We start from the raw sequence: 40,406 nt of genomic DNA, 5'->3' as shown, positions 1-40,406 counted from the left end.
ATGATTGCAATTCTTGCTTATTTTTGATTTGCTTGTTTTTGATTTCTTGCGTGTTAAGTTTTATTTTTTGTGAAATGCATATAAGGGAGTGGTTATTTTAATTTTTTAACGCCCTGTATTTCTAGAGTTTTAAACGCTCAAGGATTTGGGTTTTAATTTCTTTCGGATCTAATTGAACAAGTTGTTGGTATTCAAAATTGCGTGCTTGAAAATCAATGCAATGCAATAATTCAAAAATAATAGAATCGTTTTCATAGGGGGCAACTAGGTGCATGCCTGAATAATGGAATTGAGTGCAAGAAAGCGCAATAAATACGCTGTAGGGTTTTAATAGGGGATTTTCATTATGTGGATTGAGTTTGATAATACTTCCAAAAGCAATTGGTTTTATACTTTTGTTTTCATCAGATTGGCTTTGTAAAATAACTTGTTCTAACTTGTTCTAAAAAATAATTGATGAGTAAAGCTCTATGCGCCGATGTGGGTCTAGGGATAGATACCTTTTGTAATGCTAATGCAAGACTTCTTCCCATCGTATTGTTCTTTAAAACTTGCGCTTTTGGGCTAGAGTGAAAGAGTTTGAAGAAGAAAAAAAAGATCTAACAATGAGTAATATTTATTCTGTATTAAAATGGGTCAATGTAGTTTTTATGCGAAGGGCATTTTTTACCTTGTTTATTTTTTGTTGTTTGCGGGAACGCTAAGAAAAAGTCCTTGCTTTCATATTAAAGCCCTATTTTACTGAACTTATTGGATAAAACCTGCTTAAGTTAAATTGATCCCATTCTGTTATAAAATATAAAAAATCAAATCTTAAAGGAAAATCATGCAAGAAAATCAAACCATTCCTTTTAAATGCCCCAAGTGTCAAGCACCAATTAATGTGAGTGAAGTGCTATACAAACAGATTGAGCGAGAAAATCAAAATAAGTTTTTAGCCCAGCAAAAAGAATTTGAAAAAGAGATGAATGAAAAAAGAGTGCAGTATCACACTCATCTTAAAATGTTAGAGCAAAAAGAAGAGGCTCTAAAAGAGCGAGAGAAAGAGCAACAGGCTCAATTTGATGAGGCGGTCAAACAAGCGAGCGCACTAGCCTTGCAAGATGAAAGGGCTAAGATCATTGAAGAAGCCAGAAAAAACGCTTTTTTAGAGCAGCAAAAGGGCTTGGAATTGTTGCAAAAAGAATTAGACGAGAAGTCCAAACAAGTTCAGGAATTGCACCAGAAAGAAGCGGAAATTGAAAGGCTCAAAAGAGAAAATAACGAAGCAGAGAGCCGATTGAAAGCGGAGAATGAAAAAAAATTGAATGAGAAATTGGATCTGGAAAGGGAAAAAATAGAAAAAGCCTTGCATGAAAAAAACGAATTGAAATTCAAGCAGCAAGAAGAGCAATTAGAAATGTTAAGAAACGAGTTGAAAAACGCTCAAAGAAAGGCGGAGTTAAGCTCGCAGCAATTCCAAGGCGAGGTGCAGGAATTGGCGATTGAAGAGTTTTTGAAGCAAAAATTCCCCTTAGATAGTGTTGAAGAGATTAAAAAAGGGCAAAGAGGGGGCGATTGCATTCAAGTGGTGCATACTAGGGAATTTCAAAATTGCGGGAAAATTTATTATGAGAGCAAACGCACTAAAGAATTTCAAAAAGCTTGGGTGGAAAAGCTTAAAAGCGACATGCGAGAGATTGGGGCTGATGTGGGGGTCATTGTGAGTGAAGTGCTGCCTAAAGAGATGGAGAGAATGGGGTTATTTGAAGGGGTGTGGGTGTGTTCGTTTGAAGAGTTTAAGGGGTTGAGTGCAGTGCTAAGAGAGGGGGTTATTCAAGTGAGTTTGGCTAAAAAGAGTCAGGAAAATAAGGGCGATAAAGTGGATTTGCTCTATCGTTATTTGACAAGCTCTGAATTTTCTATGCAAGTGAATGCGATTATAGAGGGGTTTGAACAATTGAGAGCGGATTTAGAAAGCGAAAAACGCGCGATGGCTAGGATTTGGAAAAGCAGGGAAAAACAAATTGACAAAGTGTTTGAGGGCACGATTAACATGTATGGCTCTATCAAGGGCATTGCGGGTAATGCGATAGGGCAAGTGAAAGCGTTAGAGCTTGGGTATGATGGGGAAGATTTAGAAGATTAGTTTTTATGGTGCGCTTTTGAGATAATATTATATTAGGAGAAAATATGGGCAATAAAGATCATAGTAAAGGTTCAAGTTGGCATAAATGGGATTTGCATGTGCATACGCCATATACATATTCAAATAAGGAGTATCAATGTTGTGAAGAGGAGTTTATACAAAAACTATGCGATAGCCAAATTGATTGTATTGGATTAACGAACTATTTTAAGTTTAATGAGAAAGAATTTGATTTAAAAGAAAAAATAGAAAAGAAAGACATCAAGGTTTTTATAATTTAGAAGTTAGGTTGGATTATAAGAACAATAGAAATGAGTTTTTAGATTTTCACATTATTTTTTCAGATAAGGTTACACAACAAGAAATAGACAATTTTTTAAGGAATGCAGATGCCAATGTTGGTGGAACTGAGAAAAAACTTGCAGATTTAGAAAAAGATGATTTTGATAAAGCGGTAGTTAATTTTGATCAATTGTTGGAATGTTTAGAAAAAGAGTCTTTAAAATTGAGAGGAAAGTATTTATTAGGGTTTTTATCAAGGGGGCATGGCAATTCTCGCAGTAGCAGTATTTATGAAAAAATAGCTAAAAAAGCGCATTTTTTAATCCACTCATCAAATAAGCAAGAAAACCTTAAAGAGGATAGAGAATATTGGCTTAAATATAACAAACCTCTCATACAGAGCAGCGATGCCCATAAAGAGGAGCAAATAGGGAACAAATACACTTAGATAAAGGCTGAAAAAACCTTTGAGGGGTTAAAACAAATTATTTATGAGCCAGAAACAAGAGTGAGTATTAACGAAAATAAACCTCAAGATCCTTTGTATAAGATAAATAGTGTAGGAGCACTTTATTGCAATTGATAGCTTCAGCAATTAAAGAGGAAAGTTTTGTGAAAGGCTTAAAGCATGAAACTATTCAAGAATGTATAAAGATACAGTCAGACATAGACATAGTGGATAGCGTAGAGTATTTAGCTCAAAATGAGGTAGAAGAATTTGCAACTAATGTTTCAAAATTCACAGAGGCTATTTTTAACAGAATAGATAGCAAGTTAAGTGGAAAACTTAAGGAGTTAGAAAAGCAAATTACAAAAGGCATTGAAAAGTTTGATGATCAAATCGCACATTGGCAAGAAAAGACCAAACTAGAAGAACAACTAAAAGAGAGCGAAAAAATAAGAAAGAAATACCAAAGTATTGTAGATGCTTATACCGATAAAGACTATTTGGATAAAAGAGATAAATTGCAAGCAAAACGCAAAGTGCTCATTGATTTAAAACAATCCAAAGAGGGGTTTTTGACTTTTATTAAAGAATTAAAACGAGTTGTGAATTTTGAATCAAAAGAAAACATGGAAGAAAAGAATAGCTATGATAAGGTCTATAACCAGCTCAAACAAGATATTTGCAAGAAACTTGAAGAGATAGATGCAGATATAAAAAACGGGCGTTTCAAAAGCGATGAAGAGAATATAGAAAAGCTAGAATCAGAACATCAGACATTACTCCAAGAGATTGGGGAATTTCTTAAAGAAAAAGGCGTGAGCGATGAAGATATAGGAGATGTTAGAAACGCTAATTACCATTTGGCAAACATAAAAATGAATATTAATGATTTAAAGCATAAAATAGAAGAGACTGCTAACAAAATAGAGGGTTTTTCTTATGGAGATATTGATAAAAATATTGAAGAATTTAAAGATCAAATCAATGAGGAATTAAGCAAAATCAATTCGGCTTTTGAAGAAATTTCAAAAAATCACAAAGAAGTGAAACCAATTACCATAAAATATCGTTTGAATGAAGATATTTTTGAAGAGGTTTTTGAGGATTTTGATAAGTTGGTGGATAAGGGTTTTAATACCCAAAGACACCAATCAAAAATCAAGGAATATTTAAAAGAAATTGAATTAAAAAATGTTACAGGTATGCAACACGCAGAATTTATAGAAGAGCTTTATAGCTCAATTGACAATAAAAAAGCGGCATTTTATGAGATCTTGAAGGATATATTGGATAGAGAAATTCATTTTCAAATCTATCGGCTTCTCATTCTCAAACATTTAAGGAATGTTGAAAAATATAAAATTTTTGAAGTCCGTTATGACAAAAGAGCTTTAAATGAAACTTCCTTTGGGCAAAGATGCACTGCTGTATTGGTTGTCCTTTTATCTTTAGGGAATAACCCTATCATCATTGATGAGCCAGAAGCGCACTTGGATAGCGCTTTAATCGCTAAATACTTGGTTACTCTAATCAAAGAGCGGAAACAAGAAAGACAAATTATTTTTGCCACCCATAACGCTAATTTTGTTTTGAACGCTGATGCAGAGCTAATTATTCAGTTAAAAAATGAGCATAATAAGATAGTCGCGCGGTCTTTTATGATTGAGAGTGATGAATATAAAGATGATTTATTGAAGTTAGAGGGAGGCGAAAAAGCTTTTAAGGATCGTGAAAGAAAGTATGGTATTACAAAAGATAAAAATTAAGGGTTGGTAACATGCACATCGTATTTATGGGAACACCGGGGTTTGCTGAAGTGATCTTAAGGGCGTTGGTTGAAAATAAAGATAAAAAGATAGAAGTGGTGGGGCTATTCACTCAAAGGGACAAACCTTTTGGGCGCAAAAAAGAATTGAAAGCCCCAGAGACTAAAACATACATTTTAGAAAATCATTTAAATATCCCCATTTTCCAGCCGCAAAGTTTGAAAGAGCCTGAAGTTCAAATTTTAAAAGATTTAAAGCCTGATTTTATCGTGGTGGTGGCTTATGGTAAGATTTTGCCTAAAGAGGTTTTAGCCATCGCTCCTTGCATCAATGCGCATGCCTCGTTATTACCCAAATACAGGGGGGCTTCGCCCATTCATGAGATGATACTCAATGACGATAAGATTTATGGCATAAGTACCATGCTTATGGATTTGGAATTGGATAGCGGGGATGTTTTAGAAAGCGCTTCTTTTTTGAGAGAAGGTTATTTGGATTTAGACGCTTTAAGTTTAAAATTAGCGCATATGGGAGCGGATTTACTTCTTTCAACGCTCAAAAATTTTCATTCCATCACAAGAAAGCCTCAAGATCATATGCAAGCTACTTTTTGTAAAAAAATCACCAAAGCCGATGGTTTAGTGGGTTTTAAAGACGCTAAAAGCTTGTTTTTAAAATCACTTGCGTTTAAATCTTGGCCAGAAATCTTTTTGGAAAATAACCTCAAACTTTTAGAAGTGGAGTTGGTGGAGAATGAAAAGAGCCACAAGGAAGGCGAGATTTTAGAAATTGATGAAAGAGGCGTTCTTGTAGGTTGTTTGAAAGGCAGCGTGCGTATAGCACAGTTGCAAGCGGTGGGTAAAAAGCCTTTGAAAGCGAAGGATTATTTGAATGGCAAGCGTTTGAAAGTAGGCGGTATTTTGGCATGAGAAAATGTGAAAAAAGGGTTTTTGATAGTTTGCCTTCCACGCAAACCTATCTTTTAGAAAAACTTAAAAGCAATGAACTCAAAGCCCCTGTTTTAGTCTTGGCTAAAAACCAAAGCGCTGGGATAGGCAGTAGGGGGAATGTTTGGGAGAGCGCAAAAAGTGCTTTGACTTTTTCGCTCGCTTTAAACGCAAGCGATTTGCCTAAAGATTTGCCCATGCAAGCGAGCGCTTTGTATTTGGGGTTTTTATTCAAAGAGGTTTTAAAAGAATTAGGCTCTCAAACCTGGCTTAAATGGCCTAACGACTTGTATTTAGGGGGTCAAAAAATAGGGGGCGTGCTGGTTAATATTTATAAGGGCATGCGGGTGTGTGGGATTGGCGTGAATAGGGTTTCAACAAAATGGGCATGTTTAGATATTGGCACGAGCGATGATTGGATTATAGAGAGCTTTTTAAAAAAAATAGAAGAAAATCTGTTTTGGGGGGAAGTTTTAAGTAAGTATGCGTTAGAATTCCATAAAAACAACTCTTTTAGCTTCCATAATGATTGCGGCGAAGCGGTGAGTTTGAAAGATGCGGAATTGTTAGAAGACGGCCGCATTTTGATTAAAGATAAGATATATAGTAGGATATGAGTATGATGAATGAAATCATTGCAGTGGCCAATCAAAAAGGAGGTGTGGGCAAAACGACAACGGCGGTCAATTTGGCGGCTTCTTTAGCGGCGCATGAAAAAAAAATCTTGTTGATTGATTTTGACCCCCAGGCTAACGCCACTTCAAGCTTGGGTTTTAGGCGCGATAAAATTGATTATGATATTTATCATGTGTTGATTGGCCGTAAGCAAATTTCTCAAGTGATCTTAAAAACCCAAATGCCTTTTTTGGATTTAGTGCCTTCTAATTTGGGTTTAGCCGGGTTTGAAAAAACCTTTTATGATAGCCAAGATGAGAATAAACGAGGCGAGCTCATGCTCAAAAACGCTTTAGGGAGCGTGGTAAAGCTTTATGATTATATTATTATTGATTCCCCACCGGCTCTAGGGCCTCTCACGATCAATTCGCTTTCAGCCGCCCATTCGGTGATCATTCCTATCCAATGCGAATTTTTCGCCCTTGAAGGCACTAAATTGTTGCTTAACACCATTAGAATGTTGCAAAAAAGCACGAACCCTAAGCTCAAAATCAGAGGTTTTTTACCCACTATGCATGTCCCTCAACTCAATTTGACAAAAGGGGTTTTAGCGGAATTGTTCAAGTATTTTGACTCAGAGTTTTTTAGAGATTCAGCTACAGGAGAGTATATTATGATCCCTAAAAGCGTGAAACTAGCGGAATCGCCTAGTTTTGGTAAGCCCATCTTGCTCTATGATATTAAATCTAATGGCAGTATCGCTTATCAAAAATTAGCTCAAAGCATTCTTCAAGGGTAGCATATGGCAAAAAATAAAGTGTTGGGTAGGGGTTTAGCGGATATTTTCCCTGAAATCAATGAAGTGTATGAGCAGGGGCTGTATGAAAGAGCGAATCGGGTTGTGGAGCTTGGTATTGATGAGGTGATGCCTAATCCTTACCAGCCCAGAAAGGTCTTTAGCGAAGATTCTTTAGAAGAATTAGCACAATCCATTAAAGAACATGGTTTGTTGCAGCCGGTTTTAGTGGTGAGTGAGAACGGGCGTTACCATTTGATCGCTGGTGAAAGGCGCTTAAGAGCGAGCAAATTGGCTAAAATGCCCACGATTAAAGCGATTGTTGTGGATATTGAGCAAGAAAAAATGCGTGAAGTGGCGTTGATTGAAAATATCCAACGAGAAGATTTAAACCCTTTGGAATTAGCTAGATCGTATAAAGAGTTGCTTGAAAGCTATCAAATGACTCAAGAAGAGCTGTCTAAAATCGTTAAAAAATCCAGAGCTCATGTGGCCAATATCATGCGTTTATTGACGCTCTCTTCTAAGGTTCAAAACGCTCTTTTAGAAGAAAAAATCACTTCAGGGCATGCGAAAGTCTTGGTGGGCTTGGAGGAAGAAAAACAAGAATTGATTTTAAATTCCATTATAGGGCAGAAACTCAGCGTGCGTCAGACAGAAGATTTAGCGCGTGATTTTAAAACAAACGCAAATTTTGAAAATAAAAAACATGGTTTCAAGCAAACCCAAACGCTCATCGCTGAAGATGAATTAGAGCGCTTTAATCAAAATTTGTGGGATCATTACAAGCTTAAAGCCACTTTGAAAGGGAATAAAATCGTTTTACGATGTTATGAAAATTCTCTTTTAGAGGCTTTTATGAAAAAAATGATGTCTTAACGCTTAGATATTCTCAAATTTTAAGCGATTTTTTGTTAAGATAGAGTTAATGTTTTTATAACAAAGTTTCAAATATTTTATAGGATTTTAGGAAAGAAATAGGTTATGAATATATCGGTTAACCCCTATTTGATGGCGGTCATTTTTGTGGTGTTTATGTTATTGTTGTGGGCGATGAATGTTTGGGTGTATAGGCCTTTGTTGGCTTTTATGGATAACAGACAGGCAGAGATAAAGGACAGCTTGGCTAAAATCAAAACGGATAACACCCAAAGCGTGGAGATTGGCCATCAAATTGAGACTCTTCTTAAGGAAGCCGCTGAAAAACGCAGAGAAATAATAGCAGAAGCGATTCAAAAAGCTACAGAGTCCTATGACGCTGTGATCAAGCAAAAAGAGAACGAACTCAATCAAGAGTTTGAAGCGTTTGCAAAGCAATTACAAAATGAAAAGCAAGCGCTAAAAGAGCAGTTGCAAGCGCAAATGCCGGTATTTGAAGACGAGTTAAACAAGCGTGTGGCTATGGGTTTAGGGAGTTGATAGATGGTGTTAGTTAAAATGGTGTTAGGGTTTTTGATCCTTTTAAGCCCTTTGTGTGCTACTGGATTGGATATTTCACAAACAGATATTATAGAGCGTTCTTTAAATTTCCTTTTATTTGCGGGGATTTTGTGGTATTTTCTGGCTAAAAAACTGCGTTCATTTTTACGCTCCAAAAGCCTTGAAATCTCCAAACGCTTAGAAGAAATTCAAGCCCAACTTAAAGTGAGTAAAGAAAATAAGAAGAAACTCCTTAAAGAATTAGAGCAAGCCAAAGAAAAAGCTGAATTGATTATTTCTGATGCGAATAAAGAAGCTTACACGATCACGCAAAAATACGAATTGCAAACCAAAATGGATGTGGAAAATTTGATCAAAAATTCTAAGGCGTTGATGGATTTAGAAGTTAAAAAGATCAAAAGAGAGCTGGTTGAAAGCGTTTTTAAAGATCTAAGAGAGAGCAAAAAAGTCTCTTTCAACGCGCAAGATTGCGTGAATATTTTGAAACAAAGGCTTTAAATGCAAGATTTAAAAGTGATCTCTAAGCATTATGCTAAGGCGTTGAAAAACCACACTAAAGGCGATTTAGCGTTATTGGAAGAAATTGTTGTGGGGCTTAAAAATGTAGCAGAAGCCATAAAATTACACAAACTCAACCAGGTGTTAGCTCATGTTTCTTTAAAAGTTAAAAAAGAGGTTGTGTTTGAAATCTTAGAAAAAATAACTTCCACAAAAGCATGTTCAGTTTTAAAGCCTGTAATGGAAGTGGTGTTAAAAAATAACCGGCTTGATATGTTGGAATTGATCGCTGAAGAGCTGTCCTTTGATTCTAAAAAGACTTTAGAAGCCACACTTTTAGTCCCAGAAAAGCTTGAAAATAGTGAACTAGAAGCCGTGCAACAAAAATTGCAAGCGCGTTTTAACGCCTCTGTAGAAATCGCTCAAGACACTTGGTCTAAAAAAGGGGTTTCTTTGAGCGTTTCAAGCCTGGATTTAGAAATAGGCTTTTCTAAAGAAGATATTTTAAAGAAAATAGAAAAACAGGTTATTCAATCTATTTAATCAATCTAAGGAGATAAAGATAATGTCCCAACTAAAATTGGAAGAAATCAGCTCGGTTATTGAAGAAAAAATCAAGAATTTTGAACTTGATTGCGATATGGCTGAAGTAGGAAAAGTCGTTTCATACGCGGATGGTGTGGCTAAGGTTTATGGCTTAAATGGTGTGATGTCGTATGAAGTGCTGGAGTTTGAAACAGGGGATAAAGGCGTTGCGGCTAACTTAGAAGAAGATAGCGTTGGCGTGATTGTGTTTGGTTTTGGCAACAATATTAAAGAGGGGACTAGCGTTAAACGCACGAAGAGTTTGATGAAAGTTCCTGTTGGCGATGCGGTTGTAGGGCGCGTGTTGAACGCTTTGGGTGAGCCTATTGATGGCAAGGGTGAGATAGAAACGAATGAGTTCAGTCTCATCGAGCAAAAAGCCCCGGGCATTATGGACAGAAAATCTGTGCATGAACCTTTGCAAACAGGCATTAAGGCCATTGATGCGTTGGTGCCTATTGGGCGTGGGCAAAGGGAATTGATCATTGGGGATAAACAAACCGGTAAAACCACTGTAGCGATCGATGCGATCATCAACCAAAAAGGGCAAAATGTGATCTGTATCTATGTGGCTATTGGCCAAAAAGAATCCACCGTTGCGCAAGTGGTCCGCAAATTAGAAGAATACGGAGCGATGGAATACAGCGTCGTGATCAACGCTTCGGCTTCAGATTCAGCTGCGATGCAATATTTAGCCCCTTATTCAGGTGTGGCTATGGGGGAATACTTTAGAGATCATGCCCGCCATGCCCTAATCATTTATGATGATTTGAGTAAGCATGCTGTCGCTTACAGAGAAATTTCTTTGATTTTGAGAAGACCCCCAGGTAGGGAGGCTTTTCCTGGAGATGTGTTTTATATCCACTCACGGCTTTTAGAAAGAGCGGCTAAACTTTGCGATGAAAAAGGTGCAGGCTCTTTGACCGCACTCCCTATTGTGGAAACTCAAGCGGGCGATGTTTCAGCCTATATCCCTACGAATATCATTTCTATTACAGACGGGCAAATTTTCTTAGAAACGGATTTGTTTTATTCAGGGATTCGCCCGGCTATCAATGTGGGCTTATCGGTTTCAAGGGTTGGAGGGGCCGCTCAAATCAAAGCGACCAAGCAGGTTTCAGGGACTTTGCGCCTGGATTTAGCGCAATACAGAGAATTGCAAGCCTTCACGCAGTTCGCTTCTGATTTAGATGAAGCGAGTAAAAAGCAATTAGAAAGGGGGCAACGCATGGTGGAAGTGCTGAAACAAGCCCCTTATTCGCCCTTACCGATTGAAAAGCAAGTGGTCATTATTTACGCTGGGGCTAAGGGCTTTTTAGACAGCGTGAGCGTGAAAAAAGTCGTGGATTTTGAAGAACAACTGCACCCTTTCTTGGAAGCAAAATACCCCCAAGTTTTAGAAGAAGTCCACACTAAAAAAGTGCTAGATAAGGATTTAGAAGCCATGCTAAAAAAAGTTTTAGAGGAATTTAAGCTCACTTATAGCGAGTAGGAGACGGCTAGAATATGGCGAATTTAAGAGACATTAGAAAGAAAATTGGAAGCGTTAAAAACACGCAAAAAATCACGCATGCGATGAAACTCGTTTCCACTTCCAAGCTAAGAAAAGCCGAAGAAGTTGCAAGAAATTCCAGAGCGTATGCGCTGAAGCTAGACGCCGTGTTTGATGATGTGCTATCCAAAATGAAAAATCAAGGGATTGAAGACATTCAAAGCAAGTATTTTAGGGAACTAGAAAGACTTGAAATCAAAAAAGTGGATATTATTTTCATCACAGCCGATAAGGGGCTTTGTGGGGGCTTTAACACCAATACCATTAAAAAAGTTTTAGCATGCACGAATGAATACAAAGAAAAAGACATTAAAGTGCGTTTGCGCGGTATTGGTAAAAAGGGTAATGAGTATTTTAGCTTTAACGGGATAGAGGTTTTAGACAAGATCAATAATTTGAGTTCTATGCCTAATTATGAACGCGCGCAGGAATTCATGAAAAAAGTGGTAGAGGATTATTTGAGTGGGAAAACCGATAAGGTGATCATCATTCATAATGGCTTTAAAAACATGATCACTCAAGAAATAAGAGTCAAAACAATTTTGCCTATTGGGTATAAAATCATCCACCAAAACCCCCAGCCTAGTGAGACGCAAGAGACTATTACTAGTGAGCCAAGCGGGAGTGAAGATGAAATTTTAGACTCTTTAGCAGAAAAATATGTGGAGTATAGTTTATACTACGCTTTGATTGATTCTTTAGCTGCAGAGCATAGCGCTAGAATGCAGGCTATGGATACAGCGACGAATAACGCTAAAGACTTGGTTAAGACTTTAACCATTTCTTATAATAAAGCCAGACAAGAGGCGATTACGACCGAGCTAGTAGAAATCAATGCAGGCGTAGAAGCCCTAAAATAAAAATTATATTAAAATAAGGAGCGATGAAAGCGATGGAAGGTAAAATCATTCAGGTTTTAGGCCCTGTGGTAGATGTGGAATTTGAATCCTATCTGCCGGCGATTTTTGAAGCGTTAGACATTAATTTTGAAGTCAATGGCACTCAAAAATCTTTAGTTTTAGAGGTGGCAGCCCATTTGGGCGGTAATCGGGTGCGAGCGATTGCTATGGATATGACAGAAGGCTTAGTGCGTAACCAAGTGATCAAAGCTCGCGGCAAAATGATTGAAGTGCCTGTGGGTGAAGAAGTGTTAGGGCGTATTTTTAATGTTGTGGGCGAGAGCATTGACAATTTAGAACCTCTTAAGCCGTCCTTAACTTGGCCCATTCACAGAAAAGCCCCTAGTTTTGAGCAGCAAAGCACTAAAACAGAAATGTTTGAAACCGGTATTAAAGTCATTGACTTGCTCGCACCTTATTCTAAGGGCGGTAAAGTAGGCTTGTTTGGCGGGGCTGGCGTGGGGAAAACGGTGATCATTATGGAGCTTATCCACAATGTGGCTTATAAGCATAACGGGTATTCGGTGTTTGCAGGTGTGGGGGAGCGCACCAGAGAAGGGAACGATCTGTATTTTGAGATGAAAGAAGGGGGCGTTTTAGACAAAGTCGCACTGTGCTATGGGCAAATGAATGAGCCACCAGGCGCAAGGAACCGCATCGCATTCACCGGCTTGACGATGGCGGAGTATTTTCGTGATGAAAAGGGATTAGACGTGTTGATGTTCATTGATAACATCTTTAGATACGCTCAAAGCGGTGCGGAAATGAGCGCGCTATTAGGCCGTATCCCTTCAGCGGTGGGGTATCAGCCCACGCTAGCTGGGGAAATGGGGAAACTTCAAGAGCGTATCGCTTCCACTAAAAATGGCTCTATCACTTCCGTTCAAGCGGTGTATGTGCCGGCCGATGACTTGACTGACCCAGCCCCTGCTTCGGTGTTTGCACATTTGGATGCGACTACGGTATTGAACAGAAAGATCGCTGAAAAAGGGATTTATCCTGCAGTTGATCCTTTGGATTCCACTTCAAGGATTTTAAGCCCTCAAATGATTGGCGAGAAACACTATGAAATCGCTACCGGTATCCAGCAAGTTTTGCAAAAATACAAGGATTTGCAAGACATTATTGCGATTTTGGGCTTAGACGAATTGAGCGAAGAAGATAAAAAGATCGTTGAGAGGGCCAGAAAAATTGAGAAGTTTTTATCCCAGCCGTTTTTTGTGGCTGAAGTGTTTACGGGAAGTCCCGGTAAATATGTGACTCTCCAAGAGACTTTAGAGGGCTTTGGAGGGATTTTAGAGGGCAAATACGACCATATCCCTGAAAACGCATTTTACATGGTGGGCAGCATTCAAGAGGTCTTAGAAAAAGCTAAAAACATGAAAAATTCCTAAGGGTTTTGTGATGGCTTTGTTGAAAATTAGTGTGGTGGTTCCTGAGGGGGAAGTTTATACAGGAGAGGTTAAAAGCGTTGTGTTGCCAGGAGTTGAAGGGGAATTTGGGGTGCTTTATGGGCATAGCAACTTGATCACCTTGCTTCAAGCGGGAGTGGTTGAGATTGAAACTGAAAACCAAAAAGAACACATTGCTATCAATTGGGGCTATGCGGAAGTTACTAATGAACGGGTGGATATTTTAGCCGATGGAGCGGTCTTTATTAAAAAAGGATCGGATGACAGAGACGATGCTATCTCTAGGGCTAAAAAGCTTTTAGAAGACGCGAGCTCTGACAGGTTAGCGGTTTCTAGCGTGCTCGCTAAGATTGAGTCTCTTTAAGGGGATAATCATGTTGGATTCAATCGTTTATTTTTTCAATAAGAGCGGGTTTGTTACCACGCTCGTTTTAGTTTGGATTTCACTCTATTTGGTGATGACTTTATGGGTGTTTTTGTATAAAAGCATTGTGTTAAAGATTGAACTCAGGCGCGAGATGCAGTCTTTGTCTAACATTCTTAATGGGGCGCAAGACGCTCCAGAGCATTTTATGTTTAATAAAAAAAGAAATGATGAAACCAAAAGGTATTCTAATGAATTGCTGCAGGCTTGGAAACATCAAGTTCTTAAGCAAAGCACGACGGGTTTAGTGGTATTGAGCATCATCTCTTCTACAGCCCCCTTTATTGGTTTGTTTGGGACGGTGGTTGAAATTTTAGAAGCGTTTAACAATTTGGGCGCGTTAGGTCAGGCTTCTTTTGGGGTGATCGCGCCCATTATTTCTAAGGCTCTTATCGCCACCGCTGCAGGTATTTTAGCAGCCATTCCAGCCTATTCTTTTTACTTGATTTTAAAACGCAAGGTGTATGATTTATCGGTTTATGTGCAGATGCAAGTGGATATTTTGTCTTCTAAAAAATAAAGCTTTAAGGGGATTTTATAAATATCTTAAATAGGGAGTTAGAAGGTTTTTATGAATTACGATAACTATTGGGATGAAGACAAGCCAGAACTCAATATCACGCCTTTAGTGGATGTGATGCTTGTTTTATTGGCTATTCTTATGGTAACGACACCCACTCTTACTTATAAAGAAGAAATTGCTTTGCCTTCTGGCTCAAAAACTGCTAGAGCCACTCAAGATAAAATGATAGAGATCCGCATGGATAAAGACGCAAAAATCTATATAGATAGTCAAACCTATGAATACAACTCCTTCCCGGATACTTTCAACTTGCTTTCTAAGAAATACGATAAAGATACTAGGGTTAGTATCCGCGCGGACAAACGATTAACTTATGACAAAGTGATTTATTTGTTAAAAACGATTAAAGAAGCGGGTTTTTTAAAAGTTTCTTTAATCACAAGTCCTTAAAAAGTAGAGCCAATTTGCATGAGTAAGAGCGCGATTTTTGTTCTTTCTGGCTTTTTAGCGTTCTTGCTCTATGCTTTGTTATTATATGGTTTGTTGTTAGAAAGGCATAATAAAGAAGCAGAGAAAATCCTTTTAGATTTAAATAAAAAGGACGAACAAGCCATTGACTTGAATTTAGAAGATCTGCCAAGCGAGAAAAAGAATGAAAAAATTGAAAAAGTAACGGAAAAACAGGGCGATTTTTTAGAGCCTAAAGAAGAACCCAAAGAAGAGCCTGAAGAAAGCCTTGAAGATATTTTTTCTTCACTCAATGATTTTCAAGAAAAGACAGACGCAAACGCTCAAAAAGATGAGCAAAAAAATGAGCAAGAAGAAGAGCAAAGGCGTTTAAAAGAACAGCAACGCTTAAGAAAAAACCAAAAAAATCAAGAGATGTTGAAAGGTTTGCAACAGAATTTGGATCAATTCGCGCAAAAACTAGAAAGCGTTAAAAACAAAACTTTAGATTTGCAAATTCCTAAACAAGATGGGGTTGATGAAAAGGCTTACCAAGAGTGGTACGCTCAAATCTATCAGATTTTATATAAAGGTTGGAAAGGGGTTTTTTACCACAAGGCTTCAGTGAGCGCGCTGATTATGATCACTAAAGATGGAGAGTTTGATTATACCATTCTTAGCTACTCCGATTTTAAGGATTATAACAAGAGTGTGATGACCCTTTTAAATGATTTAAAGAAAGTGGATTTCCCCCCATATCCTGGAGGAAACATGATTTCTATTCAAGTTAATTTCACCACTAAGGAAGAACAATGAGGTATTTATGGCTTTTTTTAATAAGCGCTATAGGGCTTTTTGCAACAGATAAAACACTAGATATTATTAAAACCATTCAAAAACTTCCTAAGATTGAAGTGCGCTACTCTATAGATAACGATGCCAATTACGCTTTAAAATTGCATGAAGTCTTAGCGAATGATTTAAAGACTAGCCAGCATTTTGATGTTTCTCAAAACAAGGATCAAGGCGCTATCAATTACGCAGAACTCAAAGATAAAAAAGTCCATCTTGTAGCGCTGGTGAGCGTGGCTTTAGAAAACGGCAATAAAATTTCACGATTAAAACTTTATGATGTCAATACGAGCGCTCTTGTTAAAACTTTTGACTACCCCATTTTAAGCGCTGATCTATACCCTTTTGCAGCGCACAACATGGCCATTGTGGTGAATGACTATTTAAAAGCCCCTTCTATCGCTTGGATGAAGCGCCTTATTGTTTTCTCTAAATACATTGGACCAGGAATCACAAATATCGCCTTAGCCGATTATACGATGCGTTATCAAAAAGAAATCATCAAAAACAATAGGCTCAATATTTTCCCTAAATGGGCGAACGCTGAACAAACGGAGTTTTATTACACGCAGTATGGCGAAAGAACGCCCATGATTTTAAAATACAACATTCAAAAAGCCACTCATGAGAATATCGCTAGCTCTCAAGGAATGGCTGTGGTCTCTAGCGTGAGTTCTGATGGTTCTAAAATCTTAATGTCTTTAGCCCCTGATGGCCAACCGGATGTGTATTTGTATGACACGCATAAAAAAACTAAAACCAAAATAACGCGCTATCCTGGGATAGATGTCTCAGGAGTGTTTTTAGAAGATGACAAGTCCATGGCTTTTGTTTCGGATAGATCCGGCTATCCTAACATCTACATGAAGAAATTGGGGTTAAAAGAGAGTGCGGAGCAACTCCTTTATGAAGGAAGAAGCAATGAATCCATTGACGCCTATAGGGATAGTATTGTGTATGTGAGCCGAGAAAACCTTAATGAATTTGGCAAAACGGTGTTTAATTTGAATCTGATCGCTCTAAACAGCAAGTATATCCGCAGGCTTACCGTGAATGGCTCTAACCAGATGCCTAGGTTTTCTATGGATGGGAAAAATATCATGTATATCAAAAAGACGCCTCAAGAATACGCCATGGGGCTTATTTTGCTAGACTATAATCAGAGTTTTTTATTCCCTTTAAAGAATGTGAAAATACAAGCCTTTGATTGGTAAGGTTAAATTAAGCGAATGTGAGTTAATATTTACACTTATTAAAATTTGATTCTTGGAGAATTTATAATGAAGAGATCTTCTGTATTTAGTTTCTTGGTAGCTTTTTTATTGGTAGCTGGCTGTAGTCATAAAATGGATAATAAGACTGTGGCTGGCGATGTGAGTGCTAAAACGGTTCAGACTGCACCCGTTACTACAGAACCCGCTCCAGAGAAAGAAGAGCCTAAACAAGAGCCAGCTCCAGTGGTTGAAGAAAAACCGGCTGTTGAGAGTGGGACTATCATCGCTTCTATTTATTTTGATTTTGACAAGTATGAAATCAAGGAATCCGATCAAGAGACTTTAGATGAGATCGTGCAAAAAGCTAAAGAAAACCACATGCAAGTGCTTTTGGAAGGCAATACGGATGAATTTGGCTCTAGCGAATACAACCAAGCGCTTGGCGTTAAAAGGACTTTGAGCGTGAAAAACGCTTTAGTCATTAAAGGGGTAGAAAAAGATATGATCAAAACCATCAGTTTTGGTGAAACCAAACCCAAATGCGCCCAAAAAACTAGAGAATGTTACAAAGAAAACAGAAGAGTGGATGTCAAATTAGTGAAGTAATTCTAGGATGAAAAGGCTTTTTTTTATCCCTTTTATCGCTCCCTTTTTTCTCAATGGGGAGCCTTCAGCGTTTGATTTACAAAGCGGAGCTACCAAAAAAGAACTCAAGCAGTTGCAAGTCAATAGTAAGAATTTTTCTAATATTTTGACCAAAATCCATTCGCAAGTAGAGGCTAACACTCAAGCTCAAGAGGGTCTAAGGAGCGTTTATGAAGGGCAGGCTAATAAGATTAAAGATCTCAATAACGCTATCCTTTCCCAAGAAGAATCCTTGCGAGCCTTAAAAGCTTCGCAAGAAGTGCAAGCTAACACATTAAAGCAGCAATCGCAAACTTTAGAGGATTTGAGGAATGAGATTCACGCTAATCAGCAAGCTATCCAGCAGTTAGACAAGCAAAACAAAGAGATGAGTGAATTATTGACCAAATTGAGCCAGGATTTGGTTTCACAAATCGCCTTAATCCAAAAAGCCCTCAAAGAACAAGAGGAAAAAGCTGAAAAGCCGCTCAAATCAAGCGCTCCGGCCAATAAGAACCCCCCTTTGAAAGCCGAAACCCCAAAAAATCAAGAGAAAAAAACCCAAGAAAAGGCGAAAGTGGAGTTTGATAAAGATCTGTCCAAGCAAAAAGAGATCTTTCAAGAAGCCCTGTCTTTTTTTAGAAACAAATCCTATGCAGAAGCTAAAGAGCGTTTGTTGTGGTTAGAAGCCAATAGTTACAGACTTTATTATGTGCGTTATGTTCTTGGAGAAGTGGCTTATGGAGAAAAGAGATACAGAGAAGCGATCAAGTATTACAAAGAGAGCGCTCTTTTAAATAAAAAAGCGTCTTACATGCCTGTGCTTTTGTGGCATACGGCATGGTCGTTTAAAAAAATCAAAGACGATCAAAACTATTATAAATTTTTAAACACCTTGCAACACTTGTATCCTTCAAGCGAACAAGCTAAAATGGCACAAAAAATCTTAGAAAACAAGGAGAAACACCACCATGCAAAACCATGATTTAGAATCAATCAAACAAGCCGCTTTGATTGAATATGAAGTGAGGGAGCAAGGCTCTAGCGTTGTGCTAGATGGCAATATTTCTAAAGAGCCTTTAGAGTTTATTATAGGCGCTAATCAGATCATAGCAGGGTTAGAAAAGGCGGTATTAAAGGCTCAAATTGGCGAGTGGGAAGAGGTTGTTATCGCCCCAGAGGAAGCTTATGGGGTTTATGAAAGCAGCTATTTGCAAGAAGTCCCTAGAGATCAATTTGAAGGCATTGAATTAGAAAAAGGCATGAGCGTTTTTGGGCAAACTGAAGACAACCAAACCATTCAAGCCACTATCAAAGACTTTAGCAACACGCATGTGATGGTGGATTATAACCACCCGTTAGCCGGGAAAACTTTAGCGTTTCGTTTCAAGGTTTTGGGGTTTAGGGAAGTGAGCGAAGAAGAAATTTTAGCTTCACACCATGGCGGTGGGACAGGTTGCTGTGGCGGTCATGGGGGTCATGGCGGAAAGAAAGGTGGGGGTTGTGGCTGCTCATGTTCGCATGGGTAGTAAGGTATAGGAGTCTTTAAAAGGCAAGGTCATGAATAGTTCTAATCTCAAAAATTGGCTATTCCCTACCATTTGCTTTTTTTTATTTTGTTATATTTTAATTTTTTTAATGTTTTTTATGTTTAAAAGTTTGCAATCGCAATCGTTTGGCTCTGTGGCAGAAACCGGAAAAAAACCCATTACCACCACCAAGAAATTTGGTAAGGAATTGCAAAAACAGATTTCAAAAATCCATTAACTTTTTTTCTTTTTTGCCGATACTTGCTGTAATCAAATGAATTGGATATTAGATTAAAGGATTTTAAGATGATTAACGCCGTCTCTTCGCTCACTCCAGTGCAATCTTTGGGGAATTACAAGCGTGTGGAAAAGAATGAAAAAGTTGAAAACAATGAAGCCGCTCTTGATAGGGTAGCTGAAATCAAGAAAGCGATTGAAAATAACCAGTATAAGATCAACTTGCATGAGACTTCTCACAAAATGGCACAGGATTTGTTGGGGATAAGCTAGGGGGTTTAAGGGCTTCATTTCTAGGGGGGTTATTCTTGCTGTCGTTTTGTTTTTCATTGAAGTTTAGTTTTTTTGTATTTTGAAATGCGTTTGTCGCTCTTTTAAATAGGGTGCGTTTTTAGTCGTGTGTTAGGAATGATTGATTGGGGATTTTAACTTTTATGGATTTTTGCTCTGGCATTGGTGGAGGCCGTTTGGGCTTGGAGCAATGCCATTTGAAATGCGTAGGGCATGCAGAAATCAATGATGAAGCCCTTAGGACTTATGAATTATTTTTTAAAGATACCCATAATTTTGGGGATTTGATGCGGATCAATCCTAATGATTTGCCCGATTTTGATGCGCTCATTAGTGGGTTTCCTTGTCAAGCTTTTTCTATCAATGGCAAAAGGAAGGGGCTTGAAGATGAAAGAGGGACTATTATTTATGGGCTTATTCGTATCTTAAAAGTCAAACAGCCCAAATGTTTCTTGCTTGAAAATGTTAAGGGCTTGATCCATCATAAGCAACAAGAAACTTTTAAAACCATTATCAAAGCTTTGCAAGAAGCGGGCTATACAACTTATTATCAAATTTTAAACAGCGCTGATTTCCAATTAGCCCAAAAGAGAGAACGCCTTTATATCGTAGGGTTTAGGAAGGATTTGAAACACCCATTTCATTTCCCTTTAGGTTTAGCCAATGATTATTGTTTTAAGGATTTTTTAGACGCTGATAATGAATGCTATTTGGATGTGAGTAACGCTACTTTCCAAAGATACTTGCGCAACCCATACAATCATAACCGGGTTTTTTTAGAGGATATTCTAACTTTAGAAAACGCCGTTTTAGACACAAGACAATCTGATTTAAGGTTGTATTTTAATGTTTTTCCTACTTTAAGGACTTCTCGGCATGGTTTGTTTTATACCCAAAAAGGTAAAATCAAAAGATTAAACGCTGTTGAAAGCCTGCTTTTACAAGGATTTCCTAGGGATTTGATCGCTAAGATTAAAAATAATCCTAACTTTAAAGCAAGCCATTTATTATCCCAAGTGGGGAATGCGATGAGCGTGAATGTGATTGCTGCTATCGCACAGCAAATGTTAAAGGCGATTTAATAAGGGGGGAAAATGATTTCAAAATACCCCCTATCCCCTTAAGAAATTGAGTTTTATAATAAAACTAAAAATGGCATAGTATTTGCTTGAATACGGCTGAAACAAGAGCTAAAGGATTTGTTATGGTCGTTTTACATTCTCATTTAGAAAACGCGCTCAACCAATTGAAAGAATTGATTGATTTAACCGAGCGCGATATAAGAGATATCAAGCTCGCTAAACACACCGAAATTTTTGAAAGAAACCATCAAAAACAGCTAGCGATTCAAGCTTTTGAAAAAGAAAAAGCGAATATAGATGTGCAAATGTTGTCTTTAAAAAACCAATTCCCCAATAAAGAAATGAGTGAATTATTAGACGAAAAAACGAGCGATTTTTTAAACCAAATGCGAGAGTCCTTGCTTGTTTTGAAAGAAAAAAACTTGATTTATTCGCGCATGGCGTTTGCGGTTTCTGAGTTTTATTCTTCGCTCATCCAACAAATCATTCCCCATGACACTTGCGACTATAAAGGCTCTAGGCATGTGGGGAGTCATTTTTTAAGAGTGCAGGCGTAAAATGGGCGGAATCTTATCTTCACTCAACACTTCTTACACGGGCCTACAAGCCCATCAGAGCATGGTGGATGTTACCGGGAATAATATTTCTAACGCTAGCGATGAATTTTATAGCCGTCAGCGCGTGATTGCAAAGCCTCAAGCGGCTTACATGTATGGCACTAAAAACGTGAATATGGGCGTGGATGTAGAAGCCATTGAAAGGGTGCATGATGAGTTTGTTTTTGCTCGTTACACGAAGGCTAATTACGAAAACACTTATTACGATACAGAGTTTTCGCATTTAAAAGAAGCGAGCGCGTATTTTCCGGACATTGATGAAGCGAGCCTTTTTACGGATTTGCAAGATTATTTTAACTCATGGAAAGAATTGTCTAAAAACGCCAAAGACTCCGCTCAAAAACAGGCTCTCGCTCAAAAAACAGAAGCTTTAACGCACAACATTAAAGACACCAGAGAGAGGTTAACGACCTTACAGCATAAAGCGAGCGAAGAATTAAAAAGTGTTATCAAAGAAGTCAATAGCTTGGGTTCTCAAATCGCTGAGATCAATAAACGCATTAAAGAAGTGGAAAACAACAAGAGCTTAAAGCATGCGAATGAATTAAGGGATAAGCGAGATGAATTAGAATTCCATTTGCGAGAGCTTTTAGGGGGGAATGTTTTTAAAAGCAGCATTAAAACCCATTCGCTCACAGATAAAGACTCAGCGGATTTTGATGAGAGCTATAACCTTAATATTGGGCATGGATTCAATATCATTGATGGCTCTATTTTCCATCCCTTAGTGGTTAAAGAATCCGAAAATAAAGGGGGTTTGAACCAAATCTATTTTCAAAGCGATGATTTTAAGCTCACTAATATTACTGACAAGCTCAATCAGGGGAAAGTGGGGGCGTTATTGAATGTATATAATGACGGCTCTAACGGGACTTTAAAGGGCAAATTGCAAGATTATATTGATTTGTTGGATTCTTTTGCTAGGGGTTTGATAGAATCCACTAATGCGATTTACGCTCAAAGCGCGAGTCATCATATTGAAGGCGAACCTGTGGAGTTTAACAGCGATGAAGCCTTTAAAGACACGAACTACAATATCAAAAACGGCTCGTTTGATTTAATCGCTTACAACACCGATGGTAAAGAAATCGCTAGAAAAACCATTGCTATCACGCCCATTACAACCATGAACGATATTATCCAAGCCATTAACGCTAACACTGATGACAATCAGGACAATAACACCGAAAACGATTTTGATGATTATTTCACAGCGAGCTTTAACAATGAGACTAAAAAGTTTGTTATCCAGCCTAAAAACGCTTCGCAAGGGTTGTTTGTTTCTATGAAAGATAACGGCACGAATTTTATGGGAGCGTTAAAACTCAACCCTTTTTTTCAAGGCGATGACGCTTCTAATATCAGCTTGAATAAGGAATACAAAAAAGAGCCTACCACTATCCGCCCATGGCTTGCTCCCATTAACGGGAATTTTGATGTGGCGAACATGATGCAGCAATTGCAATACGATAGCGTGGATTTTTATAACGACAAGTTTGATATTAAACCAATGAAAATCAGCGAGTTTTATCAATTTTTAACCGGTAAAATCAACACGGACGCTGAAAAATCAGGGCGTATTTTGGACACTAAAAAGAGCATGTTAGAGACCATTAAAAAAGAGCAACTCTCTATTTCGCAAGTGAGCGTGGATGAAGAAATGGTGAATTTGATCAAGTTTCAAAGCGGTTATGCCGCTAACGCTAAGGTCATTACCGCTATTGATCGGATGATAGACACTTTATTGGGGATTAAACAATAAGTTTTCTACCCATAGCGTTTTGATCAAATAAGCCTTATTTAACTTATTTTTTAAACTCTATTTATTTAAAACTCATTAACGATAATGCTTAATAGCAATTATGAGCTATAAGCGAGAGGGTGTTTTGTAAAGCTTGTGTTATAATAACAACGAAATTTTAAGCGTAACTGATTGAAAGGAAAACAGATGAGACGGAGTTTTTTAAAAACGATTGGCTTGGGTGTGATAGCGCTCTCTTTAGGTTTGTTAAGCCCTTTGAGCGCAGCGAGTTATCCGCCCATTAAAAACACTAAAGTAGGCTTAGCCCTTTCTAGCCACCCGCTAGCTAGTGAAATTGGGCAAAAGGTTTTAGAAGAGGGAGGTAATGCGATTGATGCGGCTGTAGCGATAGGTTTTGCACTAGCAGTCGTCCATCCGGCAGCAGGTAATATTGGTGGCGGAGGTTTTGCGGTTATCCATTTGGCTAATGGTGAAAATGTTGCCTTAGATTTTAGAGAAAAAGCACCCTTAAAAGCCACTAAGAACATGTTTTTAGACAAGCAAGGCAATGTAGTCCCTAAACTCAGTGAAGATGGCTATTTGGCGGCTGGGGTTCCTGGAACGGTGGCGGGCATGGAAGCGATGTTGAAAAAATACGGCACCAAAAAACTATCGCAACTCATTGATCCTGCCATTAAATTGGCTGAAAATGGTTATGCGATTTCACAAAGACAAGCAGAAACCCTAAAGGAAGCAAGGGAGCGGTTTTTAAAATACAGTTCTAGCAAAAAGTATTTTTTTAAAAAAGGGCATCTTGATTATCAAGAAGGGGATTTATTTGTCCAAAAAGATCTAGCCAAGACTTTGAATCAAATCAAAACGCTAGGCGCTAAAGGTTTTTATCAAGGGCAAGTCGCTGAGCTTATTGAGAAAGACATGAAAAAGAATGGAGGGATTATCACTAAAGAAGATTTAGCCAGTTACAATGTGAAATGGCGCAAACCGGTAGTGGGGAGTTATCGTGGGTATAAGATCATTTCTATGTCGCCACCAAGTTCAGGAGGCACGCATTTGATCCAGATTTTAAATGTCATGGAAAATGCGGATTTAAGCGCCCTTGGGTATGGGGCTTCTAAGAATATCCATATCGCTGCAGAAGCGATGCGCCAAGCTTATGCGGACCGATCGGTTTATATGGGAGACGCTGATTTTGTTTCGGTGCCGGTGGATAAATTGATTAATAAAGCGTATGCCAAAAAGATTTTTGACGCTATCCAGCCAGATACGGTCACGCCAAGCTCTCAAATCAAACCAGGAATGGGGCAGTTGCATGAAGGGAGCAACACCACGCATTATTCTGTAGCGGACAGGTGGGGGAATGCAGTCAGCGTTACTTACACCATTAACGCTTCTTATGGGAGCGCTGCTAGTATTGATGGGGCAGGATTTTTATTGAACAATGAAATGGATGATTTTTCCATAAAACCAGGAAACCCTAATCTCTATGGTTTAGTAGGGGGCGATGCGAATGCGATTGAAGCCAATAAACGCCCTTTAAGCTCCATGTCGCCTACGATTGTGTTGAAAAACAATAAGGTTTTTTTGGTGGTGGGAAGCCCTGGAGGGTCTAGGATTATCACTACGGTGTTGCAAGTGATTTCTAATGTCATTGATTATAATATGAATGTTTCTGAAGCGGTCTCAGCCCCTAGATTCCACATGCAATGGCTCCCTGATGAATTAAGGATTGAAAAGTTTGGCATGCCCGCTGATGTGAAAGACAACCTCACTAAAATGGGCTATCAAATCGTTACTAAGCCGGTCATGGGCGATGTGAATGCGATCCAAGTTTTGCCTAAAACTAAAGGGAGCGTTTTCTATGGGGCAACGGATCCAAGGAAAGAATTTTAATCCTATTTAGCCTTATTTTTTTGGGAGGGGGGGCTTTTTAGCGAGAAAATCTTAAATTTAGTTTTAAAATTCATAAAAATAGTGTAAAATTTCTCATTACAAGAGACGATTTTAGATCTAAAATGGTGTATGCAGAATGGAGTTTGAGAATGTTTGCTGGTTCTAGAACGCATGCAGTTTCTTTTTTAAGATTGGTAGCCATTGACATTATGTTTGATCTTATTAAAGCAGAGGAGTAACAATGGGATACGCAAGCAAATTAGCCTTGAAGATTTGTTTGGCAAGTTTATGTTTATTTAGCGTTCTTGGTGCAGAACACCTTGAACAAAAAAGGAATTTTATTTATAAAGGGGAGGAAGCTTATAATAATAAGGAATACGAGCGGGCGGCTTCTTTTTATAAGAGCGCGATTAAAAATGGCGAACCGCTTGCTTATGTTCTTTTAGGGATCATGTATGAAAATGGTAGGGGTGTGCCTAAAGATTACAAGAAAGCGGCTGAATATTTTCAAAAAGCGGTTGATAACGATATACCTAGAGGGTATAACAATTTAGGCGTGATGTATAAAGAGGGTAGGGGCGTTCCTAAAGATGAAAAAAAAGCCGTGGAGTATTTTAGAATAGCTACAGAGAAAGGTTATACTAACGCTTATATCAATTTAGGCATCATGTATATGGAGGGCAGGGGCGTTCCAAGTAACTATGCAAAAGCGACAGAATGTTTTAGAAAAGCGATGCATAAGGGCAATGTGGAAGCTTATATCCTTTTAGGAGATATTTATTATAGTGGGAATGATCAATTGGGTATTGAGCCGGACAAAGATAAGGCTGTTGTCTATTATAAAATGGCGGCTGATATAAGTTCTTCTAGAGCTTATGAAGGGTTGTCAGAGTCTTATCAGTATGGGTTAGGCGTAGAAAAAGATAAAAAAAAGGCTGAAGAATACATGCAAAAAGCATGCGATTTTGACATTGATAAAAATTGTAAGAAAAAGAATACTTCAAGCCGATAACTCTCAAACTTGGGCTTGATTCAAGGATTTTTGCTTTATTTTAAATAGCATTTTAAGTAGCATGTGTCTTTGAACAATTGATTTGAAGCGATAGATTAAAAAGTATTGCGTTTTTCATGGCTAAATGGATTCCTACCAAAAACTTTAGCCAAAATATTGTTCGCTATAATTTTGCTGTTTGCCTTGCCTAAATACTCCCCCTGCCTTAACAAACCCCCTAAATTTACAAACTCCAAGCAATAGCGAGCGGTTTTCACAAGCTTTTTAAAAACGATGTTAAGATCGCAGAAAGCCTAAAGCCAGCCACTACTAAGAACTTAAGCCAAGGTTTAGCGACCACTCTAAGCGGAGCGTTAAAGTATCAATGGACTAAATTCACGCTAGGAACTCTTTACAGAAACGCTCCCGATCGCATTTTAGGGATTAAACTACCCAAAGCCTTGAATGAAGCCACCGCAGGCGCAGCGTTAAAATACCACATTCAAAGAGCGCTAGAAAGAAGCCACACGATAAGCGCTTTCACGAAGAATTTAGAACTCAGTGCTAAAAATTCCAAGTTTTCTAACGCTACGATGCGAAAGATTGAAGAGATCACGCAAGGCGTAAAAACCGCTAAAGAAAACATCACTAAGCAAGAGAAAGCGTTACAAGACGCTATAACGCCCTTAAAACAATTTGGTAAGAATTACGCAGAATTTGTTTTAAAGCCAAAAGAAGCGTTAGAGAAACTATTACAAGAGAAAAACGGACAAGTTGCAGGCGCAGCGTTTAGGGACGATTTAGGAGGAATTGATTTTGTGTGGGGCAAGGATGGTAAAGATGGCTACGGATTAGCGCACATCTTAGAAAAGAGAGAAAAACAATACACAAGATTAGGATTAAATGCAGAGCAAATTAAAGAAAGAACAGATGAGCTATTAAAATCTATTCCTGAAGTCATTGAGAACGGGGCAGCGTTTAAAGACGATTTAGGGCGCGTTAGCGTGGAATTAAATAACATAAGAGTGGGGCTAAAAAACACATGGGATAATAACAACCTAAATAATCATTTTGTGGTTACTAGCTATGAGAGAGATGAAAAAGTATTAAGGGAGTTAGAAACCAAACCGCCACTTTCTAACGATTACAAAGACAATAGCAACTATAGTGCCTTAAACCTTAATGAAAATAATTCTAATAAAGAAAGCTTAAAAAGTCAAGAACCGCCGTTATCTATATTAGAAAAAAGCCAACTAGAGAAGCAAAAGAAACTAGAAAGCGAAAGATTAGCTAAAGCAGAAAAAGAACGCGCCCAAAAGATTAAAGATAAAGAAAAAGCCGAATTGATAGATAAAATCAGAGCGCAAAAAAACGCCACGCTAGGCAAAATCGAATTAGACAGAGAAATCGCAAAAAGTGAAAAAATACCCTACAAAGAGCTAGAAAATATTCCTAAAACGAGCGTTAGTTTAAACGATAATGAAATACACCTCTTAAAGTTTGTGATCGTCAATAAGAGCGATTTAAAGCCCAATTTCAAAAACACGGGCACGCAAACACGCATCGCAGTGGATAGCAAGAAAATAGAAGAGATAGCCAAGCGCTTTGATTCTAAATTAATTATAGGACGCGGGGGTTTTGATGATTTGCCCATTATCTTACAAGACGGGCAAGTTATCGCAGGAAACCACAGAATACAAGGCATGCTAAACTTTAACGCAGAGAGCCGAAAAAAATACGACCAAGCGATTAAGCAGAACTTTAATATTAGTTTAAAGCCTAATGAGCTTTTAGTGCGAATGCCAGAGCAGGAATTAAACGACAAAGAGATTTTTAAGTTAGCAAGCAAATCTAACGAAAACCGAGCGAACAGCTTTAGCGATACGCTTTTAAGCGCGATGAGCAGTTATAACGACAAATTGAAGCATTTACCGCATAAATTTGAAAGCGACAGCGTGGAGAATTTAGCCAATCAGGTTGCAAGAGTGTTAGAAAGAGATGCTAAAATCCCAAGCAACGCCCAAGTAGAAAACGCTAACCTTTCTCTTTTGAGCCATTACGCCACAAACACTCCAAATAACAGCTTTTTAGAAGTGTTTGATAACGCTTATAAAAACCTAGACAGAGAGCAATTTAAGGCGTTTAAGGAAATGTTTGCCAATAACAGCGCGAATTTTCACAATCTCAATAACGACACCACGATTAAAAATTTCACGATTTCACCTTATCTAACCGATGCGCTAGACACTACCGCTAAAATGCTTGAAAGCGGCAACAGATCTGATAATTTTTCTAAGTTAGCTCATGATATTGACTACCTAGTTAATACAACAGATGAAAACGGCATGAATGCTTTTATTAAAGAAAATAAGGACGCTTACAACAGCGTGATAAGCCAATTACTAGGTAGTTCTTTTGCGCGCTTTTTACGCCTTGAAAACCCTAGCGCGCAGTTTTATGGGTTTTTAGTAAAAGCTAAAGACCAAATGATAGAAAACGCATCCAATGTTTTTACAGGAACGAGTAAGCCTATTAGCCAAATAAATGTATTTGATTTCATTAAATACGGCATTGAAAGCGGCAAAAGCAGTAAGGAGAGCAGGGAATTGTTAGATCTATTGCCAGAGTTAGAAAAAAAGTTTAACGCTCATGAGAAGTTTTTAAAAGGACATAAAAAATGAATTATCCTAATCCTCCAACCCCAGAAATCACCACTAAAGAAAAACCAGCGTTTAAAGAAATCACAAGCGAGTTATTAAGACAATTACAAAACGCTTTAAATTCTAATAGCCTTTTCACCGAACAAGTGGAATTAAGCCTTAAAGGGATCGTTAGGATTTTAGAAGTGCTTTTGAGTTTGGATTTTTTCAAAAACGCCAACGAGATTGATAGCTCTCTAAGAAACTCCATTGAGTGGCTTAATAACGCCGGCGAGAGTTTAAAAACTAAAATGAAAGAATACGAGAGCTTTTTTAATGATTTCAATACGAGCATGCATGCTAACGAGCAAGAGGTAACCGCCACCTTAAACGCCAACACCGAGAACATTAAAAGCGAAGTTAAAAAGCTAGAAAACCAAATTATAGAAACCACTACAAGGCTTTTAACGAGCTATCAAATCTTTTTAAACAACGCCAAAGAAAGCGCTAACAACCAAATAAGCGAAAGCAAAACCGAAAGCCTTGAAGCGATAGGGCAGCCAAAACAAGCAAGCTAAAAATGAAATTAGTGGAGCGAAAAAAAACGATCATTATCAAAACATTGATTTTTTTGAGTTTGAATAAGGCGTGTTAAAAACCACTATAATACCCCTAAAAAATGCGAGTTTAAAGATGCCTTTATTTGATTTAAAAAGCCCTTATCCACCAGCAGGCGATCAGCCCCAAGCCATAGAAGCTTTAACGAAAAGCTTGAAAAATAACAACCATTATCAAACTCTAGTGGGCGTTACAGGGAGCGGTAAGACTTACACGATGGCTAATATCATCGCTCAAACCAATAAACCCGCTTTGATCATGAGCCATAATAAGACCTTATGCGCGCAGCTTTATAGCGAGTTTAAGGCGTTTTTCCCACATAATAGGGTGGAATATTTTATCTCCCACTTTGATTACTACCAGCCTGAGAGCTATATCCCTAGGAGGGATTTATTCATTGAAAAGGACAGCTCTATTAACGATGATTTGGAGCGTTTGAGATTGAGCGCGACCACCTCGCTTTTAGGTTATGATGATGTGATTGTGATAGCGAGCGTTTCGGCTAATTATGGTTTGGGTAACCCTGAAGAATATTTAAAAGTCATGGAAAAAATCAAAGTGGGCGAGAAGTGCGCTTACAAGAGCTTTTTATTAAAGCTAGTGGAAATGGGTTATAGCCGTAATGAAGTGGTGTTTGATAGGGGGAGCTTTAGAGCGACGGGGGAATGCGTGGATATTTTCCCCGCTTATAATGACGCTGAATTTATTAGAATTGAATTTTTTGGCGATGAGATAGAAAGGATTGCTGTCTTTGACGCCTTAGAAAGAAATGAAATCAAGCGCTTGGATTCCGTCATGCTTTATGCGGCCAGTCAGTTTGCCGTAGGGAGTGAGAGGTTGAATTTAGCCATTAAAAGCATTGAAGATGAACTCGCTTTAAGATTGAAATTTTTTAAAGAGCAGGATAAAATGCTTGAATACAACCGCCTCAAACAACGCACCGAGCATGATTTAGAAATGATTAGCGCAACCGGTGTGTGTAAGGGCATTGAAAATTACGCGCGCCATTTCACCGGCAAAGCCCCTAATGAAACGCCTTTTTGTTTGTTTGATTATTTAGGGATTTTTGAGCGGGAGTTTTTAGTCATTGTGGATGAAAGCCATGTGAGTTTGCCGCAGTTTGGGGGGATGTATGCAGGGGATATGAGCAGAAAAAGCGTTTTAGTGGAATATGGTTTTAGATTGCCTAGCGCTTTAGACAACCGCCCTTTAAAGTTTGATGAATTTATCCATAAAAATTGCCAATTCCTTTTTGTGTCCGCTACGCCCAATAAGCTAGAATTAGAGCTTTCTCAAAAGAATGTCGCTGAGCAAATCATTCGCCCTACAGGGCTTTTAGACCCCAAATTTGAAGTGCGAGATAGCGATAAGCAAGTCCAGGATTTGTTTGATGAAATCAAGTTAGTGGTGGCCAGAGATGAAAGGGTGCTCATCACCACGCTCACTAAAAAAATGGCAGAAGAATTGTGCAAATATTATGCTGAATGGGGCTTGAAGGTGCGTTACATGCATAGCGAAATTGATGCGATTGAAAGGAACCACATTATCCGCTCTTTAAGGCTTAAGGAATTTGACATTTTAATAGGGATCAATCTTTTAAGAGAAGGGCTGGATTTGCCTGAAGTCTCTTTAGTAGCGATCATGGATGCGGATAAAGAGGGGTTTTTAAGGAGTGAAACAAGCCTCATTCAAACCATGGGGCGAGCCGCTAGAAACGCTAATGGCAAGGTTTTATTATACGCTAAAAAGATCACTCAAAGCATGCAAAAAGCCTTTGAGATCACTAGTTACAGGCGTGCCAAGCAAGAAGAGTTTAATAAGCTTCATAATATCACCCCCAAAACCGTTACTCGCGCTTTAGAAGAGGAGTTGAAATTAAGAGAGGTTAAAATCGCTAAAGCCTTAAAAAAGGACAAAATCCCTAAAAGCGAAAGGGAAAAGATCATTAAAGAACTGGATAAAAAAATGCGAGAATGCGCGAAAAATTTGGATTTTGAAGAAGCGATGCGTTTGAGAGATGAAATCGCTCAATTAAGAACGCTTTAAAAACTACCGCTTAAAAACTATAAGTGTAGTTGAAATAAACCGAGTAATTGCGCCTGAAATCAACTTGATACAACAAGCTGTTGATCCCGTATTCTAAAAATCGTAAAACCTTTAGGACATCTCCACTATTATTGCTAATGTTATTCATGGAATAATAGTGGTTAAAATAATAAGTAGGGATTTTAATCCCAAAGCCAAATTGGTTGCGCTCATTCCCTAAACGAACCCCTAAATCCACCAAAAACTGGAAGCCATTTGGATCCACTTTCCCGCCAAAAGTGTTTTGAAGAAGCGTTTGATACAATAACGCATCGCTCAATTTGTCATACACCCCGGCAAAAGCAACTCCCAGATTGAACCCAGCAAAAAACTTATCCCCATTATAAGCGTTAAGCAATAGATCCATATAAGTGCCGTAAGTGGAAATGATAACAGACTGCGATTCTTTTGGGCCATAAAGAGAGGCGCTCAAATCATAAAACAGCCCCCACCTGAAGCCAAACCACTTCGTTTCTTCATGCTTACCCACCCACTTATAGCCCACTTGAACGCCAAGACCATTAGACACATACGAATTTTTAAAAACAGGGCTTAAGCCATCGCTGAAAATAATTTGGGTTTTGGTGAAGTTTTGGAATAAATTCAAGTTGCTAGAGTTGCGCTGAATGCTCCCTAATTGATACCCAAGCCCCAGATAAAATGCTGATCTATCCGCATAGCGTTTGATGGGCGAAACCACCTTTTTGTTAAAAAAAGTGTAATCCCCTTTAGTCAAAACATCTTTAAAACCCTTTGCATTAAGCGTGCAAAAAAGCCCTAAAATCAAACATAACGCTCGTTTCAAAAAACCCCTTAATTTAATTTTTTAGTGCTTATTGTAGTTTTGTTTTTGTGAAAATGCGCCTTATTCAAACACCCTTTTAAAAATCACCCCCACATTTTTAGTGTAATAACTGTAATCAAAACATGCTTTGATTTCATCCTCGCTCAAATATTTTTTCAAGCGTTCATCGTTGAGTAGGGCGTTTAAAAACAAATTTTCATCAGCGTTTTTAAAAGCGCCTTGTTGCAAAACCTCCCATATTTTCATCGCATTTTCTTGCACGATAGAATAGCTTTCTTCTCGGCTCAAACCTTTTTTAGGCAATTCCAATAACACCCGTTGCGAAAAGACTAGTCCCCCACTCAAAGCTAAATTTTTAAGCATGTTTTTAGGATAAACCACCAAATTTTCAATCACGCTATTTAGGCGGCTGAGCATAAAATCGCTAGTAACAAACAGATCGGGTAATGCAAAACGCTCCACAGAGCTATGACTCATGTCCCTTTCATGCCATAAGGCGACATTTTCTAGCATGGGGGTAGTAAAAGAGCGAATCACCCTGCAAAGCCCGGTGATATTCTCGCTCAATATGGGGTTTCTTTTGTGAGGCATCGCCGAGCTTCCTTTTTGCCCTGTTGAAAAAGCTTCTTCCACTTCATAGACTTCACTGCGTTGTAAATGGCGGATATTGACAGCGATTTTTTCACAACTGCTCGCTAAAAGAGCCAGATCGCATGCAAGCCTAGCGTAGCGATCCCTTTGAATGACTTGATTATTGATATTGGCGGTTTTTAAGCCTAAAAATTTGCACGCTAATTCTTCTAATTCTAAGGGGGCGTGCGCGAAATTCCCCATAGCCCCACTGATCGCTCCCACGCTGATAAATTCCATCGTTAAATCTAAGGCTTTTAAATGCCGTTTGATTTCATCAGCAAAAAGGGCTAACACTAAACCAAAAGTAATGGGTTCGCCAAACACCCCATGGCTTCTGCCCACCATCAGCGTGTCTTTATGCTCTAAAGCCCTGTTTTTAAGGGTTTCATAGAGATTTTTAACGCCTTTTTGAATGAGTTTTAAGCTTTTTGTCATCAATAATGCCATAGCCGTATCAATGCAATCGCTAGAAGTGATCCCATAATGAAAAAAGCGCGATTCTTCGCCCAGGCTTTCAGCCACGCAAGTAGTGAAAGCGATTAAGTCATGCTTAGTGGTTTTTTCAATTTCTTTAATGCGCTCAAGGTTGAATGCCGCCTTTGAGCAGATTTTTTCACAATCGCTATCTTGGATTTGCCCAAGCTTGTTCCATGCCCTAACGACAGCTTTTTCCACTTCTAAATAGGTTTCAAACTTGGTTTGCTCATTCCATAGGGCTTTCATTTCTTCATTCGCATAGCGTTCTAACACCGACAATCCTTAAAATCAAAATGGGATTTATGTTACTTTAAAGGGGTCTAAAGAATCAAGGGGAAAAATCGCACAAGGTGCAAAAAAGCCCCTTGATTTAATTAAAGGGTTATACTTTAGCTTCTTCTCTGCGTTGCAAGTATTCCCAACGCTCATTCACATCTTTTTGCAATTCTTCAATAATGTGTTCGTTTTCCTTTTTGAAAAGGTGTTTGAAGCGCTTTTGAGCCCCTAAATAATCCCTTACAGGAATGATATTTCTTGGGCGGTAAGTGATTTTCAATTCCCTGCCATTAAAGATTTCAAATAGGGGGAACATCAAGCTATCCACAGCCATATCCGCTAATTCAATGGTTTTATTGGATTCAAATTTCCATTCAGTCGTGCATGGGCTAAGAGCGTTGATAAAGCAAGGCCCTTCAGTGTCTAGCGCGGTTTTAATCTTTTTATTCATGTCTTTCCATTTGTTAGGCGAGAGTTGCGCCACATAAGGGACCCCATGGCTTGCCATGATATTGACGATGTCTTTTTTCTTTTCTTTCTTACCAAAGCTCACTGATCCTGCTGGCGTGGTAGAAGTGCTAGCCCCTAATGGCGTAGAGCCGCTTCTTTGACCGCCGGTATTGGCGTAGTTTTCATTATCTAGGCAAATGTAAGTCATGTCATGCCCTCTTTCCATGCAACCGCTGATGAATTGAAAACCAATATCATAACTAGCCCCATCGCCCCCAAACGCCACAAATTTGGGCTTTTGACCTTGATAGCGGCCCTTATTCACTAGGGCTTTATACATCGCTTCCACCCCTGAAATAGCGGTAGATCCGTTTTCAAAACCAATATGGATCCAAGGCACATCCCATGAAGTGTGCGGATACACCGCCGAACATACCTCTAAACAACCGGTAGAATTGCCTAAAACAATAGGCCCATCTACAGCGTTTAAAACTTCGCGCACAATAATGCCATGCCCACAACCTGGACAAAGCAAGTGCGAGCCTTGAAATTTTTCAGCGCTTTGGCTAAAACCTTTGAGTGTTTTGACTTCTTTTACCATGATATTTCCTTTTTAAAAAAAGCTCATTTTAGGGCCGTGCAAGCCTACGAATTGTTGGGTAGGGTGCGTGAGCGTGCCTTTAAGAGCGTCTTCATTGATTTCTTCAAAAATTTCGCATAAATGCGCGATCGTCATATCCCTTTCGCCTAAACCATAAATGTAGTTAGACACCACGGGGTGTTTAGTCCCTTGCGTTTGATACACTGCGCTCGTTACTTCATTAAACATCGCCCCCATAGCACCCGCTGGAGAGCTTTTGTCTAAAATCGCTAGAGCCTTAAGATTTTTCAAATCCTGCCCCAATCTTTCATAAGGGAAAGGGCGCAAGGAATGGATGGTAGCCACGCCGGCCTTAATGCCTTTTTTACGCATTTCTTTAGCCGCTACGATCGCTGATTCATAAGTAGTGCCTAACGCAAAGATAGCGATTTCAGCGTCTTCTAGCTGGAAAGTTTTAGTCAAATGGTATTGTCTGCCTGTGAGTTTAGCGAAATCATTGAACACTTCTTCAATCACAGAAGACGCGCTCATGATCGCATGGTGGAGTTGGGCTTTATGCTCATAATGCCATTCTTCTTCAGCTTGTGCACCATAGCTTACCGGCTTATCAAAATCCAAAAGGGAATGCTTGGTTTGGTATTCGCCCACGAATTGGTAAGCCACTGCATCGCTCAAAGGGCGGACATTTTGCACGGTGTGCGAGCATAAAAACCCGTCTTGATTGACAATAGTAGGCACGCGCACCTTTTGGTGCTCTGCGATTTTAAACGCCATTAAAGTGAAATCATAAGCTTCTTGAGGGTTGCATGTGCATAAACTGATCCAGCCAGAATCCCTACTCAAATACATATCAGAATGATCGCCATGGATATTCAAGGGGGCTGCTAGAGCGCGATTGACTAAATTCAAAACAATAGGCAAACGCATGCCAGAAGCCTGGTATAAAACCTCTACCATTAGCGCCAAACCTTGAGAGCTAGTCGCAGTGCTGACCCTTCCACCTGCAGCTGCAGCTCCCACGCATGCGCTCATGGCGGCATGTTCAGATTCCACTAAAACGAATTCGCCATCAATATAGCCATTATCCTTAAACGAGCCATAATTCTGCACAATGGGCGTTGATGGGGTGATAGGATAGGCTGCAATGACATCAATTTGAGCCTGTCTTAAAGCGTTAGAACTAGCGGTATTGCCATCCCACACTTCTATCTCTTGCAATTCAATACTTTTTGCCATATTTTTTCCTTATGATTTTTTCTTTTCTTGTTTTTGCGGCCATTGAGTGAGTGCGGTAGCGGGCTCAATTTGTTCTTCAAACATCCATAGCGATTTAGGGTTGGTGGGGCAGACATCCACACACACGCCACAGCCTTTACAATGAGAATAATCCACGCCTTTTAACTTGCCCTCTCTTGAAAGAATGGCGGCGTCTGGGCAATAAACCCAACAATTAAAGCAATTGATGCAAATATTATTGTTATGCACAGGCTTAGCCACGCGCCAATGAGCCACTGAAGTGGTGAAGTAGCTTTGCTCGGTGTAATGGCGCTCATCATTGTGTTTTTCCATTTCGCTTTGTGCGTTTTTTTCAAAAGGGAAGAGCACCGCTCCCATTTCAAATTCATTCCAATCTTTCATCTTTAATCCTTAATGTTATTGAACTTCTTCATAAGCTCTTTGGATAGCGAGCATGTTAGCGTCAATGACTTCTTGCGTGAGTTTTTTGCCTAAAACTTTCTTAAAAGCTTCTTTAAAAGCCTCAATTTCAAGCATGCCAGACACTTTCATTAAAGCCCCTAGCATGGGCGTGTTGGGGATGGGGCGTTTTAAGGTTTCCATAGAGATTTTTAAACAATCCACTAAAAACACCTTACGGGTTTTTAATTCAGGTTTTTTTTCAAACAATTCTTCTTTGTTAAGATAGCTTGTGATGATATAGGTCGTGTCTTCTTTTTCATTAGCGAAAATGTTTTCAATGAAAACCAAACCAGGGTCAATCACCAGCACATAATCCGGTTGCATGAAACGCTCATGGTTTAAAATAGGCTCATCATCAATGCGGTTATAAGCCATCATAGCAGCCCCCCTTTTAGCTGAACCATAGGAAGCGAACGCTTGCACTTCTTTGCCTGTTTTTGAAATCACATCAGCCAGCCCTTTAGCGCCGGTGATAGCGCCTTGACCCGCTCGCGCATGCCATCTAATTTGAAACATGGTAATATGTCTCCTTAATATCGTATAAGATAAATTGAATTTAGCCTAAAATTATACAAAAAAAACTATTAATGTGTCTTATAACAATATCTTTTTAGGAATTTTTATAGAAAAATGGGGGCATACCCACAAGAATTATGGCTATTTTATGGCCATTTATTCTAAAAAGATAGGCGTTCTTAATCAAAACCACTAATATTTATTTTAAACTTTGTTATTATTAGGGCGTGATTTGATCTTAATCTATTAGGGCAAGTGTGGGGCAGGATAACAAAAGGAATTGGGTTATGAATAAAACAACGGTTAAAATATTGATGGGCATGGCGTTATTATCATCGCTTCAAGCCGCAGAGGCAGAGTTTGATGAAAAATCAAAAAAACCTAAATTTGCGGATAGGAATACGTTTTATTTAGGGGTTGGGTATCAGCTTAGCGCGATCAACACATCTTTTAGCACCGAGTCTGTAGATAAATCGTATTTCATGACCGGCAATGGCTTTGGTGTGGTGTTAGGGGGGAAATTTGTGGCTAAAACGCAAGCTGTAGAGCATGTGGGTTTCCGTTACGGGTTGTTTTATGATCAGACCTTTTCTTCTCACAAATCCTATATTTCTACCTATGGTTTAGAATTTAGCGGTTTATGGGACGCTTTCAATTCGCCAAAGATGTTTTTAGGGTTAGAGTTTGGCTTAGGCATCGCTGGGGCGACTTACATGCCAGGAGGGGCTATGCATGGGGTTATCGCTCAAAATTTAGGCAAAGAAAATTCGCTTTTCCAATTGCTTGTGAAAGTGGGCTTTCGTTTTGGCTTTTTACACAATGAAATCACTTTCGGGTTGAAATTCCCTGTCATTCCTAACAAAAGAACGGAAATTATTGATGGCTTGAGCGCAACTACTTTATGGCACCGCTTACCGGTCGCTTATTTCAATTATATCTATAATTTTTAGATATGGTTATTTAGAGGTTTTAGATTTGACAAAATCAATTAACTCTCGTGTGTCTATGGTTAGGGTTAAGAATTGCTGATAAGTAGTGATCCACTTGCCCCCTTTCCCATACAAATGATACCCATCGCCCCCACCTAAAAAGTTAAAAAACGCATCCGCTCGCACGCTCACCCATTTATTTTTATAAACATAATAAAGCCCTATCATGTCAAAATTAGGGGCTCTATACCATGGCAATCCGGTATAAAGGGATTGGCCATAAGTAGCATAAAAATGCATTTGGGGTTTGTTGGAAAAATAGTATCTGTTAAAAATCCCAAAGCCCTTGTATTGCGCTTGGGCGTAAAATTCCCCCCCAAAGCTGTTATAAAATCGGGCGTTTTTACACTCGCTAGCATAACGCACGCAATAATGGGTTTGAGACGACTGCGTGCCAAAGGTCATGAAAATATTGTCCATATAAGGCATGAGATTTTTAAAATCCGCTTTTAAATAAGCGTGGTAATAAACCCTGTCTAAAATGGTAGGGTTAGAGTATTTCCCTATTTCTCCGCCTTGTGGGTTATCTTTTTGACTGAAATAGGGGTAGCCATTAGGCCATTGCGGGGTTACATCGCCTGGTTTTAAGTAAGAATTACCGCCGTAAGGGTAGTTATCTCCCATGCTATGATGGCTGGCGTTATGAAAAATCACAAGCTGCCCCCCCAAACCTAAATACCCTTTAAGAAACTGAAATTCTGAAGAAACAAAATACAAGAATTGGTTAAAATCGTAATTTTTCTTTTTGGGCTGGTTGTTCCAATTACGCCCCCCATACCAATCCACAACGCCCTCAAACCACCCATTCCACCAGCGGTTAGGATCATAAGCCGGTTTGAATTGAAACGCTCCTCCCCTAAAAGTGGGGTCTATAAACCAAAAAAGTTTTTTAAAAGCGCTTAAAGGGTAACGCCCTATTTGATAGCTTCGTGGCACAATGCCTAAAAAAAATCTCAAATTTTTCCCTATGTATTGGTAATACATCGTAACCCCCCATGAGTAAGGGAAATAACTATAATGCGTGTGCAAATTTTGAATGAACCACGCTCCAAACATCAAGGCCTGTCTTTTGTCTAATTGAACGCCAATTTGAGGCATGAGACGCCCTTGCATTTTGGTAAGGCTATTCCAATAGGGGTTGTTGGCTGGGGCCACTAAATTGAAATTAAAGCTCATAAACTTCAAGTCATAGACAAAACTAGCCGCTTTTATTAAGGGTGGTGTTAAAAAACCTGAAAATAACAACGTGCAAAGAGATTTTTTTAAGAAAATCAAATTAGAATACAGCCCCTTTCATCATCTTTTAAAATTGCAGCATTTAAAATAGCAACGCTTAAAGACAGGATACGATTTTAAATTAATTTTCATTAAAAACAACATAAAAACCAAAAACAGAACCTTTTCAAGTTTAGTTTTTTTTTTTTTTTGGATAAAATAGCTTTAAAAAAGGGCGTTTAATTTTTATGACTTCAGCTTCAAGCCATTCTCTTAAAGAACAAGATTTTCATATCCCTATCGCTTTCGCTTTTGATAAGAATTACCTCATTCCTGCGGGCGCGTGCATTTATTCCTTGTTAGAAAGCATCGCTAAAGCCAATAAAAAAATCCGTTACACCCTACACGCTTTAGTGGTAGGATTGAATGAAGAAGATAAAGCAAAGCTTAATCAAATCGCAGAGCCTTTTAAAGAATTTGCTGTTTTAGAAGTAAAAGATATTGAACCTTTTTTAGACGCTATCCCTAACCCTTTTGATGAGGATTTCACCAAGCGTTTTTCTAAAATGGTGTTAGTGAAGTATTTTCTAGCGGATTTATTCCCCAAATATTCTAAAATGGTGTGGAGCGATGTGGACGTTATCTTTTGCAATGAATTTAGCGCTGATTTCTTAAACATTAAAGAAGATGATGAGAATTATTTTTATGGGGTTTTAGAAGTTGAAAAGAACCACATGATGGAAGGGTTTTTGTTTTGTAATTTAGATTGCCAGCGCAAGAAAAATTTCACCTTAAGAATGCATGATCTTTTAAAGGGGAATGAGGCTAAAGAGGAGTTGGATTTTACGAAATGGTGTTGGCCTAACATGAAAGCTTTAGGGATTGAGTATTGCGTTTTCCCTTTCTATTACACCATTAAAGATTTTTCTAACGCGTATTTAAACGAGAATTACAAGAAAACCATTTTAGAGGCGCTCAAAAACCCTATAATCATCCACTATGACGCTTGGTGGGGGGCAGTGAAGCCTTGGGATTACCCTTTTGGTTTGAAAGCGGATTTGTGGCTGAACGCTTTGGCTAAAACCCCTTTTATGAGCGATTACACTAAAAAAATGCACACCAATGAGAGCTTTTACACCACAAAAATGGCTGAGCAGCATTATTTTTCTTCAGTAAAATCTTCAAAAGACATTGTTTTTAAAACTCCGTATTTGTTTTTCAAATCGTATCTGTTTGTTGTGTTTAAAGAAAGGAAAATCCATTTAAGGATTTTTGCATTAATTTGTGGTTTAGTGAAAAAATTTTTCAATAAGCTTATTTATTTTGTGTTTTTGATGCCTAAAGCGTTAGTTAAAAGGGCGGTTAGTAAGATCCTTAGAGTTTTAGGGCTTCATGGGGTTGTGAAAAAAATCTTAATCCAACTCAAGCTCTTGAAAAAGGGCTAGAGTAAAGGGGTTAAAACCTTTTTTTAAATTAATTTTCATTAAAAACAACATAAAAACCAAAAACAGAACCTTTTCAAGTTTAGTTTTTTTTTTTTTTTGGATAAAATA

37 protein-coding genes and 4 pseudogenes are annotated in these 40,406 nt (G+C 38.6%); 32 read left to right on the top strand and 9 right to left on the bottom strand.

All coding sequences use genetic code 11. From position 1 onward, the window contains the following. Positions 1-121: 121 nt before the first annotated feature. Positions 122-533, bottom strand: a pseudogene (locus EXS92_RS08050) (hypothetical protein). A 293-nt stretch (positions 534-826) separates the two neighbouring features. Between EXS92_RS08050 and EXS92_RS07650 the strand changes: the two are divergent. The 27 genes and pseudogenes from EXS92_RS07650 to EXS92_RS07515 all read left to right on the top strand — a co-directional run bounded on the left by EXS92_RS07650 (position 827) and on the right by EXS92_RS07515 (position 25,872). After that, the gene (locus EXS92_RS07650) at positions 827-2,128 is read left to right on the top strand and encodes a DUF2130 domain-containing protein (RefSeq protein ID WP_165516063.1); all 1,302 of its coding nucleotides are present in this window, start codon (positions 827-829) and stop codon (positions 2,126-2,128) included. A gap of 44 nt (positions 2,129-2,172) precedes the next feature. After that, a pseudogene (locus tag EXS92_RS07640) lies at positions 2,173-4,624 on the top strand (PHP-associated domain-containing protein). Between the two features lie 11 nt (positions 4,625-4,635). Then, positions 4,636-5,553: a methionyl-tRNA formyltransferase gene (gene fmt, locus EXS92_RS07635; RefSeq protein WP_165516061.1), complete on the top strand. Its 918-nt coding sequence runs from the start codon at positions 4,636-4,638 to the stop codon at positions 5,551-5,553. Beyond that, positions 5,550-6,188 carry a biotin--[acetyl-CoA-carboxylase] ligase gene (locus EXS92_RS07630; protein ID WP_165516060.1) on the top strand — a complete coding sequence of 213 codons (639 nt, stop codon included), beginning with the start codon at positions 5,550-5,552 and terminating at the stop codon, positions 6,186-6,188. The genes fmt and EXS92_RS07630 overlap by 4 nt, the downstream gene beginning before the upstream one ends. Positions 6,189-6,193: 5 nt before the next feature. Further along, complete coding sequence (soj, locus tag EXS92_RS07625; protein WP_001881793.1) at positions 6,194-6,985, top strand: chromosome partitioning ATPase Soj; 792 nt, start codon at positions 6,194-6,196, stop codon at positions 6,983-6,985. 3 nt (positions 6,986-6,988) lie between these two features. Continuing rightward, positions 6,989-7,861 (top strand): ParB/RepB/Spo0J family partition protein, encoded by an 873-nt coding sequence (locus tag EXS92_RS07620; RefSeq protein ID WP_165516059.1) that lies wholly within the window; start codon positions 6,989-6,991, stop codon positions 7,859-7,861. Between the two features lie 105 nt (positions 7,862-7,966). Next, positions 7,967-8,401 (top strand): FoF1 ATP synthase subunit B', encoded by a 435-nt coding sequence (locus EXS92_RS07615; protein WP_165516058.1) that lies wholly within the window; start codon positions 7,967-7,969, stop codon positions 8,399-8,401. A gap of 3 nt (positions 8,402-8,404) precedes the next feature. Further along, positions 8,405-8,920 (top strand): F0F1 ATP synthase subunit B, encoded by a 516-nt coding sequence (locus tag EXS92_RS07610; RefSeq protein WP_000244690.1) that lies wholly within the window; start codon positions 8,405-8,407, stop codon positions 8,918-8,920. Then, a complete protein-coding gene (locus EXS92_RS07605) occupies positions 8,921-9,463 on the top strand; it encodes a F0F1 ATP synthase subunit delta (protein ID WP_001153256.1) in 543 nt (180 codons plus the stop codon). Positions 9,464-9,485: 22 nt separating this feature from the next. Further along, a complete protein-coding gene (gene atpA, locus EXS92_RS07600; RefSeq protein ID WP_041049635.1) occupies positions 9,486-10,997 on the top strand; it encodes a F0F1 ATP synthase subunit alpha in 1,512 nt (503 codons plus the stop codon). A 14-nt stretch (positions 10,998-11,011) separates the two neighbouring features. After that, positions 11,012-11,917 carry an ATP synthase F1 subunit gamma gene (gene atpG, locus EXS92_RS07595; protein ID WP_000002184.1) on the top strand — a complete coding sequence of 302 codons (906 nt, stop codon included), beginning with the start codon at positions 11,012-11,014 and terminating at the stop codon, positions 11,915-11,917. Positions 11,918-11,949: 32 nt separating this feature from the next. Next, positions 11,950-13,350, top strand: coding sequence for a F0F1 ATP synthase subunit beta (gene atpD / locus EXS92_RS07590; RefSeq protein WP_165516065.1), 1,401 nt, complete (start codon positions 11,950-11,952; stop codon positions 13,348-13,350). A gap of 10 nt (positions 13,351-13,360) precedes the next feature. Next, positions 13,361-13,732: an ATP synthase F1 subunit epsilon gene (gene atpC, locus EXS92_RS07585; RefSeq protein ID WP_001196316.1), complete on the top strand. Its 372-nt coding sequence runs from the start codon at positions 13,361-13,363 to the stop codon at positions 13,730-13,732. Positions 13,733-13,742: 10 nt separating this feature from the next. Beyond that, positions 13,743-14,312 (top strand): MotA/TolQ/ExbB proton channel family protein, encoded by a 570-nt coding sequence (locus tag EXS92_RS07580; protein ID WP_000887326.1) that lies wholly within the window; start codon positions 13,743-13,745, stop codon positions 14,310-14,312. A 51-nt stretch (positions 14,313-14,363) separates the two neighbouring features. After that, positions 14,364-14,765 carry an ExbD/TolR family protein gene (locus EXS92_RS07575; protein WP_001105106.1) on the top strand — a complete coding sequence of 134 codons (402 nt, stop codon included), beginning with the start codon at positions 14,364-14,366 and terminating at the stop codon, positions 14,763-14,765. 18 nt (positions 14,766-14,783) lie between these two features. Next, entirely contained in the window at positions 14,784-15,578 is a 795-nt protein-coding gene (locus EXS92_RS07570; protein WP_000045012.1) for an energy transducer TonB, read from the top strand. Beyond that, on the top strand, positions 15,575-16,828 hold the full coding sequence (tolB, locus tag EXS92_RS07565) for a Tol-Pal system protein TolB (protein ID WP_165516057.1): 1,254 nt from the start codon (positions 15,575-15,577) through the stop codon (positions 16,826-16,828). The genes EXS92_RS07570 and tolB overlap by 4 nt, the downstream gene beginning before the upstream one ends. A 66-nt stretch (positions 16,829-16,894) precedes the next feature. Then, the gene (locus tag EXS92_RS07560) at positions 16,895-17,434 is read left to right on the top strand and encodes an outer membrane protein Omp18 (protein WP_000831157.1); all 540 of its coding nucleotides are present in this window, start codon (positions 16,895-16,897) and stop codon (positions 17,432-17,434) included. 7 nt (positions 17,435-17,441) lie between these two features. Then, complete coding sequence (locus tag EXS92_RS07555) at positions 17,442-18,437, top strand: hypothetical protein (RefSeq protein WP_165516056.1); 996 nt, start codon at positions 17,442-17,444, stop codon at positions 18,435-18,437. Then, entirely contained in the window at positions 18,424-18,981 is a 558-nt protein-coding gene (locus EXS92_RS07550) for an FKBP-type peptidyl-prolyl cis-trans isomerase (protein ID WP_001179310.1), read from the top strand. Before EXS92_RS07555 ends, EXS92_RS07550 begins: the two co-directional genes overlap by 14 nt. Positions 18,982-19,012: 31 nt before the next feature. Continuing rightward, positions 19,013-19,219, top strand: a complete 207-nt coding sequence (locus EXS92_RS07545) for a hypothetical protein (protein ID WP_001088955.1) — start codon at positions 19,013-19,015, stop codon at positions 19,217-19,219. Positions 19,220-19,287: 68 nt separating this feature from the next. Then, complete coding sequence (locus tag EXS92_RS07540; protein WP_001967285.1) at positions 19,288-19,491, top strand: flagellar biosynthesis anti-sigma factor FlgM; 204 nt, start codon at positions 19,288-19,290, stop codon at positions 19,489-19,491. A gap of 143 nt (positions 19,492-19,634) precedes the next feature. Continuing rightward, the gene (locus EXS92_RS07535; RefSeq protein WP_165516055.1) at positions 19,635-20,591 is read left to right on the top strand and encodes a DNA cytosine methyltransferase; all 957 of its coding nucleotides are present in this window, start codon (positions 19,635-19,637) and stop codon (positions 20,589-20,591) included. A 122-nt stretch (positions 20,592-20,713) separates the two neighbouring features. Then, positions 20,714-21,148 carry a hypothetical protein gene (locus EXS92_RS07530; protein WP_000260933.1) on the top strand — a complete coding sequence of 145 codons (435 nt, stop codon included), beginning with the start codon at positions 20,714-20,716 and terminating at the stop codon, positions 21,146-21,148. Between the two features lies 1 nt (position 21,149). After that, complete coding sequence (flgK, locus tag EXS92_RS07525; RefSeq protein ID WP_000508881.1) at positions 21,150-22,970, top strand: flagellar hook-associated protein FlgK; 1,821 nt, start codon at positions 21,150-21,152, stop codon at positions 22,968-22,970. 186 nt (positions 22,971-23,156) lie between these two features. Continuing rightward, positions 23,157-24,860, top strand: coding sequence for a gamma-glutamyltransferase (ggt, locus tag EXS92_RS07520; protein ID WP_165516054.1), 1,704 nt, complete (start codon positions 23,157-23,159; stop codon positions 24,858-24,860). A 241-nt stretch (positions 24,861-25,101) separates the two neighbouring features. Further along, the gene (locus tag EXS92_RS07515) at positions 25,102-25,872 is read left to right on the top strand and encodes an HP1117 family Sel1-like repeat protein (RefSeq protein WP_165516053.1); all 771 of its coding nucleotides are present in this window, start codon (positions 25,102-25,104) and stop codon (positions 25,870-25,872) included. A gap of 253 nt (positions 25,873-26,125) precedes the next feature. Here the strand turns inward: EXS92_RS07515 and EXS92_RS08160 are convergent. Beyond that, positions 26,126-26,326 (bottom strand): annotated as a pseudogene (locus EXS92_RS08160) (hypothetical protein). A gap of 118 nt (positions 26,327-26,444) precedes the next feature. Between EXS92_RS08160 and EXS92_RS07510 the strand changes: the two are divergent. The 3 genes and pseudogenes from EXS92_RS07510 to uvrB all read left to right on the top strand — a co-directional run bounded on the left by EXS92_RS07510 (position 26,445) and on the right by uvrB (position 31,154). After that, on the top strand, positions 26,445-28,532 hold the full coding sequence (locus tag EXS92_RS07510; RefSeq protein WP_242673992.1) for a putative barnase/colicin E5 family endoribonuclease: 2,088 nt from the start codon (positions 26,445-26,447) through the stop codon (positions 28,530-28,532). Next, a pseudogene (locus EXS92_RS07505) lies at positions 28,529-29,056 on the top strand (hypothetical protein); the annotation flags it as partial. The gene EXS92_RS07510 and the pseudogene EXS92_RS07505, both read left to right, overlap by 4 nt. A 127-nt stretch (positions 29,057-29,183) precedes the next feature. Further along, on the top strand, positions 29,184-31,154 hold the full coding sequence (gene uvrB / locus EXS92_RS07500) for an excinuclease ABC subunit UvrB (RefSeq protein WP_165516052.1): 1,971 nt from the start codon (positions 29,184-29,186) through the stop codon (positions 31,152-31,154). Positions 31,155-31,164: 10 nt separating this feature from the next. On the opposite strand, the gene EXS92_RS07495 is transcribed toward uvrB, so the two are convergent. From EXS92_RS07495 to EXS92_RS07470, 6 genes are all read right to left on the bottom strand, one after another. Then, entirely contained in the window at positions 31,165-31,998 is an 834-nt protein-coding gene (locus EXS92_RS07495; protein WP_165516051.1) for an outer membrane protein, read from the bottom strand. Between the two features lie 60 nt (positions 31,999-32,058). Next, entirely contained in the window at positions 32,059-33,381 is a 1,323-nt protein-coding gene (gene purB, locus EXS92_RS07490) for an adenylosuccinate lyase (RefSeq protein ID WP_165516050.1), read from the bottom strand. Positions 33,382-33,490: 109 nt separating this feature from the next. Further along, positions 33,491-34,435 carry a thiamine pyrophosphate-dependent enzyme gene (locus EXS92_RS07485; RefSeq protein WP_000238149.1) on the bottom strand — a complete coding sequence of 315 codons (945 nt, stop codon included), beginning with the start codon at positions 34,433-34,435 and terminating at the stop codon, positions 33,491-33,493. A gap of 12 nt (positions 34,436-34,447) precedes the next feature. Next, positions 34,448-35,671, bottom strand: coding sequence for a 2-oxoacid:ferredoxin oxidoreductase subunit alpha (locus EXS92_RS07480; protein WP_001129843.1), 1,224 nt, complete (start codon positions 35,669-35,671; stop codon positions 34,448-34,450). Between the two features lie 9 nt (positions 35,672-35,680). Further along, entirely contained in the window at positions 35,681-36,073 is a 393-nt protein-coding gene (locus EXS92_RS07475; protein WP_000656174.1) for a 4Fe-4S dicluster-binding protein, read from the bottom strand. A gap of 15 nt (positions 36,074-36,088) precedes the next feature. Continuing rightward, a complete protein-coding gene (locus tag EXS92_RS07470) occupies positions 36,089-36,649 on the bottom strand; it encodes a pyruvate flavodoxin oxidoreductase subunit gamma (RefSeq protein WP_000486454.1) in 561 nt (186 codons plus the stop codon). Positions 36,650-36,936: 287 nt separating this feature from the next. Between EXS92_RS07470 and EXS92_RS07465 the strand changes: the two genes are divergently transcribed. Next, complete coding sequence (locus tag EXS92_RS07465; protein WP_143428083.1) at positions 36,937-37,599, top strand: outer membrane protein; 663 nt, start codon at positions 36,937-36,939, stop codon at positions 37,597-37,599. A gap of 6 nt (positions 37,600-37,605) precedes the next feature. On the opposite strand, the gene EXS92_RS07460 is transcribed toward EXS92_RS07465, so the two are convergent. Continuing rightward, on the bottom strand, positions 37,606-38,913 hold the full coding sequence (locus tag EXS92_RS07460; protein ID WP_165516049.1) for a hypothetical protein: 1,308 nt from the start codon (positions 38,911-38,913) through the stop codon (positions 37,606-37,608). A gap of 188 nt (positions 38,914-39,101) precedes the next feature. Between EXS92_RS07460 and EXS92_RS07455 the strand changes: the two genes are divergently transcribed. Continuing rightward, a complete protein-coding gene (locus EXS92_RS07455) occupies positions 39,102-40,298 on the top strand; it encodes a glycosyltransferase family 8 protein (protein ID WP_165516048.1) in 1,197 nt (398 codons plus the stop codon). The last annotated feature ends 108 nt before the right edge of the window (positions 40,299-40,406 follow it).

Origin of the sequence: Helicobacter pylori (genome assembly GCF_011175115.1) — a bacterium.
In the GTDB taxonomy this organism is placed as follows: domain Bacteria; phylum Campylobacterota; class Campylobacteria; order Campylobacterales; family Helicobacteraceae; genus Helicobacter; species Helicobacter pylori_DF.
This window is presented reverse-complemented; position numbering and strand designations above follow the sequence as displayed.

What these genes read in the sequence shown, in the direction of transcription:
- atpC (WP_001196316.1), top strand. Translation starts at nt 13,361, where the DNA reads ATGGCTTTGTTGAAAATTAGTGTGGTGGTTCCTGAGGGGGAAGTTTAT.
- uvrB (WP_165516052.1), top strand. Translation starts at nt 29,184, where the DNA reads ATGCCTTTATTTGATTTAAAAAGCCCTTATCCACCAGCAGGCGATCAG.
- EXS92_RS07485 (WP_000238149.1), bottom strand. Translation starts at nt 34,435, where the DNA reads ATGGTAAAAGAAGTCAAAACACTCAAAGGTTTTAGCCAAAGCGCTGAA.
- EXS92_RS07455 (WP_165516048.1), top strand. Translation starts at nt 39,102, where the DNA reads ATGACTTCAGCTTCAAGCCATTCTCTTAAAGAACAAGATTTTCATATC.
- atpA (WP_041049635.1), top strand. Translation starts at nt 9,486, where the DNA reads ATGTCCCAACTAAAATTGGAAGAAATCAGCTCGGTTATTGAAGAAAAA.
- atpD (WP_165516065.1), top strand. Translation starts at nt 11,950, where the DNA reads ATGGAAGGTAAAATCATTCAGGTTTTAGGCCCTGTGGTAGATGTGGAA.
- EXS92_RS07545 (WP_001088955.1), top strand. Translation starts at nt 19,013, where the DNA reads ATGAATAGTTCTAATCTCAAAAATTGGCTATTCCCTACCATTTGCTTT.
- EXS92_RS07620 (WP_165516059.1), top strand. Translation starts at nt 6,989, where the DNA reads ATGGCAAAAAATAAAGTGTTGGGTAGGGGTTTAGCGGATATTTTCCCT.
- tolB (WP_165516057.1), top strand. Translation starts at nt 15,575, where the DNA reads ATGAGGTATTTATGGCTTTTTTTAATAAGCGCTATAGGGCTTTTTGCA.
- EXS92_RS07475 (WP_000656174.1), bottom strand. Translation starts at nt 36,073, where the DNA reads ATGAAAGATTGGAATGAATTTGAAATGGGAGCGGTGCTCTTCCCTTTT.
- EXS92_RS07560 (WP_000831157.1), top strand. Translation starts at nt 16,895, where the DNA reads ATGAAGAGATCTTCTGTATTTAGTTTCTTGGTAGCTTTTTTATTGGTA.
- fmt (WP_165516061.1), top strand. Translation starts at nt 4,636, where the DNA reads ATGCACATCGTATTTATGGGAACACCGGGGTTTGCTGAAGTGATCTTA.
- EXS92_RS07480 (WP_001129843.1), bottom strand. Translation starts at nt 35,671, where the DNA reads ATGGCAAAAAGTATTGAATTGCAAGAGATAGAAGTGTGGGATGGCAAT.
- EXS92_RS07610 (WP_000244690.1), top strand. Translation starts at nt 8,405, where the DNA reads ATGGTGTTAGTTAAAATGGTGTTAGGGTTTTTGATCCTTTTAAGCCCT.
- EXS92_RS07630 (WP_165516060.1), top strand. Translation starts at nt 5,550, where the DNA reads ATGAGAAAATGTGAAAAAAGGGTTTTTGATAGTTTGCCTTCCACGCAA.
- EXS92_RS07615 (WP_165516058.1), top strand. Translation starts at nt 7,967, where the DNA reads ATGAATATATCGGTTAACCCCTATTTGATGGCGGTCATTTTTGTGGTG.
- EXS92_RS07580 (WP_000887326.1), top strand. Translation starts at nt 13,743, where the DNA reads ATGTTGGATTCAATCGTTTATTTTTTCAATAAGAGCGGGTTTGTTACC.
- EXS92_RS07515 (WP_165516053.1), top strand. Translation starts at nt 25,102, where the DNA reads ATGGGATACGCAAGCAAATTAGCCTTGAAGATTTGTTTGGCAAGTTTA.
- EXS92_RS07465 (WP_143428083.1), top strand. Translation starts at nt 36,937, where the DNA reads ATGAATAAAACAACGGTTAAAATATTGATGGGCATGGCGTTATTATCA.
- EXS92_RS07550 (WP_001179310.1), top strand. Translation starts at nt 18,424, where the DNA reads ATGCAAAACCATGATTTAGAATCAATCAAACAAGCCGCTTTGATTGAA.
- EXS92_RS07555 (WP_165516056.1), top strand. Translation starts at nt 17,442, where the DNA reads ATGAAAAGGCTTTTTTTTATCCCTTTTATCGCTCCCTTTTTTCTCAAT.
- soj (WP_001881793.1), top strand. Translation starts at nt 6,194, where the DNA reads ATGAATGAAATCATTGCAGTGGCCAATCAAAAAGGAGGTGTGGGCAAA.
- EXS92_RS07575 (WP_001105106.1), top strand. Translation starts at nt 14,364, where the DNA reads ATGAATTACGATAACTATTGGGATGAAGACAAGCCAGAACTCAATATC.
- EXS92_RS07605 (WP_001153256.1), top strand. Translation starts at nt 8,921, where the DNA reads ATGCAAGATTTAAAAGTGATCTCTAAGCATTATGCTAAGGCGTTGAAA.
- atpG (WP_000002184.1), top strand. Translation starts at nt 11,012, where the DNA reads ATGGCGAATTTAAGAGACATTAGAAAGAAAATTGGAAGCGTTAAAAAC.
- EXS92_RS07570 (WP_000045012.1), top strand. Translation starts at nt 14,784, where the DNA reads ATGAGTAAGAGCGCGATTTTTGTTCTTTCTGGCTTTTTAGCGTTCTTG.
- EXS92_RS07510 (WP_242673992.1), top strand. Translation starts at nt 26,445, where the DNA reads ATGCGAAAGATTGAAGAGATCACGCAAGGCGTAAAAACCGCTAAAGAA.
- ggt (WP_165516054.1), top strand. Translation starts at nt 23,157, where the DNA reads ATGAGACGGAGTTTTTTAAAAACGATTGGCTTGGGTGTGATAGCGCTC.
- EXS92_RS07530 (WP_000260933.1), top strand. Translation starts at nt 20,714, where the DNA reads ATGGTCGTTTTACATTCTCATTTAGAAAACGCGCTCAACCAATTGAAA.
- EXS92_RS07470 (WP_000486454.1), bottom strand. Translation starts at nt 36,649, where the DNA reads ATGTTTCAAATTAGATGGCATGCGCGAGCGGGTCAAGGCGCTATCACC.
- EXS92_RS07540 (WP_001967285.1), top strand. Translation starts at nt 19,288, where the DNA reads ATGATTAACGCCGTCTCTTCGCTCACTCCAGTGCAATCTTTGGGGAAT.
- EXS92_RS07650 (WP_165516063.1), top strand. Translation starts at nt 827, where the DNA reads ATGCAAGAAAATCAAACCATTCCTTTTAAATGCCCCAAGTGTCAAGCA.
- flgK (WP_000508881.1), top strand. Translation starts at nt 21,150, where the DNA reads ATGGGCGGAATCTTATCTTCACTCAACACTTCTTACACGGGCCTACAA.